This window comes from Thalassobacillus devorans MSP14 (assembly GCF_000496835.1).
Taxonomy (GTDB): domain Bacteria; phylum Bacillota; class Bacilli; order Bacillales; family Halobacillaceae; genus Thalassobacillus; species Thalassobacillus devorans_B.
Genome location: NZ_KI543239.1, coordinates 92,021 through 149,691, shown reverse-complemented (window position 1 = coordinate 149,691; position 57,671 = coordinate 92,021). Strand labels below are relative to the sequence as shown.

Annotated in this window: 56 protein-coding genes and 1 riboswitch (1 of these 57 cut by a window edge); of the genes, 16 read left to right on the top strand and 40 right to left on the bottom strand. The window is 43.9% G+C overall.

The features are described 5' to 3' along the window. A protein-coding gene (locus P855_RS0119755) for a diacylglycerol/lipid kinase family protein (RefSeq protein ID WP_028785159.1) crosses the window boundary here: on the bottom strand, window positions 1-681 show its 5' portion. The gene continues 207 nt to the left of window position 1, outside the view; the window shows 681 of its 888 coding nt (coding positions 1-681); the start codon lies at window positions 679-681; the stop codon falls past the left edge of the window. Window positions 682-933: 252 nt separating this feature from the next. Here P855_RS0119755 and P855_RS0119750 point away from each other — a divergent pair, with 252 nt between their 5' ends. Beyond that, on the top strand, window positions 934-2,145 hold the full coding sequence (locus P855_RS0119750) for an NAD(P)/FAD-dependent oxidoreductase (RefSeq protein WP_028785158.1): 1,212 nt from the start codon (window positions 934-936) through the stop codon (window positions 2,143-2,145). A gap of 210 nt (window positions 2,146-2,355) precedes the next feature. Here P855_RS0119750 and P855_RS21425 read toward each other — a convergent pair whose 3' ends face one another. The 4 genes from P855_RS21425 to P855_RS0119720 form a co-directional block, all read right to left on the bottom strand. Further along, a complete protein-coding gene (locus tag P855_RS21425) occupies window positions 2,356-2,862 on the bottom strand; it encodes a hypothetical protein (RefSeq protein ID WP_051353340.1) in 507 nt (168 codons plus the stop codon). A gap of 329 nt (window positions 2,863-3,191) precedes the next feature. After that, window positions 3,192-3,401, bottom strand: a complete 210-nt coding sequence (locus P855_RS0119735; protein ID WP_028785157.1) for a zinc ribbon domain-containing protein — start codon at window positions 3,399-3,401, stop codon at window positions 3,192-3,194. 739 nt (window positions 3,402-4,140) lie between these two features. Then, window positions 4,141-5,595, bottom strand: coding sequence for an aldehyde dehydrogenase family protein (locus P855_RS0119725; protein WP_028785156.1), 1,455 nt, complete (start codon window positions 5,593-5,595; stop codon window positions 4,141-4,143). 83 nt (window positions 5,596-5,678) lie between these two features. Further along, a complete protein-coding gene (locus P855_RS0119720; protein ID WP_028785155.1) occupies window positions 5,679-6,125 on the bottom strand; it encodes a GNAT family N-acetyltransferase in 447 nt (148 codons plus the stop codon). Between the two features lie 156 nt (window positions 6,126-6,281). Here P855_RS0119720 and P855_RS0119715 point away from each other — a divergent pair, with 156 nt between their 5' ends. Further along, window positions 6,282-7,667 (top strand): DUF2254 domain-containing protein, encoded by a 1,386-nt coding sequence (locus P855_RS0119715; RefSeq protein ID WP_028785154.1) that lies wholly within the window; start codon window positions 6,282-6,284, stop codon window positions 7,665-7,667. Window positions 7,668-7,671: 4 nt separating this feature from the next. On the opposite strand, the gene P855_RS0119710 is transcribed toward P855_RS0119715, so the two are convergent. Next, window positions 7,672-7,944 carry a hypothetical protein gene (locus P855_RS0119710; RefSeq protein ID WP_084315781.1) on the bottom strand — a complete coding sequence of 91 codons (273 nt, stop codon included), beginning with the start codon at window positions 7,942-7,944 and terminating at the stop codon, window positions 7,672-7,674. A gap of 165 nt (window positions 7,945-8,109) precedes the next feature. Between P855_RS0119710 and P855_RS0119705 the strand changes: the two genes are divergently transcribed. Continuing rightward, window positions 8,110-9,027, top strand: coding sequence for a cation diffusion facilitator family transporter (locus P855_RS0119705; protein ID WP_028785152.1), 918 nt, complete (start codon window positions 8,110-8,112; stop codon window positions 9,025-9,027). Then, window positions 9,020-9,328, top strand: coding sequence for an ArsR/SmtB family transcription factor (locus P855_RS0119700; protein WP_028785151.1), 309 nt, complete (start codon window positions 9,020-9,022; stop codon window positions 9,326-9,328). The genes P855_RS0119705 and P855_RS0119700 overlap by 8 nt, the downstream gene beginning before the upstream one ends. Window positions 9,329-9,409: 81 nt before the next feature. On the opposite strand, the gene P855_RS0119695 is transcribed toward P855_RS0119700, so the two are convergent. Both P855_RS0119695 and P855_RS0119690 read right to left on the bottom strand, forming a co-directional pair. Then, entirely contained in the window at window positions 9,410-9,832 is a 423-nt protein-coding gene (locus P855_RS0119695; RefSeq protein ID WP_028785150.1) for a pyridoxamine 5'-phosphate oxidase family protein, read from the bottom strand. 104 nt (window positions 9,833-9,936) lie between these two features. Beyond that, the gene (locus P855_RS0119690; protein WP_028785149.1) at window positions 9,937-10,632 is read right to left on the bottom strand and encodes a class I SAM-dependent methyltransferase; all 696 of its coding nucleotides are present in this window, start codon (window positions 10,630-10,632) and stop codon (window positions 9,937-9,939) included. A 150-nt stretch (window positions 10,633-10,782) separates the two neighbouring features. Beyond that, window positions 10,783-10,961: riboswitch (cobalamin riboswitch) on the top strand. 315 nt (window positions 10,962-11,276) lie between these two features. Between P855_RS0119690 and P855_RS0119685 the strand changes: the two genes are divergently transcribed. The 5 genes from P855_RS0119685 to P855_RS21960 all read left to right on the top strand — a co-directional run bounded on the left by P855_RS0119685 (window position 11,277) and on the right by P855_RS21960 (window position 16,875). After that, window positions 11,277-13,508 (top strand): ribonucleoside-diphosphate reductase subunit alpha, encoded by a 2,232-nt coding sequence (locus tag P855_RS0119685; RefSeq protein ID WP_051353339.1) that lies wholly within the window; start codon window positions 11,277-11,279, stop codon window positions 13,506-13,508. A gap of 12 nt (window positions 13,509-13,520) precedes the next feature. Beyond that, window positions 13,521-14,561 carry a ribonucleotide-diphosphate reductase subunit beta gene (locus P855_RS0119680; RefSeq protein ID WP_028785147.1) on the top strand — a complete coding sequence of 347 codons (1,041 nt, stop codon included), beginning with the start codon at window positions 13,521-13,523 and terminating at the stop codon, window positions 14,559-14,561. Window positions 14,562-14,731: 170 nt separating this feature from the next. Continuing rightward, entirely contained in the window at window positions 14,732-15,073 is a 342-nt protein-coding gene (locus P855_RS0119675) for a P-II family nitrogen regulator (protein ID WP_028785146.1), read from the top strand. Between the two features lie 20 nt (window positions 15,074-15,093). Next, window positions 15,094-16,476 carry an ammonium transporter gene (locus tag P855_RS0119670; protein ID WP_028785145.1) on the top strand — a complete coding sequence of 461 codons (1,383 nt, stop codon included), beginning with the start codon at window positions 15,094-15,096 and terminating at the stop codon, window positions 16,474-16,476. A 300-nt stretch (window positions 16,477-16,776) separates the two neighbouring features. Continuing rightward, entirely contained in the window at window positions 16,777-16,875 is a 99-nt protein-coding gene (locus tag P855_RS21960; protein WP_143030722.1) for a putative holin-like toxin, read from the top strand. Window positions 16,876-17,636: 761 nt separating this feature from the next. On the opposite strand, the gene P855_RS0119660 is transcribed toward P855_RS21960, so the two are convergent. The 13 genes from P855_RS0119660 to P855_RS0119600 form a co-directional block, all read right to left on the bottom strand. Then, complete coding sequence (locus P855_RS0119660; protein WP_028785144.1) at window positions 17,637-18,791, bottom strand: homogentisate 1,2-dioxygenase; 1,155 nt, start codon at window positions 18,789-18,791, stop codon at window positions 17,637-17,639. Between the two features lie 15 nt (window positions 18,792-18,806). Beyond that, complete coding sequence (locus P855_RS0119655) at window positions 18,807-19,724, bottom strand: fumarylacetoacetate hydrolase family protein (protein WP_028785143.1); 918 nt, start codon at window positions 19,722-19,724, stop codon at window positions 18,807-18,809. Then, window positions 19,721-20,350, bottom strand: coding sequence for a flavin reductase family protein (locus tag P855_RS0119650; protein ID WP_028785142.1), 630 nt, complete (start codon window positions 20,348-20,350; stop codon window positions 19,721-19,723). Before P855_RS0119650 ends, P855_RS0119655 begins: the two co-directional genes overlap by 4 nt. Before the next feature lie 103 nt (window positions 20,351-20,453). Continuing rightward, window positions 20,454-21,575 carry a 4-hydroxyphenylpyruvate dioxygenase gene (gene hppD / locus P855_RS0119645; protein ID WP_028785141.1) on the bottom strand — a complete coding sequence of 374 codons (1,122 nt, stop codon included), beginning with the start codon at window positions 21,573-21,575 and terminating at the stop codon, window positions 20,454-20,456. Between the two features lie 28 nt (window positions 21,576-21,603). Beyond that, entirely contained in the window at window positions 21,604-22,821 is a 1,218-nt protein-coding gene (locus tag P855_RS0119640; protein WP_028785140.1) for a dihydrolipoamide acetyltransferase family protein, read from the bottom strand. Window positions 22,822-22,836: 15 nt separating this feature from the next. Beyond that, window positions 22,837-23,838 (bottom strand): alpha-ketoacid dehydrogenase subunit beta, encoded by a 1,002-nt coding sequence (locus P855_RS0119635; RefSeq protein WP_028785139.1) that lies wholly within the window; start codon window positions 23,836-23,838, stop codon window positions 22,837-22,839. Continuing rightward, the gene (pdhA, locus tag P855_RS0119630; protein WP_028785138.1) at window positions 23,817-24,905 is read right to left on the bottom strand and encodes a pyruvate dehydrogenase (acetyl-transferring) E1 component subunit alpha; all 1,089 of its coding nucleotides are present in this window, start codon (window positions 24,903-24,905) and stop codon (window positions 23,817-23,819) included. The genes P855_RS0119635 and pdhA overlap by 22 nt, the downstream gene beginning before the upstream one ends. Window positions 24,906-24,939: 34 nt before the next feature. Beyond that, complete coding sequence (locus P855_RS0119625; protein ID WP_200865976.1) at window positions 24,940-26,046, bottom strand: Leu/Phe/Val dehydrogenase; 1,107 nt, start codon at window positions 26,044-26,046, stop codon at window positions 24,940-24,942. 62 nt (window positions 26,047-26,108) lie between these two features. After that, the gene (locus P855_RS0119620) at window positions 26,109-26,510 is read right to left on the bottom strand and encodes a thioesterase family protein (RefSeq protein WP_028785136.1); all 402 of its coding nucleotides are present in this window, start codon (window positions 26,508-26,510) and stop codon (window positions 26,109-26,111) included. 96 nt (window positions 26,511-26,606) lie between these two features. Continuing rightward, the gene (locus tag P855_RS0119615; protein WP_028785135.1) at window positions 26,607-27,401 is read right to left on the bottom strand and encodes an ABC transporter ATP-binding protein; all 795 of its coding nucleotides are present in this window, start codon (window positions 27,399-27,401) and stop codon (window positions 26,607-26,609) included. After that, complete coding sequence (locus P855_RS0119610; RefSeq protein ID WP_028785134.1) at window positions 27,385-28,401, bottom strand: ABC transporter permease; 1,017 nt, start codon at window positions 28,399-28,401, stop codon at window positions 27,385-27,387. The genes P855_RS0119615 and P855_RS0119610 overlap by 17 nt, the downstream gene beginning before the upstream one ends. Before the next feature lie 19 nt (window positions 28,402-28,420). Beyond that, window positions 28,421-29,410: an ABC transporter substrate-binding protein gene (locus P855_RS0119605; RefSeq protein WP_028785133.1), complete on the bottom strand. Its 990-nt coding sequence runs from the start codon at window positions 29,408-29,410 to the stop codon at window positions 28,421-28,423. 446 nt (window positions 29,411-29,856) lie between these two features. Further along, window positions 29,857-30,822, bottom strand: a complete 966-nt coding sequence (locus P855_RS0119600) for an NAD(P)H-dependent flavin oxidoreductase (protein ID WP_028785132.1) — start codon at window positions 30,820-30,822, stop codon at window positions 29,857-29,859. A 69-nt stretch (window positions 30,823-30,891) separates the two neighbouring features. Between P855_RS0119600 and P855_RS0119595 the strand changes: the two genes are divergently transcribed. Beyond that, window positions 30,892-31,404 (top strand): gamma carbonic anhydrase family protein, encoded by a 513-nt coding sequence (locus tag P855_RS0119595; protein WP_028785131.1) that lies wholly within the window; start codon window positions 30,892-30,894, stop codon window positions 31,402-31,404. A gap of 611 nt (window positions 31,405-32,015) precedes the next feature. Here P855_RS0119595 and paaX read toward each other — a convergent pair. Continuing rightward, entirely contained in the window at window positions 32,016-32,894 is an 879-nt protein-coding gene (paaX, locus tag P855_RS0119585; RefSeq protein ID WP_028785129.1) for a phenylacetic acid degradation operon negative regulatory protein PaaX, read from the bottom strand. A gap of 126 nt (window positions 32,895-33,020) precedes the next feature. Further along, window positions 33,021-33,614: a M15 family metallopeptidase gene (locus tag P855_RS0119580; RefSeq protein WP_235062690.1), complete on the bottom strand. Its 594-nt coding sequence runs from the start codon at window positions 33,612-33,614 to the stop codon at window positions 33,021-33,023. A 167-nt stretch (window positions 33,615-33,781) separates the two neighbouring features. Between P855_RS0119580 and P855_RS0119575 the strand changes: the two genes are divergently transcribed. Further along, window positions 33,782-35,242, top strand: a complete 1,461-nt coding sequence (locus tag P855_RS0119575) for a hypothetical protein (RefSeq protein ID WP_028785127.1) — start codon at window positions 33,782-33,784, stop codon at window positions 35,240-35,242. 117 nt (window positions 35,243-35,359) lie between these two features. Continuing rightward, window positions 35,360-36,037, top strand: coding sequence for a serine/threonine protein kinase (locus tag P855_RS0119570; RefSeq protein WP_028785126.1), 678 nt, complete (start codon window positions 35,360-35,362; stop codon window positions 36,035-36,037). A 156-nt stretch (window positions 36,038-36,193) separates the two neighbouring features. Here the strand turns inward: P855_RS0119570 and P855_RS0119565 are convergent, their stop codons facing one another. The 3 genes from P855_RS0119565 to P855_RS0119555 form a co-directional block, all read right to left on the bottom strand. Beyond that, complete coding sequence (locus P855_RS0119565) at window positions 36,194-37,735, bottom strand: BCCT family transporter (RefSeq protein ID WP_028785125.1); 1,542 nt, start codon at window positions 37,733-37,735, stop codon at window positions 36,194-36,196. Between the two features lie 134 nt (window positions 37,736-37,869). Then, on the bottom strand, window positions 37,870-38,916 hold the full coding sequence (locus P855_RS0119560) for an ArsR/SmtB family transcription factor (protein WP_028785124.1): 1,047 nt from the start codon (window positions 38,914-38,916) through the stop codon (window positions 37,870-37,872). 120 nt (window positions 38,917-39,036) lie between these two features. Beyond that, window positions 39,037-39,426, bottom strand: coding sequence for a hypothetical protein (locus P855_RS0119555; protein WP_028785123.1), 390 nt, complete (start codon window positions 39,424-39,426; stop codon window positions 39,037-39,039). 206 nt (window positions 39,427-39,632) lie between these two features. Here P855_RS0119555 and P855_RS0119550 point away from each other — a divergent pair, with 206 nt between their 5' ends. From P855_RS0119550 to P855_RS0119540, 3 genes are all read left to right on the top strand, one after another. After that, a complete protein-coding gene (locus P855_RS0119550) occupies window positions 39,633-41,972 on the top strand; it encodes a M14 family zinc carboxypeptidase (protein WP_028785122.1) in 2,340 nt (779 codons plus the stop codon). Window positions 41,973-42,179: 207 nt separating this feature from the next. Further along, window positions 42,180-42,746, top strand: a complete 567-nt coding sequence (locus P855_RS0119545) for a hypothetical protein (RefSeq protein WP_028785121.1) — start codon at window positions 42,180-42,182, stop codon at window positions 42,744-42,746. Between the two features lie 69 nt (window positions 42,747-42,815). Beyond that, window positions 42,816-43,448, top strand: coding sequence for a spore coat protein (locus P855_RS0119540; RefSeq protein WP_028785120.1), 633 nt, complete (start codon window positions 42,816-42,818; stop codon window positions 43,446-43,448). Window positions 43,449-43,595: 147 nt separating this feature from the next. Here the strand turns inward: P855_RS0119540 and P855_RS0119535 are convergent, their stop codons facing one another. The 13 genes from P855_RS0119535 to P855_RS0119475 all read right to left on the bottom strand — a co-directional run bounded on the left by P855_RS0119535 (window position 43,596) and on the right by P855_RS0119475 (window position 56,150). Then, on the bottom strand, window positions 43,596-44,474 hold the full coding sequence (locus P855_RS0119535; protein WP_028785119.1) for an SMP-30/gluconolactonase/LRE family protein: 879 nt from the start codon (window positions 44,472-44,474) through the stop codon (window positions 43,596-43,598). A 90-nt stretch (window positions 44,475-44,564) separates the two neighbouring features. Continuing rightward, the gene (locus P855_RS0119530; protein WP_028785118.1) at window positions 44,565-46,145 is read right to left on the bottom strand and encodes a long-chain-fatty-acid--CoA ligase; all 1,581 of its coding nucleotides are present in this window, start codon (window positions 46,143-46,145) and stop codon (window positions 44,565-44,567) included. A 196-nt stretch (window positions 46,146-46,341) separates the two neighbouring features. Next, window positions 46,342-47,547, bottom strand: coding sequence for a thiolase family protein (locus P855_RS0119525; protein WP_028785117.1), 1,206 nt, complete (start codon window positions 47,545-47,547; stop codon window positions 46,342-46,344). After that, a complete protein-coding gene (locus P855_RS0119520) occupies window positions 47,544-48,410 on the bottom strand; it encodes a 3-hydroxyacyl-CoA dehydrogenase (protein ID WP_028785116.1) in 867 nt (288 codons plus the stop codon). Before P855_RS0119520 ends, P855_RS0119525 begins: the two co-directional genes overlap by 4 nt. A gap of 162 nt (window positions 48,411-48,572) precedes the next feature. Beyond that, complete coding sequence (locus tag P855_RS0119515) at window positions 48,573-50,090, bottom strand: aldehyde dehydrogenase family protein (protein ID WP_028785115.1); 1,518 nt, start codon at window positions 50,088-50,090, stop codon at window positions 48,573-48,575. 75 nt (window positions 50,091-50,165) lie between these two features. Then, on the bottom strand, window positions 50,166-50,939 hold the full coding sequence (locus P855_RS0119510; RefSeq protein WP_028785114.1) for an enoyl-CoA hydratase-related protein: 774 nt from the start codon (window positions 50,937-50,939) through the stop codon (window positions 50,166-50,168). A 12-nt stretch (window positions 50,940-50,951) separates the two neighbouring features. Then, window positions 50,952-51,728: an enoyl-CoA hydratase/isomerase family protein gene (locus tag P855_RS0119505; protein WP_028785113.1), complete on the bottom strand. Its 777-nt coding sequence runs from the start codon at window positions 51,726-51,728 to the stop codon at window positions 50,952-50,954. Beyond that, window positions 51,721-52,029 carry an EthD family reductase gene (locus P855_RS0119500; RefSeq protein WP_028785112.1) on the bottom strand — a complete coding sequence of 103 codons (309 nt, stop codon included), beginning with the start codon at window positions 52,027-52,029 and terminating at the stop codon, window positions 51,721-51,723. The genes P855_RS0119505 and P855_RS0119500 overlap by 8 nt, the downstream gene beginning before the upstream one ends. A 25-nt stretch (window positions 52,030-52,054) precedes the next feature. After that, a complete protein-coding gene (gene paaD, locus P855_RS0119495) occupies window positions 52,055-52,552 on the bottom strand; it encodes a 1,2-phenylacetyl-CoA epoxidase subunit PaaD (RefSeq protein WP_028785111.1) in 498 nt (165 codons plus the stop codon). Window positions 52,553-52,577: 25 nt separating this feature from the next. Then, window positions 52,578-53,390 carry a 1,2-phenylacetyl-CoA epoxidase subunit PaaC gene (gene paaC / locus P855_RS0119490; protein WP_028785110.1) on the bottom strand — a complete coding sequence of 271 codons (813 nt, stop codon included), beginning with the start codon at window positions 53,388-53,390 and terminating at the stop codon, window positions 52,578-52,580. Beyond that, window positions 53,387-53,743 (bottom strand): 1,2-phenylacetyl-CoA epoxidase subunit PaaB, encoded by a 357-nt coding sequence (gene paaB / locus P855_RS0119485; RefSeq protein WP_028785109.1) that lies wholly within the window; start codon window positions 53,741-53,743, stop codon window positions 53,387-53,389. Before paaB ends, paaC begins: the two co-directional genes overlap by 4 nt. 19 nt (window positions 53,744-53,762) lie before the next feature. Continuing rightward, window positions 53,763-54,731, bottom strand: coding sequence for a 1,2-phenylacetyl-CoA epoxidase subunit PaaA (gene paaA / locus P855_RS0119480; RefSeq protein ID WP_028785108.1), 969 nt, complete (start codon window positions 54,729-54,731; stop codon window positions 53,763-53,765). Between the two features lie 456 nt (window positions 54,732-55,187). Continuing rightward, entirely contained in the window at window positions 55,188-56,150 is a 963-nt protein-coding gene (locus P855_RS0119475) for a LacI family DNA-binding transcriptional regulator (RefSeq protein ID WP_028785107.1), read from the bottom strand. A gap of 84 nt (window positions 56,151-56,234) precedes the next feature. On the opposite strand from P855_RS0119475, the gene P855_RS22690 reads away from it, so the two are divergent. After that, window positions 56,235-56,363, top strand: coding sequence for a hypothetical protein (locus P855_RS22690; protein ID WP_268744501.1), 129 nt, complete (start codon window positions 56,235-56,237; stop codon window positions 56,361-56,363). Here the strand turns inward: P855_RS22690 and P855_RS0119465 are convergent. Next, window positions 56,348-56,983, bottom strand: a complete 636-nt coding sequence (locus tag P855_RS0119465; protein ID WP_028785106.1) for a uracil-DNA glycosylase — start codon at window positions 56,981-56,983, stop codon at window positions 56,348-56,350. The genes P855_RS22690 and P855_RS0119465 overlap by 16 nt on opposite strands. Between the last annotated feature and the right edge of the window lie 688 nt (window positions 56,984-57,671).

Sequence of the window (57,671 nt, the reverse complement as noted above, 5' to 3'; positions counted from 1 at the left end):
CATATTCACCTGCTTGATGACATAGCAATGCAGCATGCCATCATCTACTCTCGCTTCAGGTGTCAACTTTTCAAACCCCCCGGTAGATCGCGTCAATGCAGCCAGAAATAATAAGGAATCCCCTTCCCATTTCTTTTCGTCGTATTCAATATTCAACGGGTAGGCTCTGTTTGAAGTTAATTCTTTTAACCCTTCCAACACATAGGCAAGCGGACCCAGCTTTGTCTTTTGATCTGGGGTGACATCATAAGTAGCTTCAGCGATAGCGCCGACTGCTACAATATTGACAAAATATCGGTCGTTGAATTTACCAATGTCCACCTTCTTCGTATGATCAGATTTCAACAGCTTTATTGCTTCTTCCGGATCGAGAGGTATATTCAAAGCACGGGCAAAATCATTGACCGTACCTAACGGGATAATCCCCAGTTTTGGTCTATGGAGCTGATCTACCAGCCCATTGATAGTCTCATGCAATGTGCCGTCTCCACCTAAGGAAACGACCATATCGTATTCATTTGTACAGGCATCTTGACAAAAATAAGTGGCGTCCAGCTCTTTTTCCGTTTTGCTGACTGTGGAATCATACCCTTTCTCTTTTAATATTGCTTCTATTTGTTCAATGTATTCCAATGCATTTTCCTTCCCTGAAGAAGGGTTGGCTATAATCATTGCTTTCATGAGTTCTCCACACTCCTGCCCCTAAGCTTTGCAGCTTGGTATTTACAAAATAATATAGTACTCCATCCTTGTACCACATATTCTTGAACACAAAACTATACCAACAATTTTTATCTATATTTGCCGAAATCTAGTCTCACAAATCGGATATTGCTATAATTTATATTAAAACTTTGCTAATATGGGGAAGTAAATAATATAAGAGAAAATGAAACAAGGCTTTACATTCCAACATCGGAAGGAGTTTATGAAATGAGCACAAACAAACCCAGAATTGTTGTCCTTGGCGCTGGATATGCCGGTATGATGACAACAAAGCAATTGACTAAAAAACTCAGCCCTGAAGAAGCAGAAATTGTCCTTGTAAACAAGCATAACTACCACTATCAGACGACCTGGCTGCATGAGGTTGCTGCAGGTACCATCAATACCAATCAGGCTCGTATTATGATCAGTGATGTCATCAACCCGAACCGGGTACGCTTAATCTACGATTCAGTAGTCAAAGTGAATAAAGATCAACAAACAGTTGTCCTGGAAAATGGCGAGTTAAATTATGACTATCTTGTCATTGCACTTGGCTTTGAAACAAACACATTTGGAATCAAAGGTATGGAGGAAAATGCATTTTTCATTCAAGATGTTGACAGTTCACGCCAAATTTACGAACATATTGAATACCAGTTTGCCAAATACAACAATGAAGAAAATCCGAAAGCGGAAAGCCTGTCTATACTTGTCGGTGGAGGCGGATTTACCGGAGTCGAATTTGTTGGGGAGCTTGCTGAACAAGTACCTAAACTTTGCAAAAAGTATGATATTGATCCAGACCTCCCACGTATTATCAATGTGGAAGCAGCACCTTCCATCTTACCTGGATTTGATGAAGAGCTTGTCGCCTATGCCAAAAAATCTCTTGAAGAGCGTGGAGTAGAGTTCCGGGAAGGCGCTAAAATCGCCGAATGTAAAGAAGATGCTTTTGTTGTAAACGAAGGCGAAGAAATCAAAGCCGGGACCATCGTATGGACTGGAGGTGTCACTGGAAACTCGATTCTAAGTAAATCCGGTTTCGAATTGACAAAAGGGAAGGTCACAGTAGAAGACACGCTCCTGGCGCCAGGTGAAAACAATATCTTTATTTTGGGAGACTGTGCATGGGTAATGAATAAAGAAGAAGACCGCCCATACCCACCGACCGCGCAGTCTGCCATGCAACACGCTGATACCTGTGCCACTAACATTAAAGCAATCCTTCATAGTGAACCGTTAGAACCTTTTGTATTTGATAATAAAGGTACCGTAGCTTCTCTGGGAAAATCTGATGCCATGGGCACTGTATTTGACGATAAGAAACTATATGGCAAGACAGCCTCTTCCATGAAGAAAGTAATTGATAATCGTTGGCTCTTCCTGCTTGGGGGTCCGAAGCTAATATTGAAAAAAGGAAAGTTCCGGCCATTCTAGGACGGTTACCGGCCATTATATCTTAAGGAGGTTATTTTATGAAAAAAGGTACCCTTTACTTTTTCCTGGCAGCCCTTGTTACCATTGCAGGGTACGCGATCACGAGCCGTACATTGGAAGATACACGTGATTTCCGCTAAACAAACACTGATGATTCAATATAAAACAGCCTCAGGTGACTGATTATCACAAACCTGAGGCTGTTGTTGTTTATTGCGTTTTATTCTGAGGTGATGCATTGCTGGATGAAGTCTGCGTGTTATTAGCCGCAGAAACATCAGAATCATTGACCATTTCATCCTTTGCCTGCTTTATCTTGTCCCCTGCTTCCTGAAGTTCTTCTCCAGCTTCCTTCGTAGCAGCGATCGCTTCTTTTGCATCATCCTGTACATCGGTTACTTTGTCCAGAATATCTTCATTCGCTTTTTCATAGATATTCCGCAGGCTGGCAACGGCCTCTCTTAGTACAGCAGATGTATCCTGGATACGCTCCATGAGATCATCTTTTGTGCCAGATGGGTTCTCTTTCACATCAGCGGCAAATTGTGAGATCGTTTCTTTGGCCTGATTGGTATTATCAAGAACTTTTTTGCGCGTTGTAGAATCGATCATTGCAAGCGCGCCCCCAGCAACTGCGCCGATTACCATCGCCTTCACTAGTTTACTACTTTTTTGCTCTGGTGTGTTTTGTGCCTGGGTTTGAGTTTGCTGTTCCATCTAACCACTCCTTAAAAGGGATAAATAATAATTTTTGTGTCTTACTAACAGTAATGAATTCCTATCCTTCTATTTAATTACCTTTCTTGAATAAAAGTTAAACTGCAAATTTTTTCCTTTCAATCCCCTTTCCACACATCCTGGTAGGAGGGGTTGGCTTCGAATTTTTTCGGAGCAAAACTGCAGACAAAGTCAAGTAGGGTTATCTTCCTTGCAAGCATACTCTACCACTATGTATCCCTAGTCAACTAAGCATAATTTGATTATAGATTCGTCATGCAATACAGAAAAACCTGACCTGGCATACATGCCAGGCCAGATTTAATAAACTATCCACCAAAAAAGAAATCAAAGATATTTCCTGCAGCGGAAGCTTTCTTATTATAAAATTCCGAGTAGCCACAGTTTTTACAAGATACAACCGTGAACTTATTGTTTTGCACATCCATCATTTTTGATAACCCGGAGCCTGTCATTGACACATCTTTTGTAGTTGCGTCAGTGCTGCCGCATTTAATACAACCTTCACCTGTGTTCATTCATTATTCCCCCTCCAGTACGGTGTTATTAACCTATACGATTCTCCGATCGGAAAGTTTCACCCATTGACTTTAGCTCTGCTGAATTTCAGTATTAATGTTACAGTTAAGCTCCCTTTTCCTGAAGACTCAGTTTCGAGAGAAACTGTTTCCGTTACGATAGTAACGGTTTGGGGGTCAGGGAAATCACTCGCTTTCCATGGGCGGACAGTGAGCTTCCTCAGGCTCCGCCTTGCGGGATCTCACCATGTCCTATCCTCCCATAGGACTTTGAATAAGCTTCTTGAATAAACACCGCACGAAGAAAATGCGTAGCATTTTCGAGGACTCGCAATTTCCCGGCCCTCCTTGCGTTTGTAAGACTAACGGAAACATCGATATGCGGAACCACCATCTTAACAGCTGAAAAGAGCTTATGTCCTGAATCATTGAGCTTTTCATGCAGAAAAATGTGGAAGATATCTTCTCACAACGTAGGGTTCGTTCGTCAAAATATGGATAAGGTGGCGGGGAAACGGTGAGACTCCCGTGGGAGAAGGGGCTAGGCGAGACCCCACAGGTCGTGAAACGGCCGAGGAGGCTTGCCAGCCTCCCCCCACAGGAAAGCGAATCGTTTCCCAGCCACCCTTTCCCCTGTCTCGGTAACGAACCCAAATTACTTTGAAACTGAGTCTTCCACAATTCGGCCATATACTTGAATAAACTAAATAAGGAGGGGATTACTCCCCTCCTATTAGAATTAAAATGGAAATTCGCGATATTCATTTTGTACACTGATCCATTTTTCAGTGGTGAATTTATCAATGGCCCACTGACCGTTGAAACGGCCGACTCCGGAATCTTTTTCACCGCCGAAGGCTACATGCGCTTCGTCGTTTACAGATTGATCATTGACATGAATCATCCCTGTTTCAATTTGATCAGCCACCAGGGCACCACGATGTCTGTCTTCTGTGAATACAGAACCGCTCAGCCCATAAGGCGTGCCATTAGCAAACCGGATTGCCTGTTCTTCATCCTTCACCTGGATGATCGGCATGACTGGGCCAAAAATTTCGTTTTTAGCAATCGGCATTTCATTGGTAACATCCGTCAGCACAATCGGATCCATCAGGTTGCCTTTTACATCACCGTCGACCAATTTCGTTGCTCCTTGCTGCACACTTTCTTCAATATCTTTCTGGATACGTTCGACTTGATCACGGTTGATCAATGGTCCTACTACCGTACCATCCTCGGAAGGATCACCAGCTTTCAATCCTTCTACTTTCTTTCTGAATGCTTCTACAAAATCATCATGAACCTGCTCATGAACTATGACACGGTTGATCGCCATGCATATCTGCCCCTGATGCAGGTATTTACCAAACGCAGCTGCTTCTACGGCCTTATCGATATCTGCATCTTCAAGAACGATCATGGCATTATTGCCGCCGAGTTCCAGTGTTGTTTCTTTAATATTTTTCCCTGCAAGTTCACCGATATGGCTGCCTACTTCTGTGGAACCTGTAAAGGAAAATACTTTCGGAATCGGATGAGTCAGGAAGTCATCTCCAATTTCAGAACCGCGACCGACCACTACATTCAAGACACCTGCCGGAAATCCGGCTTCTTCAAATAGATCCGCAATCAACAGGCCAGCAGTAACCGGTGCATCCGATGCAGGTTTCACTACTACTGTATTACCAGTTGCAATTGCAGGTGCTATCGAACGCAGCGCCAAATGGAATGGGAAGTTCCATGGACCAATGACACCTACGACTCCCTTTGCTTTACGATAAACACGGTTTTCTTTTCCTGGTGTATTGGAAGGTAAAATCGTGCCTGTCATCCTAGCAGGAAAAGAAACAGACTCCTTCACAATCGCTCTGGCTGCCTGAAATTCAATTTCTGACTTGATTTTTGTACTTCCTGATTCCTTGATCAGCCAATCAATGATTTCCTCTTTCCGATCATCCATGATTTGGACAAGTCTCTCAAAATTGGCCTGCTTTTCAGCAGGAAGCGACTTCTCCCATTCTTTTTGTGCCTGCTTTGCACCTTTATATGCTTTATCTAAATCCTCTGCATTGGCAGAAGGAATGACCCCAATCACTTCTTCTGTATAAGGATTGATATTTTCTACCTTTTTATCACTTGAGCCTGCTAACCACTCTCCGTTGATATATTGTTTCGTGAACTGTTGTTGGCTCATCGTTATATACCTCCAATGTTTTATTATACATCTCTTATTTTCCACCTTATAGAGGAATTCAAACAAGCGATATGCATCAGGTATCAATCAAGCTGCAACAGCATATCCACATGGGGGATGCCATCATCCATATAGACATCGGAAATTTCCTTGAACCCGAAAGAGCTGTAAAAATGTCGGAGGTGCTCTTGCCCCTGAAGAAATATTTCCTTTACTTCACCCTGGTCTTTCACAGCTGAGATAGCTTTATTCATAAGCTCCTCGGCATATCCCTGTCTCCGGTATTTCTGGTTGACCACCACTCTCCCTATCGAAACATAAGGATACTTGTCTCCCGCAGGAACTAACCGGCAATAAGCAATGATTTCATTCGCTTCCTCAAGCCAAAGGTGTGTAGAAGTTTCATCGTGGTCATCCAGTTCCGGATACGCACATTCTTGTTCTACGACAAATATGTCCACCCGTAATTTCAGAATTTGATATAACTTCTTGTTAGATAATTGTTGAAATGATTGCTGTTTCCATTCCAAAAGCTTTCACTCCTCCGTGTTATCGAATAAATGTATTAGATTGTCAGAAACTAGTAATCATCACCCTTGTCCTTTCATTTCTGGTTTTATCCGACTATAGACAGGGTAACTGCCTATTATTCAATCATTATTATAGTTATAAAGGGGTATGCAAGCATGATGAGTAAAATTTTGCCGTTCGACCTGCTAAAATATTTTCAGATGTCTAAACGACAGCGCCAGCATGAGCTACAAAAAACATTGTGGTTTACACCCTTCGTCTATGTAGCATCCGCTTTGCTGCTTACTGCCATAACACTTTATTTAGATTATCAAGTGGAATTATCCCAATATGTACCTACCTTTTTCCATGCCCGGGCCTCTGCTTCTCAAACGTTGCTAGCAGCCCTGATCGGTGGCATTCTGACACTAAGTGCCTTTACGCTGAACTCCGTTCTTGTTGTATTGACCACATTCAGCGGTCAATTCTCACCTCGAATGCTGGTGAACTTCGTAGCTGATCGGAAAACACAACATGTACTGGGGATTTTCCATGGAAGCTTTGTCTATGTACTTGTTGTATTCCTGTTTGTCACCAGCCAACGCAATGAATACTATGTAGCCATCCCCGGGACAACGGTATTTCTCGCATTTCTTACTGTGATGGTTTTTATTTTCTTCATCAACCATGCTGTCACATGGATGCAGGTGCACAATATAACCATTACGATGAACAATGCATCAAAAGAAATCATCAAAGAAACGCTTCATAATGAATTAGAGGAATTCCGGACCAATGAACCCGGCGACTTATATGAGCGCTACAAAGGCGAAGAAGTGATTGTCACTGCTCCACGAGTAGGGTACATCCAATTAATCCAATTCCAGGCTATATTAGAAGAAGCAAGAAAAGATGATATCATTATCAAACTACATGCCAAAGTAGGTGATTTCACTTTAGTAAATAACCGGCTCTTTTCCTATTGGGGGCCAGGTAAAGAACAAATAGATGAAGAAAAATATCGCAGTCTGATTGAGATCGGCCATAAAGAAACGGAGATTCAGGACATAAAAATGGGAATGACCAAGCTGGCTGAAATTGGGGTTAAAAGTATCAGTAATAATGACCCGAACACTACCATTAATACAATTCATCAGATGGCAGACCTGCTTGTTTCGGTTGATAGTTACATCACCTTTACCCCTTATTTGCATGACTCAGAAAAACAGGTACGAATCATCATGGACTCCGAAGATTTTGGTTACTATCTATATCGAGGATTCGGGTATATACGGCATTATGCGCGAGAAAATTATCCGATTATCACAGAAATAATCGTCGCCCTCACGTTGGCAGCCCAAACCATCGATCCCGATAAACATGATGCACTTTGGGAGTTTGCCAACAATACAGTCGACCATATCGGAACGGAGTTCATCTATGACATGGACAGGAAATATTTATTAGATAAATTATATGATCTGGCTTTGATGACGGATCATGAACTCGATTACTACAAGGCTGAACGCAGACTCTTAAAGGTGCAGCCAACTGACTTCTGACATATCATCTGATTGATTTGTATGCTGCAATGAATTCATCAGGGGGGGTGTTCAATTTAAATGGTACCACCCCCTGGTTTGTGTGTAGATACAATAACCCTACCCCCTCCCTGACTGGACGGTAGGAGATATCAAAGACGTTCTTCAACGCAAAACGATAGTCACGGGAAATGATTTCCGTTTCAGTCAACACCAATTCATGATTAGTTTCCACATAATGCTGGCCATCAATGTCGACTTTCCTGACTGTGTCGATGTAAGGCTGGGCGACTATCATCATCCACCTCCAAAAGATATAAGTTATCGTACATTGTAGCGCATAACATAGGAATTATCATTGTTCATGCTTTTATAAATATTGTTGACAATCTTCTTTTATTTACATACGATACATATATGCACATATACTCATATAAACACATGAAAGAAAAGAGGGCTTACCATGTCACACCACCACCATCATCACCATGACCATACCACAGGTAATATTAAAGTGGCATTCTTCCTTAATTTCACTTTCACCATCATCGAAATTATCGGCGGCATTATGACCAATAGCATGGCGATTTTATCCGATGCCCTGCATGATTTAGGCGACTCCTTGTCTTTAGGGCTTGCCTGGTTCCTGCAGAATTTCTCTAAAAAAGGGAAAACGAAAAATTTCTCTTTTGGCTACAAACGTTTTTCTTTATTGGCCGCCTTAATTAACAGTATCGTTCTAATTGTCGGGTCGGTCTTCATCTTGACAGAAGCCATTCCCCGATTACTAAACCCTGCGCAACCAGACCCTGGCGGAATGATCATACTTGCCATATTAGGTATCATCGTCAATGGTGCCGCTGTCTTCCGGCTGCGCGGCGGAGAATCGATGAATTCGAAAGTGATGACCTGGCACCTGCTTGAAGACGTTCTTGGTTGGGCTGCTGTCCTGCTGGTCAGTATCATCATGTTCTTTGCAGATTTACCAATCCTTGATCCAATCGCATCCATCGGTATTACGATCTTCATTTTATATAACGTAGTTAAAAATCTGACCCAAACGATGCGCTTGTTTTTAGAAGGTGTCCCTGAAAATATCAATTACCACGATATCATTGATAAAATGAACCAGCTGTCAAACGTAGAGTCGACACACCACACTCACCTTTGGTCTCTGGACGGGGAACATCACGCTTTCTCCACTCATATTGTGGTTCCTAAAGATGCTACTAAAGACCAAGTCTGTACTATCAAAGAGGAAGTAAAGGAAATCATAGAACCTATCCACTTAGATCATATTACAATCGAAATCGAGTATGAGGATGAACGATGTTCCGTAAAGGAAAACGATGACGAGGAGGGAGAGGTGCAGCATGGATGACTCTAACTATATAGACCTGGACGAGGAAACATTGTTTCTCGTGTCTCAAACCTTTAAAGCACTATCGGACCCGACAAGAATCAGGATATTGAATTTGTTATTCAACCGGGAGTTCAGTGTCAACGAAATTTCCGAACACCTCCACTTACGGCAATCAACTGTTTCCCATCAATTACGTTTCTTAAAAAATCTGCGCCTTGTTAAATTCCGGCGTGAAGGAACTTCCATTTATTACTCTCATGATGACGAACATGTATTGAACGTATTGAATGAAACGATTCAGCATGCATTGCACCATTAAGAAGGCATACACCAAAAAACAACAGGAAAACTCTATTAGAATAAAAAACGCGCCCCAGCTAAGCCAGGGCGCGTTTTTTCATTACAATTCCAGGGTTTGAGGTGTAGTATCTCCTTTATTCATCAGCCTAACCTGTTCTGGAGTGATTTTAAGAATAATGTATTCTGGATCCTCGGGGCCATCGAACCAGTTTTTCATATAATCATTCCAAAACTGTTCCTTCAGCTCTTTATCTTCTTTAATTTCAGCTTTCCCTTCTACTTCCAGGTAGGCATCTCCAAATCCCTCTCCTTCATAGCCGATCAGGATATGCACATAGGGGTTAGCTTCTATTTCTTCAGCTTTATGAGTCTCTTTGTTGGTCGGCGTATATAATGTTAATTCTTTATTGAAAAACGTCATGTAGCGGGAATGGGGACGGTTATTTTTCACCGTTGCCAAAGTTCCTACCTTATTGTTCTCCAATACCTGGAGTACTTTATCTTTTAACTCCTGATTGTTCATCGCTGTCATCTCTCCTTCCGTTTTGATTAGTTTTCCTTAAGGGAAGAAAAGTTAAACACACGAAATAATTAGTTTCTTGCTATTTTACTGACTAGAACCTTCATTCAAATTTTATTAAGACTTTTTTCAAGCATGAATACCCACATAAAAGTAAGAGCTTGCTGTAATTCAACCGGGAGGCCCTTCAGCCGTTTATCACTCACTCCACGTTTATATACACCATGGCCATCGATAACTTTCAAACCCATTTCTTCAGCCAGCGTTTTAAATTCCCACGGCATCATCGTATTGCAGATGACGTCTTCCCCATATAACCGCCGGTAACTATTTTTACGTGGTGCCGCTGTCGGGCCGAGAACTCCAATGCATAATTTCCCGCCTGGACGAAGGATTCGTACCATTTCTTTTAAGCCATCAGAAGGAACTTCTGTCCATTCCAGACAATTGATCGCCATGATGGCATCAAAACTTTCTTTGTCTAAATCCAATCCAGCCAGATCCCCCTGTATAAACGTCAATTCCCCCATCTTCAGCTGACGTTTCGCCCGTTCAACCATTGCTGGGGAAATATCGATCCCTGTCACTTGATATCCTGCTTGATGCAAACGATAGGATCCATACCCATCCCCGCAGCCGATATCTGCGATGGTAGCATCTGGTGCAATGTGTTTTTGTATAAAGGGAATGATCGTCTTCCGACTTCCTTCATCCCACATGTCTTTACTGTTCTGGTTCCAAAAATCAACGCGATCGTCCCATTGTCGTTCAGCTTCTTTATGCCATGCAAACTTCTTATTCATGCCTTCTTCCTCCTGTCTGTACGCTATATAATATTATTCTACAGTTTATGTATAACTCCTTTCACGAGAAATATCTTGCATATAGCTTTTGAATTCGTTATCATTAAAACACAAGATAAGCTAATCAAAGAACAATAAAAACACAATATATAGTATCAGCGAATAGCGGATGCCACAAGGCTTAATAGGGAATCTGGTGCGAAACCAGAACTGCCCCCGCAACTGTAAGTGCTGACGAAACGGACATCCACTGTGCAAGAGATGCATGGGAAGGACCGGATTAGGCGGAAGCACAAGTCAGGAGACCTGTCTCTATTCGCATCAAGTTTCGACTTCTTCGGGGATTGAGAAGATGAAACGATGGAATAAAGGGACCGTCTATCTACGTTGTCGATACCTTCTCATTGTTCCATGGTTTCATCCGCTCAAATGGGCGGTTTTTTTTATTGTCTAGGAAATTATAAAATTTTCTATTTGTGGATAACTGTACAAGGTGAGCCACATCCAGCTCCAGCGCCTACCCCCTCGAGGTCTTAAGTCAATCCTCTTTGTGACAGAGAACGTCACGCCGAGGCTTGTCTTAAGCTTGTCGGGGGTGAGCAAGGCGCTTGCGCTTTTGTTATTATGTTAAAAGGAGTGAAACCATGGTACAAACATATGCCCCTCAGAATATCAATTGGAATAGTTGGTTGAAAGTACGGGAGAACCGCTTTTCCCACCTGGATTTGAATCCTATCAAAGAAAGACTAACCACCATTGGCACCATATCTAATGACGAACAAGCGAACCAGTTAATTTTAGAAAGCCTTGCTTTGATTGACGAACAAAACCCTGACTGGACTTATTTCGCTGCCGAATTGCAGCTTGAACAAATGTATAGGACTGCTGCGAATAATAGGAACAACAGAAAGCCATACCGTGACTTTCATCGAATGATTACAAGTATGATTGAAGAAGGTATTTACGATCCTAATTTGCTGGAATCTTACACCATCTCTGAAATTACAGAGCTGGAACAGGCTATCCTGCCAGAGCGAGATACGCTGTTGACTTATATCGGACTGAAAACTCTCCATGACCGTTACCTTGCAAAAGATAAACAAGGAAGGCTGTTTGAATTACCTCAGGAACGATTCATGATTATTGCCATGACTTTAATGAAAAAAGAAAAGAAATCTCAACGCCTGCCTCTTATTAAAGAAGCTTATTGGGCACTCAGCAACCTGTACATGACAGTCGCCACCCCTACCCTGGCTAACGCCGGGAAAAGTTATGGGCAGCTGAGTTCATGCTTCATCGATACGATAGATGACAGCTTGCAATCTATTTTTGATAGTAATACAGACACCGCCAACTTAAGCAAGCACGGAGGTGGCATCGGGGTCTATCTAGGCAAAATAAGAGGACGAGGAAGCGATATCAAAGGATTCAGCGGGGTATCGTCAGGCGTGATTCCCTGGATGAAGCAACTGAATAACACGGCGGTAAGCGTTGACCAGCTGGGCCAGCGCCAGGGAGCGATTGCCGTTTACCTTGATGTATGGCATAAGGATATTTTCTCTTTTTTAGATGCCCGACTGAATAATGGTGATGAACGTCAGCGTACTCATGATTTATTTTCAGGCGTTTGTATACCAGATATTTTCATGGAAGCGGTAGAGGCAAGGGACGATTGGTACTTATTCGACCCGCATGAAGTCAAAGAAATCATGGGATTTTCGTTAGAAGATTACTATGACGAAAATAAAGGCAAAGGGATGTTCCGGGAGAAATACCAGGCTTGTATTAATCATCCCGATTTGACAAAACAATGTATCCCAGCCATCGAAATCATGAAACGCATCATGGTCAGTCAATTAGAAACCGGAACACCTTATATGTTTTACCGTGATGAAGTCAATCGCAAAAACCCCAACGGCCATGCAGGGATGATTTATTGCAGCAATCTCTGCACGGAAATCACGCAGAATCAGAGCCCTACAATTCAAGAAGAGCAATATGTCAAAGAAGGCAAGCTGCATATCGTCCGGAACCCGGGTGATTTTGTGGTTTGTAACTTATCCAGTATCAACCTTGGAAAAGCGGTACCAGAGAATGTTCTGGAAAGGCTGATTCCAATTCAGGTCAGAATGCTGGATAATGTCATCGACCAGAACACCATTCCTGTGATGCAAGCCAAGCTGACCAATCAGAAATATCGCAGTATAGGACTCGGAACATTCGGCTGGGCTCATCTGCTTGCCCTTAAGCAAATCAAATGGGAATCAGAAGAAGCGGTTCACTACACCCATGAGGTTTATGAAAAAATCGCTTATTATACGATTCAGGCAAGTATGGATTTGGCAAAAGAAAAAGGATCCTACCCGGCTTTCCAAGGATCAGATTGGGAAACTGGTGAGTATTTTACGAAGCGCGACCTAAGAAGTAATTCAAAAATCGATTGGGAAAACCTTCAGAGGGATGTGGCTGAACACGGAATCAGAAATGGTTACTTGATGGCGATAGCTCCTAACTCCAGTACGTCGCTGATCGCCGGAAGTACCGCCAGTATCGACCCTATTTTTAAAAAGTTTTATTCCGAAGAAAAAAAAGACTATAAGATACCAGTGACCGCTCCTGATTTATCACCGGAAACCTACTGGTACTATAAAGCGGCACATGAAATCGACCAACATACAAGTATCAAGCAAAACAGTGCAAGGCAAAAGTATATCGACCAGTCCATATCGTTCAATTTTTATGTCAAAAACACAATCAAAGCAAAAGAGCTGCTTCATTTACATCTTAGCGCCTGGAAAAACGGATTGAAAACCACCTACTATACACGCTCAACTTCAAGTCAGCAAGATTTTGAATGCGAAAGCTGTTCATCTTAAGGAGGCTCAGACATGACTAACACCTTAAAGAAACGTAAAATCTCAGACCATCAGGCGCCTAACGCATCTACTGGAATCATCAATGGAAATAGCTCGAATGTACTCAATTGGGATGATATACGGTTTCCATGGGCTTATCCAATGTACAAGAACATGCTCGCAAACTTTTGGATCCCTAATGAAATCAACATGAGCAACGATATCAGACAATGGAATACACTGACCAGACAAGAACAGGATACGTTCAAAAAAATCATTGGCTTGCTCGCATTTTTAGACTCTATCCAAACAGATTACTCCAGTAAAATAGCCGATTATTTAACAGACTCAAGCCTTGTGGCGCTTATGCAGGTTCTCTCTTTCCAGGAAGTAGTCCATAATCAATCTTATTCCTATGTACTTTCTTCGTTGGTAGATCAACAAGAACAAAACAACATTTTTGAATACTGGAAACATGATGAAGTGCTGATCGAACGGAACGACTTCATTATCCAGGGGTATCAAGCATTCGCGGATAAACCTTCACCTGAAACGTTTTTAGAATCACTGGTTTATGATGTAGTGCTGGAAGGATTGTTCTTTTATGCAGGGTTCTCTTTTTTCTACAACCTCGCTCGCAATGGAAAGATGGTATCGACCAGTACAATGATCAACTATATCAACCGTGACGAACAGATCCACGTTACCCTGTTCGCAAATATTTTCAAGGAAACATTAAAAGAAAACCCGCACATAGATAAGCAAAGGTACCACCAGTTTGTTGAGGAGACGTTCCGTAAAGCTGCAGAGCTGGAAATCAAATGGGGAAATTATATCATTGGAGATAACTTCCCTGAAATTCCAATGACTGACCTTGAGGATTATATTAAGTTTTTGGCCAATAAACGCAGCAAACAAATGGGCGCCGATAAACCATTCCCTGGGTATGATAAAAATCCATTGAAATGGATAAGGGCTTATCAAGAGGTAGACGAAGGTAAATCGGACTTTTTTGAACAGAAATCAAGACAATATACCAAAGTCTCTGAGGATAACGGGTTTGATGAACTGTGATCCACCATCCTGCTCAACTGTTGGGCAGGTCTTTTTTTATTGGTTCGTGTTAACTTTCCTAACATAATTCAAAATTAGTTCTTGATTTTTCAGAAAATTAACGGTATTATATATAAACATAACATTATATGTTATAAAACCTAACATTAAAATTTAGGAGGAGCTAATCAATGAAAAAGATTGAGGCTATCATTCGCCCGGAAGCCTTCCAGACATTGCGACATGATCTTGACACCATGGGAATTAACGGGTTGACGGTATCTGAAGTAGCGGGATGTGGCCAGCAAAAAGGCCAGGAAGGTATCTTCCGAGGTAATCGCTATGAGGTCAAACTTTACCCGAAAGTGAAGGTAGAAATGGTATGTGAAAACCATGAAGTAGAAGGAATCGTCGATGTCATTTTGCAGACATGTGCTACCGATCAAGTCGGTGACGGCAAAATATTCATCCACCCGATCGAAGACGTTTATCGCATCCGCACAGGCGAACAAGGAAAAAAAGCCTTAATTTAAACAGGAAGGAAGATATAAAAATGAAGAAAAAAATCATGTCATTATCTGCTGGATTAATGGTGATTCCAACTTTTGCTTACGCTTCTCCCTCTGTTGAATCTGTGGTCAGTTCCGTAGATATGGTCTGGATGATGATCGCTGCGTTTCTCGTATTTTTTATGCATGCAGGATTTGCTATGGTGGAAACGGGATTCACCAGATCTAAAAACGCACTGAACATCTTAATGAAAAACCTCATGACTATGTCAATCGCTTCTGTCCTTTACTTCTTAGCAGGCTATGGATTCATGTTCGGTGATTCACTGGGCGGTTTCATAGGTGCCAACGGTTTCCTTTTAAACGGGCACAGTGATCAAATAGGTTTCTTCGTTTTCCAGGCTGTATTCGCAGCTACATGTGCCACTATTATCTCAGGTGCTGTCGCCGAACGGATGAAACTAGGCTCGTATCTGATGCTGACTGTATTTATGACTGGCTTGATTTATCCAATTGTCGGTCACTGGGTTTGGGGAGGAGGTTGGCTGGCTGAACTAGGATTCGTCGACTTTGCCGGCTCTACTGTTGTCCATTTGACTGGAGCCCTGGGAGCAATCGTAACCGTCCTATTCCTGGGACCACGCCTTGGCAAATATACAAACGGCAGAGTAAATGTCATCCCTGGCCACAACATTCCACTAGGAGCACTTGGGGTCTTTATTCTTTGGTTCGGGTGGTTCGGATTCAATGGTGGAAGTACACTGGCTGCAGATCCAGCCTTAATTCCAGCTGTAATTGCTACCACCTTGCTGTCTGCCTCTGCGGGAGTCATCGCATCTGCCGCTTACTCTTATATTAAATTTCAACAAATCGATGCTTCTCTGACACTTAATGGAGCACTTGCCGGTTTAGTAGGAATCACAGCAGGAACAGCCAACGTATCACCAATAGGAGCTGCTGTCATCGGGTTGATTGCCGGAATTATCTTAGTGGAAGCTGTCCAGTTGTTCGATCGCGTATTGAAGATCGACGACCCTGTCGGAGCTATCGCAGTGCACGGTGTTTGTGGAATTTGGGGAACACTTGCTGTCGGTATATTCTCTGTAGAAGGAGGTTTACTTTATGGAGATGGGACAGCACTACTCGGCGTGCAAGCAATCGGGATAGCTGCCGTAATAGGATGGACAATGGCTGCTACCTCTGTCGCATTGGTGATTGTAACCAGATTCGGATCCATCCGAGTGCCCCGCGAAGAAGAAGTCGCCGGGCTGGACTTCTCCGAACATGGGTCTTCCGCTTACGAATCTTCCCGCGGCATATTCAATGAAAACTACAGCCAGAATGTCGGAGCCGACTTTGGTGTAGGTCTCATCAAACGGCTGGACGATTTAAAAACCAAAAAAAGAAACCCGAGACAGATTCACTAATATTTCTTTTAACTAAGTTAAACTTTCTTAAAGGACTAAAAAGAACACCACCCCAACCATTGAGTGGAGGTGGTGTTCCTATGTATAAAATCGCCTGCACCAAACCGCCTTGTAAACAACCGAATTATAACTGTTCCCATGTTTAAAAGCGTACTTTTCTCCTATATGTTGCGTATTTCTCCCTAATTGCAGAACGTTTGTTCCCCTTTTGTGAAAAATATGGTATCCTTGTAAATAGATATCGATCTTGTAGGGAGAGGTCGGCTAGCCCCATGTCCGAAGAAGAAGGGGGTGATGCCTATGATGGGTACGTATGAAGTCCTGATGGTGATGCTTGCGTTTGGCACCTTTATTCTTACGTTGCTCGCCCTGGTCATCAAACTGACCAATAAAAAATAGACCTCCCTATTAACCCTGGACAAGTTGATTGGGAGAGGTCTATTCCTGACGGCCGATCCCCTGGGGGAATCGATATCCATATGACCGCAGTTGGCGCTGCGGTCTTCTTACTTTATGTCTGTATCACCTTAATGATACCACAAAATCTCAAAAATAGTATAATGAATCCCATTTTATTAGTGAAAATTTTAACAAAAGGTTCAATTAAAGGTTGTTGTTTTTTCATAAGATTCTTATTCAACAATAGGGCCGAAAAGTCGAAGACTTGATTTCGAGATGTTTGGTAGAGTTTAGGGGCGCTGGGGAAGGATTCGCTTTCCGCGGGGAAGCCGGCAAGCCTCCTCGAGCTAAAGCTCTGCGGGGTCTTGCCAGTCTATCCTTTCCCGCAGGAGTCTCAACCTTCCCCCACGCCCCTTGCCATATAAGGTACTCGAAATCGTACTTGGAAAGTCCAGCACTAATGAGTGAAGAAAACACTATTACATTGCTAATTTGAATGTACTTTCTTTGTTATAAAGCATGCTGATAAAGTTTCGAGACACAAATAAACGTATGACGGCGGGGAAAACGGTGAGACTCCTGTGGGATGAACATGATCGGTGAGATCCCGCAAGGCGAAGCCTGAGGAAGCTCACCACATGCCCACGGAAAGCGATCCGTTTTCCCAGCCGCCATAATCGCTACCTGAAACCTCGAAACTGAGTCTTCAGCAATTGGGAGCTAAAGTATGAAAAAAAGCTGCAAAAGTTGCAGCTTATTCTTCATTCCACCCATGTATACATATAATTGGTATCTTCATAACCTTTTGCTTTTTTGACGATTTTGAGCGGCCGGAACGTATCGATCATGACCGCAAGCTCCAGGGTTTCTTTTTTGCCAATGCTGGCTTCAGTTGTGCCAGGATGCGGTCCATGAGGAATTCCGCTTGGGTGCAGGGTGATCGAACGTTCATTAATCCCTTTCCTGCTCATGAAGTTACCTTCGACATAGTAAAGTACTTCGTCACTGTTCACATTGCTGTGATAGTATGGAGCTGGAATCGACTCCGGATGATAGTCGAACAGCCGCGGAACAAATGAACAAACCACAAAGTTGTGCGCTTCAAATGTTTGATGTACCGGAGGCGGCTGATGAATGCGACCTGTGATTGGTTCAAAGTCTTCCACGTTGAAAACCCATGGATATAGATAGCCGTCCCACCCGACGACATCCAGAGGATGGTGGTTAAAAATATGCTTGTGCACATGCCCGCGGGATTTCGTAAGTACTTCAAATTCTCCTTTTTCATCGAAGGTTTCTAACTTTTCCGGTCCCCGAATGTCCCGCTCACAAAAAGGGCTGTGTTCCAGCAATTGTCCATACTCATTGCGGTAGCGCTTCGGTGTTGTAATCTGACTGAAGGCTTCTACAAAGAAAATTAGACTCTCACCTTCCGGAACCAGCCGATAAATGGTGCCAATCGGGATAACAATATAATCCCCTTTGCGATATGTGATCGTTCCGAACATACTTTCAATTCTTCCTGAACCGGTATGAATGAACATCATCTCATCGCCATCCCCATTACGATAAAAACCTTCCAGCGGTTCGGTCACTATCATGGTGCCCATCAATAAATCTTCATTTCCCAATGTATAATTTCGGGCATCCAAAGCATTTCCGCCTTTATCAGCTTCCGGGGTCAGGAAATGACGGTGTCTCAATGCATCCTGTTCTTCAAATTCAGGCAGGTAGCTGTACAATTGCTCTGCTTTCGTCACCTCGGTCGGCATGTGGTGATGGTAAAGAATCGACTGAGTCCCTGAAAACCCTTTTGTCCCCATCACTTGTTCACGAAATAACGTGCCATCTTCCTTTTTGAACATCGTATGCCGCTTATGGGGAATCTCCCCTAAACTTCGATAAAACACCCGGATCCCTCCTTCGACTGTTTATATAATTTTATTTGTCAGTTTTCCTAATCCTGTAATTTCAAGGGAAACTTCATCCCCCGGCTCCAGCCAACGGTGTATATTGGTTCCCAATTCTAATATGCACCCCGTACCGACTGTACCTGATCCGAGCACTTCACCAGGGTAGAGTGTGACGTCTGCCGAAGCACGCTCGATCATTTCAGCAAATGTATAATGAATCGTCTCAAAACTGCCTTCCGAGAGGACCTTTCCATTTACTGCTGCTTTCATTTCAAGGTCGTAACGCCCGCCTTTTTGAAAAGCAGCCAGCTCATCTTTCGTGACTAGCCAAGGTCCCATCGAGGTAGCGAAATCTTTCCCCTTGGCAGGCCCAAGACCGACCTTCAATTCCTGACGCTGCAGGTCACGGGCACTCCAATCGTTCATAATGCAATAGCCGAATATGTAATCATCCGCTTCCGCAGCAGATATATTCCGGCCTTGCTTCCCGATGACACAGGCGATTTCCAATTCATAATCCAGCCATTCACAATTTTTCGGGCGTGCCACTTCTTCATTCGGTCCTTTGACTGCCAGGTGATTTGAAAAATAAAAAACAGCAACTTCATACCATTCCGGTACCACGTCCAGTCCGCGCTTTCCCCGTGCTGTCTTCACGTGTTCTTCAAAAGCATAAAAATCACGGACACTGACAGGCCGAGGCAAAGGTGCTAACAATTCGACTTCTTCTTTTCGATAGACTCCTGGATCTTCTATATTCAATGAATCTGCGAGCTGATCAACCAGGCCGCGATACGCTTCTTCTTTTTCGAGAAACGTTACTAAATCTGATGGTAATTTACCGTTCGAAGCCTCCTGCATATCGACCACTATTTCGTTGTCTATCCAGCCTGCAGCAATCTTTCCCAGGTTATTTCGAAACGTGATATACTTCATTTTAATCCCTCAGGACTTTTCTTCCGTTCCAGGGTGAACGTTTCAGCAATCGCTTTTGTGTAATTCTGTCCTGCCAGCCGGCCAATCGGATTCAGTTTTTCTGTATCAATACGGCCATTTTCATATAAATCATCTTGAATTTGTACAACCTTCACCTTTCCAATCACCAGGCTGCCGGCACCCGGTTCATTTCCGAAGTGGAGCAGCTCATGAAGTTCGCACTCTAAATGTACTCTGCTTTCTTTTACACGAGGAGGTTTGACGGAAGCACTCGCTGATTTCGTTAAGCCGACAGCTTCGAATTCATCGGTACCATGCCGGTATTCGATCGCCGTATTATTCATTTGTTCGGCAAAATCTTCACTGACAACGTTGATGACAAACTCCTTCGTCGCTTCAATATTCCGTAATGTATCCTTCTTCTCACCATCTGTTCCACGAAGCATCGGAGCAAAACATATCAACATAGGATCGGCACAGATACCGGTAAAAAAACTGAATGGTGCCAGATTTACGTTTCCTTTTTCATCTATAGTAGAAACGAAAGCAATCGGCCTTGGCAGCACGGAACCAATCAATAGTTTATACGCGTCCTTCCAGGCCAGGGAATCCGGTTTTATTTCCATGATTCATCCACCACACTTTCTGAGTAGAAAAAGGGAGAATAGCATTCTCCCTTGATTTTATTTATTATTCTGTAAGTCAACCTGCTTCGTGCCAAACCTTCCCTTAAAGGTTTCCTCTGCGTTCCTGCTCGCGTTCGATAGACTCAAAGAGTGCCTTGAAGTTTCCTTCGCCGAAGCCACGGGCCCCTTTACGCTGGATAATTTCAATGAACATCGTAGGACGGTCAACGATCGGCTTTGTAAAAATCTGCAATAGATAGCCTTCGTCATCACGGTCTACCAGAATCTTCAATTCTCTCAATTTATCAATTTCTTCATCTATTTCTCCGACACGATCGGTGAGCTCATCGTAGTAGGCATCCGGGGTGTTAAGGAATTCAACTCCGTTTTCACGTAACTTTGTTACCGTGTCGACGATATCCCCGGTAATCAAAGCAATGTGCTGAACCCCAGGACCATTATAGAAATCAAGGTACTCTTCAATTTGAGACTTCTTTTTACCTTCCGCCGGCTCATTGATCGGGAATTTGATCCGTCCGCCGTTATGCATCACTTTAGACATCAGCGCGGAATACTCGGTTGTAATATCTTCGTCCGAGAAATGGCGCATTTCCTTGAAGCCCATGACTTTTTCATAATAAGACACCCATTCTTCCATACGTTCTACATTCCCTACCACATGATCGATGGCGGCAATGCCAGTGGATTGATGCGGGATTTCGAAATCAGCAGGAAGGAATCCAGGCATGAACACACCTTTATAGTCTTTACGTTCTACCAGTGTGTGGATCGTATCACCATAAGTACCAATCACGGCTTTCTTTACTGGTCCATACTCATCGTCGATCGTGAATGGGGGAGTAATTTCAATCGCTCCACGCGAAACCGCTTCTTTATATGCTTTATCTACGTCATCTACCGTTAGGGCGACATCTTTCACCCCGTCCCCGTGCTTTTTCGTGAATTCAGCAACTCTGCTGCTTTCTGTCAATGTACCCGTCACAACAATTCTGACCTTGCGCTGTTGCAGCACATAAGAAACTGTTTCACGATTTCCCGTTTCCAATCCGGAATAAGCGACCGGCTCGAACCCGAAGGCTGTACAGAAGAAATGCGCTGCCTGTTTAGCGTTTCCAGTGTAATATTCCAGATAATCTACCTCTTTGACCGGAAAAAAGTCCTCAACCGCTTCTGGCGCTTTTTTTTGAGTAACCTGTTCTTTCATTCGCAATCCCTCCAAAATTTATTAAAAATCATTTCAAGTCAATTAATAGTAAATAAGGACGTTCAATTAAGGCCTGCACCCGGTTGGTAAACGCGACAGCCGTACCACCGTCTGCCACCCGGTGATCGAATACCATCGAAATATTCATCATCGACCGGATGGCTATCTCATCATGGACCACCATCGGACGTTTCTTTGTTTTATGAAAAGCCATCAACCCGACTTCCGGATAATTGATGATCGGTGTAGCCCCGATACTGCCTCCCAGTGGTCCGACATTGCTGATAGTAAATGTGCTTCCTGTCATTTCCTCACGCTTCAAGCGATTGCCAGCCGCTTTTTCTGTCAGTTCTTTCATTTCTTCATGGATCGTCTGCAATGATTTTTTCTCCACATCTTTAAGTACGGGAACAATCAGCCCCTCAGCTGTATCGGTAGCAATTCCGATATGATGCTCCTTTACCAGCCGGATGGCTTCATTCTCTTCGTCGAGCCTGGCATTGAAAACCGGAAACTCCTGAAGCGCCACGGATACTGCTTTGATAAAAAAAGCTGTCGCGGAAATAGCTAAGTCTTCCTGCTTCAGTTCTTGCCTGATATCAAGCAATTCAGAAACATCTATTTCTTCGAAGTGGGTGCAATGAGGAATAGTGAAAAGAGACTTTGTCATTTTATTGGCAATCTGCTTTCTTCTGCCACGGAAAGGAATCATCTCGGACTTATCCACTGATTCCTCACTTACCTCCTGGGTTTTAATCTCCTCAGGTGCTGACGTTTCCGGCACAGCAGCAAAACGTTTGACGTCGTCCACAGTGATTCTCCCTCTTATACCTGTACCTTGTACCTGTTCTATATCAACACCAAGCTCACGCGCCACTTTCCTTGTGTAAGGCGCAGCCTTGACACGCCGGTCAGGAGCGGTGACTTCAAAGCTTTGCACATACGGTGTTTCTGCTTTTACCGGTTCTTTCTCTAATTCCAGTGTGGCGGCGGTTTCCCGTTCCGCTTCACCGGCTGTTTCGAGCACTACAACCGTAGTCCCAATGGAAATGGTCTTTCCTTCTTCCACTAACAGTTCCTTTACGACCCCTTGCTGTGGAGCCGGGATTTCCGCTGTCATTTTATCTGTAGAAACTTCTACCACCGGTTGATCGACAACTACCTCATCACCAGGCTTCACAAGAAAATGTGTAACCTCAGCTTCGGTCATCCCTTCTCCGATGTCATGAAGCTTAATTTCAACCATGGTCATCCTCCCCCGTCAAAACTTGATCACCTTTTCGATTGCGTTCTTTACCCTTGCCGGAGTCGGCAGGTATTCATCTTCAAATCCGAAAAATGGTACCGGTGAATCAAAACCGGTCACACGCTCAACCGGGGCTTTCTGATAAAGGAAAGACGTATCATTGACAACTGCAAGTACATCATTTCCCACACCACCGGTTCCGTGGGCTTCATGGACAATGACTGTACGCCCGGTTTTTTGTACTGATTCGGCAATTGTATTCCGGTCGATCGGATACAGCGTTCGGAGATCGATAAGTTCACAGGAAACACCGCTCACTTCCATTTCTTTTACTGCTTTGGCAGCGACGGGAACCATTGCTCCCCAGGTGATGACAGTTACATCCTCCCCTTCCTGTACCTTTTTCGCTTTTCCGATTTCAACCGTATATTTTCCTTCTGCTACTTCTTCTCGTGAAGAACGATAGCAGCGCATCGGTTCCAAATATAAAACAGGGTCAGGGTCTTCGATAGCAGCAATCAAAAGGCCTTTCGCATCTGACGGTGATGCTGGACAGACGACTTTCAGGCCAGGCATATGGGTGAAAATCGCTTCCGTACTGTCGGAATGGATTTCCGGTGCACGAACCCCCGCCCCATATGGAGCACGGATCACCATCGGCACAGTGTAATGCCCCATTGTTCTGGAACGGAGCCGAGAGGCATGCGTCATGATCTGTTCATAAGCAGGATAAATGAAACCAAGAAACTGAATTTCGGCTACAGGGCGCAGCCCGTTGACAGACATCCCAATCGCTGCACCGATGAACCCCGCTTCGCTTAATGGAGTATCCATGACACGATCCTCACCGAATTCATCCTGAAGGTGATCGGTTGCCCGGAATACACCCCCGTTCTTCCCGACATCTTCTCCCAGCACCAGCACCCTTTCATCTTCTTCCAGCATCGTACGCATCCCATCTGTGATTGCCTGGACAAGGGTCATCGTTTTCTTCTTTACTGCTGTTGTTGATTCCATACGGCAACCCCCTTTTTCGCTTCAAAGTATTGTTGCTTTTGCTCCTCTAGCTGCCAGGTGGGTTCCGCGAACACATGGTCAAAGATGTCATTAGGGTCAGCAGGCGGAAAACTTTCCATCTCAGCAACTGAGGCATCTACTTCGTGAGCCGCTTGATTCTTAACTTCTTCCGCCCACTGTTCATCAAACCATCCTTGATTTTTCATCAGCCGTTCCACCCGTAGTACAGGATCCGTCTCTTCCCGCCTCCGATCACTTTCCTTCTGATCCCTATATTTAGTCGGATCATCTGCCGTTGTATGCGCCCCATAACGCCAGGTCACCGCTTCGATCAACGTCGGCCCTTTCCCGTTGCGCGCACGGTCAAGCGCCTTCAAAGTTTCAGCGTAAACAGCGAAAACATCGTTGCCATCCACCCGGACCCCGGGCATATCATAGGCCAGGGCTTTTTGGGCGATTGTTTTTGTATTCATTTGTTTTTCCATTGGCACAGAAATGGCATAGCCGTTATTCTGATTAAAAAATACGACTGGCGCCTCGAACACACTGGCCATGTTCAACCCTTCATGAAAATCTCCTTCTGAGGTTGCGCCATCCCCAAAGTAAACGATGGCAGCGTTTTTTGTTCCTTTCCGTTTTTCTGCGAATGCAGCCCCCACCGCATGCGGCAACTGAGTTGCAATCGGAATCCCCGGGGGAAAGATATTCTTCCCTGCAGGTGGAATACACCCTTCATTCCTTCCATTCCAAAACAGTAAGATATTTTTCAAGGAATGCCCGAAAGTCATCGTTGCCCCATGATCCCGATATGACGGGAACATCCAGTCATTCGCCTCCAGAGCCAGCGCACTTCCTACCTGGCTGGCTTCCTGACCTTCAAACGGGGCGTAAGTGCCAATTCTCCCCTGGCGCTGCAGACTAATCCCCTTCCTGTCAAATGTACGGATGCGAATCAGCTGTTGGTAGAATGTTCTAGCCCGCTTCTCCGTCACCACTTCTTGATATTCTTTTTCCTGGACGTTTCCATTTACATCTATCCACATTTTTATAGGAAAGTCATTTTCCATCGAATCACCCTTTTTTAAGGCATTAACTACTTGGTTAATTTCGCACAGCCCATTTCGGCCGCTTCATATGACTGAAGAAGCTATTACGCTGGGCACGGGATTCAATCCGTCTTTCACATAACAGATTAGAAGCTTCCACTGTACAGATGCCGCTATCCATCGATTCCTGAAAAACATCCAATAATGATGTATAGATAGCTTTCGTTTTTCTCAAGACCCTTGCTTTGTTCGGTTCATACAATTCATCTGCGACCTGAATCAATCCACCTGCATTGACGATGTAATCAGGTGCGTAAAGGATGCCCTTTTCCTGCAATATCTTCCCGTGATGGATATCCAACAGCTGGTTATTCGCTGATCCTGCTACCGCTCTTACCTTCAGCTGCTCGATTGTCTCATCATTGATGACCCCGCCAAATGCACACGGTACGAAAACATCAGCTTCCACATGATAAATCTCTTTATCATTGACTACTTTTACAAAACCGTTATATTCTTTCGACTTTGATAAAACCTCATCGATGGCTGACTGGTTGATATCCGTAACATACAGATTGGCTCCTTCCTGGAGGAGGTGCTCCGCCACTTTAGCTCCAACTTTTCCTAAACCCTGGATGGCATAGGTTTTATCTCCCAGCTCTTTGCTTCCCCATACTGCCTGGTTCGTGGCTTTTATGCCATAAATGACCCCGAGAGCAGTGGGCACAGATGAATCGCCACTGCCTCCATATTCTTCTTCTACACCTACAATGCAGTTCGTTTCTTTTAATGCATGCACAAAATCTCCAGGAGTGGTACCCATGTCTGTCCCTGTGTAGAAACGCCCATTCAATGACTCGACAAACTGCCCGAACGCACGGAACAATTCAGGGTTTTTATCTTTTGCCGGATCACCGATGATAACGGCTTTCCCCCCGCCAAAATCGACATCGGCTGCCGCACATTTGTACGTCATCCCTTTGGACAGACGCAGCACATCTTCCAAGGCTGCATCGACACTTTCGTAAGGCTGCATCCTGCACCCGCCAAGAGCCGGACCAAGTGTCGTGTTATGAATCGCGATAATCGCTTTCAAACCTGTTGCCTGATCATTACAAAATAGCACCTGTTGATGCTCACTAATCCGCTCAAACATATTCATCATGAGTCCCCCTTTTGCAATACTTTCCCAGTAAGCGCTTTCATTTGTTGCAAATAAAAATTTTACTTAGATTGTATTTCCACCTGCAACATTTCTCTTATCTTTACTTTAGGAAGGATGACCTGCCTTACTTCTCCCTTGCCAATGATATTGCCTTCATTTTCTGCCACCACTTCCGTGACCACTATATTCTTCTTTATCGCTGTCACCGTGGCGGTGATGTCGATGGTGACACCCTCTGGAGCAGGGCTGACATGTTTAACAGAGATAGCACCGCCCATTCCTTCTTCACTATCTTCCAGGTAGGGCAAAATGATCTTCCTCGAAGCCCATTCCATATAATAGACAAGCGATACAGTGGAAAAAGTCGGGTGGACGACCTCACCTCCAAATTGCGCGAACATCTCATCCGTCACTTTCGTTTGGACGGAAGCTGTTTGCCCTTCCCGCATGCCTGGCTTCATTATGCTCACCTCTTATTCTTAGTCTCTACCATACTACTTTCTATGTACCCTGTCACATTCCGGAGCCGGAGATTTTCATGACAGGGGACCCGCTTATTAACTTAGCAATGCGCGATCGTTAGCCATCTGTTCGCCTCGTATCCGCTGGAATTCAGCCATCAATTTATCTACAGTCAGATGGTTCTTCTCCTGCTCGTCAACTTTCAAAATGATTTGTCCTTTATCCATCATGATCAAACGGTTGCCCAAATCCAAAGCCTGCTGCATATTATGGGTAACCATCAGAGTAGTAAGGTTATACTTGGCAACGATTTCCTTAGTCAAGTTGGTGATCAATTCTGCTCGTGATGGGTCAAGTGCAGCTGTGTGTTCATCCAAAAGCAGTATTGCAGGTTCTGTAAATGTAGCCATCAATAAGGACAGCGCCTGCCTCTCCCCACCGGAAAGAAGCCCTACTTTTACATTCAGCCTGTCTTCCAGACCCAAATGGAGTGTCTCTAATACTTCTTTGAAGAAAGCCCGGCGACTTTTAGTCACACCTTTTCGCAATGTCCTCCTTCTATTCCTGGAATAGGCCATCGCTAAGTTTTCCTCGATGGTCATTGTAGGAGCGGTTCCCGCCATCGGATCCTGGAATACTCGCCCGATCAGCTTGGAACGCTTATATTCAGGAACAAGGCTGACATCTTTTCCGTCGATGCCTACCATCCCTGTATCTGGAAGCAGCACACCTGAAATGATATTCATCAGCGTGGACTTGCCTGCACCGTTACTTCCGATAACCGTCACGAAATCTCCGGAATTCATGGAAAGGTCAACATCGTCCAGCGCTATTTTTTCATCCGGTGTGTTTTCATTGAATACCTTGTGGATCCTATTTAGCTGCAGCACGTTGCTCTCCCCCGCTTTCCATTGGTATATCCATCATGATTTCTTTATGCTTCTGCTTCTTACGTTTCTTTTCCCGCTGGCTTTCAATCATTTTTGGTAAGGTCAAAGCTAAAATGACGATGGTGGCTGTAATCAATTTCATATCCCCTGTTTCCAGAAATTCAACTCGGAGCGCCAAACTGACAACGATCCGGTAAATGATTGCACCCCCAACGACAGCAAGCGTAGTTCTTGCAATCGTTTTTGTACCGAAAAGCGCCTCTCCTATGATGACAGAGGCTAGGCCGATGATGATCATCCCAATCCCCATACCGACATCAGCAAAGGATCCGTACTGGGCAATCAACGCTCCTGAAAAAGCGACCATAGCATTGGATAACCCCAGTCCTAATATGACAAGCATATTGGTATTAGCGGAAAAACTGCGGATCATCCGTTTGTTATCTCCTGTCGCCCGTACAGCCAGACCGATTTCCGTCTTCAAAAAACGGTCAGTTGTAAACTTGATCAATAATGTAACGATAACCATGAAAAATAATATGCCCCAGGTAGAAGGTAAACTGTCACCTAAACCTATCAATTCCAAACCTTTATTCAGAATGGGATCGATACCGAGTTTTTCCCAGAACGAAGAGACAGTAGTGAAAGCTGTCTCTTCATTGAGTAAAGGTATATTCGACCTGCCCATTATTCTGAGATTAATAGAATAAAGCGCAATCATCATCAATATCCCCGATAATAATGCATTTATTTTTCCAATCGTATGAAGCATCCCGGTAATACAACCCGCCAGAAAACCGATGACTAAAGCAATGACAGTGGCAATAAACGGGTTAGCACCATTCACGATCATGACGGCTGCTACTGCAGCACCTGTAACAAAGCTGCCATCAACAGTCAGGTCGGGAAAATCCAGGATTCGGAATGATAAGTAGACTCCCAAAGCCATGATTGCGTAGATGATACCTGATTCTAGTGAACCAAAGATTGCCGTAAACAAGTTGAATCATCCTTTCCACTTATTCTCCCTCGTAGAATTCAGCGATTTCGCCCCATTCCTCCTTGATTTCCAGACCTTGAGCTTCCGCTGCTTCTTTATTTATGACCAGCTTCAAGTTCTTAGGATAAGATACTGGAATTTCGGAAGGCTCCTTGTCTCCATCCAGGACTTGTGCGGCCATTTCACCAGTTTCGTAGCCAAGGTCTTTATAGCTGAATCCACTGCCGGCTACTGCACCAGCTTTGACAGAATCCAACTCTCCCGCGAACATTGGGATGTCTTCTTTTTGAGCAACATCTATCACGGACTCCAAAGCAGAAACAACCGTGTTATCGGTAGGGATATAGATAGCATCAGCACGGCCAACCAGTGATTCTGCCGCTTGTTTCACTTCAGCAGACGTTGAAATAGATGCTTCTACCAATTCAACGTTTGTATCTTTTAAGACATCTTTGATGACGTCCACCTGTACAGTGGAATTTTGTTCACCAGAATTGTAAATGACACCGATACTTTCAGGTTTCAATTCATCGACAATAAAATTAATAGTTTGAGGAATAGCATCTGGATGTGTATCAGAGGTTCCCGTAATGTTTTCACCTGGTTCATCAAATGACGCAACCAGATTTGCACCGACCGGATCGGTTACCGAAGTGAAAATAATCGGGATATCTTTGGTTGCATTCAACGCGCTTTGAGCGCTAGGAGTAGCGTTCGCAAAAATCAAGTCAACTTTGTCCCCGACAAAGTTATTGGCAATCGACTGGGCATTGTTCATATCACCCTGGGCGATTTGAACATCGTATGTAACATTTTCTCCTTCGACATACCCATTCTCAGCTAAAGCTTCTTTGAACCCTTCAAAAGCTGCATCCAAAGATGGATGTTCCACAATCTGCGTAACACCGATGGTAACTTTCTCATCACCGGAGGCGTCACTGTTACATCCGGCAAGTAAAACCATACTTGCCAACAGCATTATCACTACACCAGCTAATCCTTTTTTCATCTTGGTCCCCCTTAAAATTTTTTATTATAACAGGAACACTATCCGGCAATCGCCTCAGCAGCACTCCTGTCACTGACAATTCAGGTTAATATGATAAACAACATTAATAACGTGTTATTACCGTTATATTATCATCAGCATCAGATTGCGTCAATTTGTTTTCAGAATATTTACTATTGTTTTATTATTATTAATTCGACTATAATCCTCATTCTCCTGCATGATTAGCAGAGATTAGAACCTTTGCCAAAACTTAAAAACTAAGGTTTGCGCCATAACGACCCGGCGATAAGCCAAGCTTTTCTAATCACAAAGAGGATAGTCTTAAGACCTCGAGGGGGTAAGCGCTGAAGCTGGATGTGACCCGCTACTTAAAGTGATCCGCCCAAAGAAAATTTTATAATTTCCTAGAAAATGCAAAAAACCTGCAGCTGATAAGCTGCAGGTCACTTTACATCCGTGGAACGAAAATTTTTATGTAACTGGTCTACCCTTGCATAAGCAATGTCCATCATGGACTCGATAAGCTCAGCAACTGTCGGGATATCGCTAACCAAACCGGATATCTGACCTCCATTGATAAAACCTTCATCCAAACGTCCCTCCAGGGCACCGATTTTGTGATAATCTTCTGAAGTCATTTCATTGAATTGTTTTAAAGGTACGCCTTCTTTTTCATAATCAAGCAGCTTCTGGCTATACGGTGTGTTCATGACTCTACGCACACGCCCGACCGATCGACCGACAATCACTGTATCATTTTCATGCGCTTCTAACAGCGTGCGTTTATATGATTCATGAAAGGGTGCTTCCTGTGTAGCGATCAGGCGTGTCCCCATCTGTACACCGTTGGCACCTAAAGCAAGAACCGCGGCCAACCCTCTCCCATCCCCGATACCGCCAGCGGCAAGCACGGGCAAATCGACAGAATCAACGATCTGAGGGATTAATGTCAACGTAGTCAACTCCAGGTTCGAGTTGATCCCAGCTGCCTCATAACCTTCCGCGACAATGACATCTGCCCCTGCCTGACCGGCTTTGACCGCTTGCTTGACCGAAGCAGTGACGGTAATAATCTTCTTACCATGCTCCTTCAAGCCAGGAATAAGGGGTGCTGGGTTTCCCGCAGATAAAGACACCACAGGAACATCATGTTTGATGATAAGTTCCATTATGTCTTGTAAATATGGGGTAACCTTGATCGCAACATTGACAGCAAACGGGCGAACGGTTCTTTCCTTCGTTTCTATGATGATTGGTTCCAGTTCTTCCGGTGCCATCGTTCCTGCACCGATCGTGCCTAAACCTCCAGCTTCCGAAACAGCGGCAGCAAGCGGGGCATTGCTGATGTTACCCATACCGCCTTGAATGATAGGATAGCGGATATTCAATGCATCACAAACATGCTTCATAATTTTCCTCCTTCGTATAAATAATGTTATAATATTTTTAATCTTTACACAACGATAAGGAGGAAGAGGATGATCCATATTTACGGAGGAAAAAAGCCGGAAGTTGACACTTCGGTGTTCATCGCGCCAGGGGCCCATGTGATCGGAGATGTATCGGTAGGCAAGGAGTCAAGCATCTGGTTCAACGCTGTACTACGAGGGGATGAAGCGCCAATAAAGATAGGAGAAAAATGCAGCATTCAGGATAATACAACGTGTCATTTATATGAAGAATCTCCCCTTATTGTGAAGGATGAGGTGACCGTTGGACATAACGTCATCCTGCATGGTTGCACAGTGGAAAGCCGTTGTATCATCGGCATGGGATCTACGATTCTTGATGGTGCAGTCATTGGGGAAGAATCGATTATCGGTGCTAACACACTGATTCCACCCGGAAAACAAATACCACCGAGATCCCTGGTTGTCGGGTCTCCCGGCAAGGTAGTCCGCGAATTGAATGAGAAGGATTTTGAACTGATCCAGTTGTCGATCGATACATATGTTCAGAAAGGAAAAGAGTACAAAGAACAAATCGAGTAAATAAACGACTTATTCAACAATATGGCCGAATTGTGGAAGACTCAGTTTCAAAGTAATTTGGGTTCGTTACCGAGACAGGCGAAAGGGTGGCTGGAAAACGATTCGCTTTCCTGTGGGGGAGGCTGGCAAGCCTCCTCGGCCGTTTCACGACCTGTGGGGTCTCGCCTAGCCCCTTTTCCCACGGGAGTCTCACCGTTTCCCCGCCACCTTATCCATATTTTGACGAACGAACCCTACGTTGGGAGAAGATACCTTCCACATTTACTGCATGAAAAGCTCAATGATTCAGGACATAAGCTCTTTTCAGCTGTTAAGATGGTGGTTCCGCATATCGATGTTTCCGTTAGTCTTACAAATGCAAGGAGGGCCGGGAAATTGCGAGACTCCTATGGGAGTAGAGTACATGGTGAGATCCCGCAGGGCTTTAGCCCGAGGAAGCTCACCGTACCCCCATGGAAAGCGAGTGATTTCCCGGGCCTCCAAACGCTTATCGCCATAACGGAAACAGTTTCTCTCGAAACTGAGTCTTCAGGAAAAGGGAGCTTATCTTTAAAATCAACACTGAGAATTAACAAAGCCAAGCTAAAAGCCGTCTCTTGTGAGGCGGCTTTTTAAGGTTCGATCATTAATGGGTGATCCAGAACATTATAGGATTCATCTTTATGCTTGATTTCATTTCCTTCCTTGAAGACTTGTTCAAAGAATCGGGAAGCAGGTTCTGCCAATGCGCGGTAATAATCACTGAACAAAGTGGCTGCGTGGTTGCCCAGCCATTTCTTTGGCAGTAATTCCTCCGGGAGACCCGGATCCACAAATAAGAATTTACGGTATTCATGCACCAGGCTTGTGCGTTCAACAAAACACTCTGCATCCGTCATTTCACCTTTTTGTATCTTATTCCGGTCGATAATGAATTTCTGACTATAATAGGAAATGAACTCTTTATATTTCTCGTTTATCTCTTCAAGGTTCCAGCACTTCTCTACCAGTTGAGCATCCTTATTCGGGCCTTTATACTCGGAAACAAAGAATTCGACGTAAGGTTCAATTTCATATTTTTCAACTAAATCTTTGACCTGTTTTTCTAAATCATTCGGCGAGATCCACGTAGAAGTCGACATGGCTCCGAAACCGCTCCACACCAATTCTTTCCGGAACTCATCACGAGCGTTCCGCTTCGTTTCAGGAATGGTATACATCAGCATTCGCCATTTGCCATCCCATTGTGCCGGCTTGAATTTGAAAATCCTGTCCGCAGCTTCTTCCATCCGGTTGACTCCGCGTTCGGTCAAATAATAATAGCTTTTGTTCCCTTTTTTCGTCGATTCTACCCAACCTTGTTTATACATACGGGAAATCGCCGCCCTGACAGCCTGTTCATTATGGCCGAATTCTTTAAGCAGGCTGATTAGACTGCCGATCCAGATTTCGTTGCCATAGTGTCTGATATAATCCCCGTACAAGGTGAAGATCATTGACCGTGTATTCATGCCCATTCGCCTAACCTCTTTCTTTATTATCTATGATGAAATACTATAATTGTCAGAAAATAATGTTACCACATACATGACGTTTTCGCAACGCATCCTATGTGTGGCGTTATCAGGGATGCAGCGTCACTCACCCTTCGGTGTCTGGTCCGAACCCTTCGGAATTTCCGGCCGGAACCCGTTCTTTAATTCACGGATACTGTACCCCATATCCATCTGGAAGTGCGGATAATCTTTGAAACGACGCCAATCTCCCCCCCAATCAAAACCCAGATCCTTAGCTATTTCCACGACTTCCATCCAATCTGATTTTCCGTTACCATTCCCGTCATATTCCGTATCCCATATCACTTTTTCATTCTTATTGCGGAGTGCAAAATCAATCGCCAATCCATAGTTATGATATGATTCACCACCTTCTGCATAGGTGACAATATTACCTTTTTCAGATCTTCCCCGTTCATATATCTCTTCTTGTTCCTTAATGGTACGGAATCCTTCCGTGATAACTACTTCGATTCCCTTTTCTTCCGCTCTCGCAACTAACTGATCACGCTTTTTTGCTACTTTCGGATGAAGCCCGGTCGGCATCGGGTCGTCTCCTTCCCTTTGCAGTAACTCAAAATCCGTTTCGTTTTCTTCTAAATAAAAAACGAAAAATAGTACGATTGACAGTAAAATAATCAAACTCACAATAAAACTGAGGAATTTATTAATCAATACATCCCCTCATTTTTTTCATATTTCCAGATGATAGTTATATGTAACATGACTCATTCTTTAATTTCAAATCATAGGCTCCTGGCAGGCCCGTTTCATAAGTAATGCAGGAATCTACAATTTTTTACAGAATTACATATTATCTAGCTATAACGGGGGACAGGCAAATGACAGAGAAGAAAAACAATAGAAGCAAAGTACAAGTTATGATAGCGGGAGTTATCATTTTAGGTTTTTTTATTGGCACCCAATTTTTCATGGGTGATCCAGTGATGGATTCATCCATTCCGAATACAAAAGCAGAAGACGATAAAGAACCGGTAGCGGACCTGCCCGCCCAATGGACGAAAGTGGATTCTAAAGCGGAGGTTTACGAGCATTATGAAAAATACATCCCTGGTATAAAGATTGCGAATGAGCGCGGACTTTTCCAGGAAATCAATCAGACACTACCCATTAACGACCATGAAAGTGAAGTTCATTTGGATAAAGTCTGGTTTTCAAATCAGGCAATTTTTTTATTTTACAGTTTAGATTTAGAAGGGCTTAAGCAACTTTCCAGCAACTATCAGGAAATCGGTTTGAACCGTATGACAATTGAATCTCTGGATGGAGAACTTTTCAAACATCCCCCATCCCTCCATACAGCATTTTCTGCTGAAGCAGTTGTATATGATGGGGAGGTATACCTCCTGGCCACTGCCAGACCTTTTATGGATGAACAGGGTCAGCCCATCGGGAAAATGAGTGAAACTGTATCAGTTGATTTTAACGTTGAACTCCCGGACAGCACCTATAAAACCGGTGTGACTACCTTACACATAGAATATGACCTGAAAGATAACCAGATAGCTTCCATTCCAGTAAACAAGACACTGAATCTGGAGGGCGCTCCTCTGCAAGTGAAAAACATCAATTTGGATGTAATGTCGACACAGATTGCTTTTTCGCTTGCCAAGGACCAAGCTAAACCCGCTCATCTGGAAGGAACGTTAAAAACAGGGGACCGGGAAGAGACTTTCCGTGCTTATTTCGACCCTATGCGCCATCAGGACCAGTCCAAACAAACTGAGTATATTGCCCATACCAGCCCATATACCGAAGTGCCAAAGGAAATGATATTATCGATCGTCCAAAGCAGTTCGGTCAGCGATCAATCATTCACTTTGGAAGTCGATGTTTCTGATTATAATGATGACTGGATCAACAATGAAGACACTCCCTACCGCTATACCAAAATAGATAAAGAGAATGCCGTAAAAATTGCCGAAGTATTTCAAACAAAAGTACTGTTGGACAAGGTGGAATATACTAAACGGGATGGAGCTAAGTTTACCATCCGCTACCAGCCTCGTAATAAGGGAAACACCAAAGAGTATCTATCCGTAGAATCACCAAGTTTTGCGAGTGAAAACCCATGGATGGATACTAATATCGAGGTGAAAAATGAGAAGAAAAGAGATCCCCTCTATTCCGGAGGAAATATCATGAGGAGAGAAAAAAACAGCTATACTTTCACGGTCCCTGAGTCCTATCTCCTCAGATCGGAAAAGCTTTTCATCACAGTCAGCGACTTGCTTCACACCAAAGAAGTAAATGAAACGATTACGATCAATACGAATAGTTAATGTTTATGAACCGCCAGGGAGGGACATTTCTACAATAAAACCTACTAATAAGACTCCCTTCTTCCGAATACTATTTCCAAAGGAGTTTTCATCCTGACAGAAGGGCGTTGGTCAAAAATGTCCAAAGATTGGCATGCAGCTGCTGGCGCATTATCGAAAATCACGGTCAGTTCCTCCCCCGGCAATAATCCAGTTACTATTCAGGGAAACTCCCTGCATTTAAAATGCATAGGGGTAGGAACAGATGCAGCCGTTTTCCGGCATAAAGATATACCTTCACTGGCATTTAAGGTATATGCCGATGATAAGCTCTATAAAAAAGACATCGAACAGCAAGTTTATGAAATACTTAGTGACATACCAAATCTATCGAAACTATATGATGCGGGAGACCGCTATCTTGTATTACGGTATGAACCAGGACCGACTTTATATGATTGTCTGTTACAAGGCATCCATATACCATTACAAGCCATTCAAGATGTAGAAGAAACAAGAAACCACATTAAGGAATACGGATTGAATCCAAGAGATATTCACCTGAAAAATATCCTTCTGCAAAATGGCCGGGCCAAAATACTCGATGTATCTGAATATATCAACCCAGGCAACGACTACCGATGGGAGCACCTGAAAAAAGGTTATGATGCATACTATCGCTATATCGATGGGAAGCCCGTTCCTTACTGGCTGCTGGATACGATCCAGAAATGGTATAATCACTCCAAAAAAGACGTGGAGACGATAGATGAATTTATGAAAAAGATATCGAAGCTTACATTGTTTTGGAAATAGGAACAAAAACTCAACACCCCAGTAAAACCTCGAGGGAGGTAGGCGCTGAAGCTGGTGACCCACTATTTAAAGTCATCCACACAAAGAAATTTTATAATTTCCAGACAGCAAATAAAGAGGGCTGGTACTCAGGTGTACCAGCCCTCTTTTGTTGAATTATCCTTCCCCTTTTGGAGTAAGTGATTTTCCTTTATTTTTAACTCGCTTCCTCTTCTTTTCTTTAGCCACTTCTTTACGTGCCGCCTTGAAAAATGATGCTCCCATAAATAGGACGACGACCGAAAATGGCAGAGCAGCAATAATCAGCACATTCTGTAAGCCTTGTGTCCCGCCAAAATAGACAATGATAGCGGCCATCGCTGACAATGTCAGCCCCCAAATGATTTTGACAGCACTTGAAGGATTCAAAGAACCCCCGGCACTTAACATACCAAGTACAAATGTGGCTGAATCAGCAGAAGTGATGAAGAATATCGCAATAACAAAGATAGTGATGAACGACATCAGCGCACCTAATGGATACTGTTCAAGCACTCCGAATGTGGCTGTCTCCATAGCAAACTTAGAAATATTAGCCATTCCATTTTGCTCCAAATTCAATGCTGATACTCCAAATACTGCGAAGAAGATAAAGCATACGAGGGAAGGAACCACCAATACGCCAAGCATGAACTCTTTGATGGTTCGGCCTCTGGATATGCGGGCAATGAAGATTCCCACAAACGGCGACCATGAGATCCACCACGCCCAGTAAAAAATTGTCCAGGCATTGATCCATGACCTGTTTTCCTCATTCAAAGGCGCGATCCGGAAACTCATCTCAAAAAAGTTGGTGATATAACTTCCTAGTGTACTTGTGAACATATTTAAAATATACAAACTTGGCCCGACAATGAATAATAATATCAGCAATAAGAAGCCGAGCCCCATATTGATATTACTCAAGTACTTGATTCCTTTATGAATGCCTGACCATGCAGAAATGATGAATAGTGCTGTAGCTACAGATAATATCAGTAATTGAAAACCATAGTTATTCGGGGTACTAAACAGGAAGGCCAAACCTTCGTTAATTTGAGCAGAGCCAAATCCAAGCGTCGCTGCAACCCCAACTACTGTAGCAAAAACTGCTAACGTATCAATTAGTTTCCCGGCTAGGCCTCCCATACTTTTTTCACCGAACAACGGAACCAGGGTAGCACTGATCAAGCCGGGATACCCTTTGTGAAATTTAAAATAAGCAAGGACCAAAGCGACTACACCATATACCGCCCAGGCATGTACCCCCCAGTGGAAAAAGGAATACTGCAGCGCATCCTTGATAGCCTGATCTGAACCCGTTTTTGCTACAGGAGCGTTTTTAAAAGCATGGGAGATGGGTTCAGCAGTTGTCCAAAAGACCATTCCCATTCCCATCCCAGCACTGAATAACATCGCAAACCAGGTGGGTAAGCTGAAATCAGGACGTTCATCGTCTTTTCCAAGCCTGATTTTACCGAATCGTGAAAAAATCAAATAGACACAAAAAACCAACATAAGCATTACTATCAATAAATAATACCAGCCAAACACATCTGAAATATAACCGGTAACCTTACTGGAAACCGCCTCTAAATGGTCAGGAGCAAAAACTCCCCAAAGTACAAAAGCTGTACAAATCGTAATAGAATACCAAAAAACTAAAGTTACGTTTTTCATAGCTCCTCCTAATTATTTATGTAATCAAATTTTGAAGTTATAGCCTTATATACATACCACTATTATCCCTAACTCAAACGATTACATAAAAAATAAAGGAATTAGAAAAAGATTTCAAGTCCTGGAAGCACGCCTTAGAAACGACTCAGGTATTGATCCATTTCCTTCGGAAGCGTTGCCAAAGATTGTTGCTGCACATAGTATAGGGATTTTTCTGGAGCTATCAGCCTGGCAGATTTCAGGATTTTAAGATGATGATGTACCGTAGTTTTTCCCATCTGCAATTCTTTTGTCAAATCCTGCAGCGAACGAGGCTGTTCCGTGAGCATCTTCATGATCTTCAACCTAACTTCATCCCCTAAGGCTTTATATTTTAATACTAGCTTCTGGTTAGGGACATATTTGTCCTCTGGATGCAGGCTTTCATTTGCAACTGGATAATAAAAGACTTTTACTCCTTCCAAATCCGCTTCTACATTCCAGGGACGATAGATGTATTGAGGAATGAGAAGAACCTTGTATACACTCGGCTCTGGCAAATAGGTTATCCCATTCGTCCCCCACTCTACAAACTGCTCGGAGTTAAGTTCTTTCCTCATTCGCTGCTTGTCTTCCAAATCTCTTTGCAAGATAGCATGCAGCTCTTCTTCTTGAGGTTTAATCACTGTCTCATACCACCCTGACATTACACTTATGAGGTGGCTTTTCAACTCGTCTGTCCCGACTTTACAAATGAACTCAATATAGGCGGGAAAGAAAGGATTATTAGACGTAAAACCCTTTAACTGACTAATCGCTTCCTCTGAACCTGAAGCGGCCTTTTCCCTCAGACCTTGCATATCAAGCCCTAAGTAAGGAATAGAATGGTACCTGATCTCTTTTTCCGGCAGCTCCCTTACATATGAATGAAACGCCGTTAAATCTTTTTTATCACTCGCATGTAATAATTGCAGCAATGCTTTCCAGGTATTATTTTTTTCCACATATTCCAGGTGGCCGTTCATTTCTTCTGATAAAGAAGTTTTAATATTTTCCCAATAACTTTGAGGCTGTTCCAATGTTTGTACCAATGACTTATTTGTGATTGCCGCTATTCCCAATGCGCTTTCCCATAACAACGAATAGTCCACTTCCACACGGTAAGTTTCCCGCTCCTTATTGCTTGTAGAAAATAATTCCATATTTATCACCTCAAATACATTCTATATTTTTAGAATATATAATTCAATACTTTTAGAATTATTTATCTGAAAATTTCAGGATATCTACTCTGCCAAAAAAAGAACGTCTGTTTAAGGCGCTCATTTACTGATTTTTTCAACCCTTCCTCCAAACTCCCTGGAAAAACGATTTGCCATGGGCTCAATCACCCCAAGGTTCCACTCTTTGCGTCTATTACTATGTATGTCAATCCAGAGCCTTGCTTTCTTCGGCCAATACGTTATTTCTAAGACGCCTGTTTCATTCTGTTTCTTAATATGCCAGTGCACAGAACCCTTTTTAGTACTGAGTGTCGTTTTTTCCGATATTACCAGACCAAAATCGGATACAATCACTTCGATTTCTTCGCTTACTATATCCTGATCCAGTGGTTTAACTTTACTTAGTCTGGAATCTATAACTTCATACGTGATCAGTTGATTCACCTCCCGATTAAGGAACTGGTATGTTTCACCTGGACGTATATCCATATTTTAACACATCTTCCAGGTGTTTTTATCGACCTATCCCGCATGCGAAAAGAGAATAAATCCTATATTCCTTCATCCTAGTCTATAAGGGTTAAAAATTCCTATAAAGATAGGTCATTTTATTGATTTTGTAAAATCTGAGTGGAAGATTATTGAATTTATATTAATAAATATAGTTGAATAAATATGAAGGGAGAGATTTACATATGCAAAAAATAATTATCCGAGCGCTCTTGTTGGCAATTATTATTATGGGGCCGTTAGCTATTGCTTCAACAAAAGCTGCTTTGGCACAGAAACAAAGTCCGTATAACTCGGAACACTATGATTATGTTACGTATGAGGAAATAGTAGAGGATTTGAAGCGCATTGAAAAAAACAGCAACCGGGTATCCTTGGAAGTCGTGGGACAGTCGACAGAAGGACGCGACATTTACGCTGTTACAATCAGTGACCCTGAAGCTAAAGGAAAATACGGCAAAATACAGGCACTAAGAAATAAAATGTTCAAAAACCCGGAAGACGCACAGAAATGGGTGGACAAGCATCCAGACTTCAAGGTCCCGATCATGATTGATGGCTCTATTCATGGTAATGAGTTCGTCGGTTCTGATGCAGTTTTGCAACTGATTGAGCGTTTTGCTTTTGAAAACGACCAGGAGACAACAGAGATTTTAGAAAATAATATCCTGATTTTCAACGTAATCGTAAACCCTGACGGTCGTGTAAACGCAACCAGGTATAACGCAGAAGGAATTGACTTAAACCGTGACTATATTACACAATCCCAACCGGAAACAGAAGCATCGGTGAAACTGATTACGAAATGGAACCCTATGGTTTTTCTGGATTTACATGGATATGTGAATTATTCAGATGAAAAGCCTGGGTTAATCGAGCCTACTACCCCGCCACATAACCCGAACTATGAATATGACTTATACTCCAAGTGGGCGCTTGAGCAGGCAGAAGCGATGGAAGCAGAAATTGTAAATAATAAAGAAATTTATGAAACAGAATTCTATCAAAATATTAAAGGTGTGCACATCCCCGCCCGGGATGCAGAAGCCGGCTGGGACGACTACCCGCCAATCTTCGCACCAATGTACGCGATGTATCATGGTGCATATGGGGCAACAATCGAAGCCCCATCCAACACTTGGGACGGAGTAAAGTGGCAAATAAATTCCGTAATGGGCGCTCTAAAATTTGCTACGGAAAATAAAGATGCGATGGTCAAAGACCAGATTGAAATTTTTGAAAGAGGCATCAATTTTCAGCACCCTGACCATGAGGAAGGTTTCTTCCCGGAAGCTTATGTGCTTCCAGTGGATGAAGTTGACCCTAACTCTACACTTAAAGCAATCGAGCATTTAAAGCAGAATGACATTAAAGTAGAAAAAGCAAAACAACCTTTCACTCTGGACGGGAAAACATATGAAGCTGGAACATACATCGTTCCTATGAATCAGGCAAAAGCCGGCCTGGCAAACACAATCCTCTGGGATGGTGAAGATATCAGCGACGATACTTCCGCTATGTATGATATTTCCGCCTGGAGCTTCCCTGAGTTATGGGGATTTAATGCAGTTCCAGTTCAAAAAGAACCTGACGTTCAATCCGTGGCTGTCAATCACATAAAAGCAGAGGGAGCTCTTTCAGGCAAGGGTCCTTATTTAATCCCGAATAGCTCCACAGAAGCTGTTTCCCTTGTAAATGAGCTGCTTCAAAGTGGAATGACCGTCTATCAAGATAACAATAGTAACTTTTACGTGGAAAACCAGCCTGGCAGCGACCTGCATACGCTCGTCAAAGATTCAAATATAAAATTGGAAACGAAAAAAATACCGGCCCAGGCAGAGCCCTTGGAAAGTGTGGAAGTGGCGATTTTAAAAGACGGAGGCATTTGGAAATCGCAATCTCATTCAGGTACCCGGATCGCTCTTGAAAAGCTAGGGTTTGAAGTTAATGAAGTCAGCCCTCAACAAGTAGCGGAACAAGGATTGAGCAGCTATGACGTGTTCTTCTACAGCGGAACCGAAAGCTTGATTTCGTATCAGCTTTCTGCCGCCAATAAGCCATTCGGGTTAGAGAACGCTCAGCAATTCGAAACTTTCCAACAGCAAGTGAACGAGTTTGTTTTAGATGGCGGGAAATATATTGCTGTCGGAGCCGGTGGCTCTAAAGCTACAAAAACAATCGGACTTACTGATGCTGTTATCGAGACCGGCAGACGTAATAGCAACGGAATTGTGAACGTAGATTATCAAGATTCTCCATTAACTGCAGGCTATGACAGAAATGATATCGGTTTTGTCTACAATCCAGTTTGGTACACCAATTTGAGTGATCAGACGGTGGCAGCCTCTTTTGCAGAAACTGACTTTTTCCAGGCAGGTTTCTGGAAAAATAGTGAAACAGCCGCTGGAGAAGCTGTTATCATACAGGAGAAGGATAAAGATGTGACGTTGATCGGGTTAGAAGCCGGATTCCGTGATCATACCTATTATCTGTACCGTTTGCTTTCCAACGCTATTTTTGAATAACTGATGAAACCCTCGCGAATTCGAATACGCGAGGGTTTTTTCTATCTAATCAAATAAGCGATTGAAGTGGAAACATTTGTCTCATATATCATGGACCATTCTCATATTAAATGTGATTTAAGAGGTAAAGCTGGTTTGTAAAGTTGAGTTTTCTTTTGTGTTACCTTACGATTTATTTAAAATCCACTGTCAGAAAGAAGGAAACGTATGAAAAAGATGTCTGCACTCACCTTTTTACTCAGCCTTGCCACTGGGCTTTTGGTATTTTTATTACGACCACGGAAAGCCCGGGCCCCTATGGTTCATAAAGATCCAGCCAAGTACCCTGGAACAAACATAGCAATATCCCCTGGTGATTTATTGTTTTCTCCAATTGGTCAAAGTGAATCGAAGTACGTTGGCCATGTGGGTATCGTAAATCAACACAAGGAAGTCATCCATTCGATACCATCCGGTCTCATGAAGGATAATATGGACCGGTATTTTCAAAAATTTCGTGCCATATCGATCTATACTCCAAAGGAACCGGAAGACGGTGTGATGGCAGCCGATTACCTGGAAGGACTATATAAAAAGTATCCAAAAGCTGCTTACCGAATCATGACTCCACTCGGCACTGCAGATCATGAACAATATTGTTCAAAAATCGTGTGGCAGGCTTATTACTATGGGGCCGGAGTGAATCTGAAAAATCTCTCCCCTTCCAGAAAAGCCATTCATCCGGAATGGCTGAAAGACAGTAAGTTTTTGACCCGGAAGGCTAAAAACCTATAAACATCACCCTACATAATTTTCCTGAATCAGTTAAAGATAGGGAAGAAGCTATGATATGGAGGGAAAACTATGCAAAATCAAAACCAAATGAATCAGCCCCGGATGAATGGCAGCCAGCAGGTGTCTTCTAATATGCCTCCTAATATAAGCCATGGAGGGCATGAGCTTTTTGATGCTCACGAAGTCATTGGCGGAGTGATAGGTATGCTCGATCAGTATAAAATGTTCGAGCAAAATATCCAGGATCCGGAATTAAAAGATATTTTGACCAGACAGGTAAACTTTACTACAGAGCTTTATAATATAATGACGGAAAGCTTCAAGACTGGTCAAAAACCATCTCAGTCTACCCATGTCTATAAAATGACACTAAACAATGATGTCGTTTATGGAATGAAACCCGGCCAGCCTAAGAAACCGGTACAAAACCCGACAGAACTGACTGATGCCGAATATTCCTCCTTCATGCTTGCCCAGGTGAAGGGATTGGCATCCACCATGGCGATGACTGCTCTTGAAATGACGAACCCTGTGTTACGAAGGGTTGTGGCCGATAGCGTGCCAAACTTAATTGAAATGAGCTATGAGTTGTTCTTATATCAAAATAAGCATGGCTATTACCAAGTACCACAGCTTGCCCAGCAGGATATGACGCAAATGCTCCAAAGCTATGCACCGGCTCCACAACAACCGTTGAATTAAAAAGCAAAAAGGCTGCCCCGGATGGCAGTCTTTTTGCTTAGATTTAACTGCTGATGCCATTTAAATACTGACGGCTTTTTGCATTCAGACCCAATTATTCGGCTTTCAAATGCCATGATTTGGCGTTCAGCAAAATCACCTGATCGCTTATCCTTTAAAAAAATAACTCGGGGTACCGGTGACCTCTGTCTTAACTTTAAACAATCCTCCCGCCGATGGAAACTTCCTCCAATCTTCTTCTTCCATGCCGACACTTGCAGTGGTAATATACAACTCGTTCATTTCCTTACCACCAAACACGCAGGAAGTGACATTCAATGCAGGAACAGGAATTGAACGCAATTGTTCTCCTTTACCAGGATTCCAGACAGATATTTTTGAACCGCCCCAATGGGCAATCCATAAGTTCCCTTCTGCATCTATCGTCATGCCATCAGGCTTCCCTTCACCCTCAGGTATTTCTACTACAATCGCAGGATTGTCGATAGCACCCTCATATTTATCATATTCATACCGGACAACCTGTTTGGTTGGTGTATCAATGTAGTACATATAACGATTATCCGGCGACCAGGCAAGTCCATTGGAAGTACTGACACGGTCTACCTTTTTTTCTACGTGGAAATTTTTATCCAGACAGTACAACCCTCCATTTTCCGGAATGCCGCTATAGCTCATAGTACCGGCCCAAAAGCGCCCTTCCGGATCACACTTGCCATCATTGAAACGGTTTTCCGAAACGCCCGCTTCCGGGTCATTGATTTGCCGTGTTTCACCCGTTTCTAAATCTAACGAATAAAAACCTTCTTCCATAGCGGCGATAGCCCCACCGGAATCCCTCAGCACCACTGCGCCTACTCGCTGATCAACATGGATTTCTCTATTTTCGCCATCTTTAGGATTGTAAATATGGACTTTTTTTCCTTCGATATCCACCCAGTAAAGCATCTGTTGGTCCCTATCCCAGCTTGGTCCTTCTCCTAGATAAGCTTTCGCATCCATTACCAATTCTACATTTCCGATCATCTTCATTCCTCCTTAACATTCATTTCCCCTTCTTCCGATAAAAAAACAACCCCCGATGTTACGTTATCAGGGGCTGTCAAAATCTCAATTTTAATTGACCATCCGACCCTTATCTTCCCAGAAAGAGTTACGGATGACGACTTTTTGGATTTTACCTGAGGCGGTTTTAGGCAGTTCATCGGTGAACGTGATACTTTTCGGTGCTTTAAAATGCGCAAGCTTCTCGCGGCAGAATGCTATGATTTCATCTTCGGATAATGTTTCTCCCTCTCTCAGGACAACGACCGCATGAGGCACCTCTCCCCACTTATCATTCGGTACAGCCACTACAGCTGCTTCCAGTACCGATGGGTGTTCATACAGGGCGCCTTCAACTTCGATAGAGGAAATATTTTCCCCGCCACTGATGATGACATCCTTCTTACGATCGACGATTTCAATATTCCCACCTTCATCAACAACCGCCATATCTCCAGTATGCAGCCACCCGTTGCGGATTGTTTCATTGGTCGCTTCCGGGTTCTTATAGTACCCTTCCATCATGCCATTTGTCTGCGTAACGATTTCCCCAATCGCTTTGCCATCATGCGGAACTTCGTCACCAAGCTCATCAACGACTTTGACTTTGCTGGCTATCATCTCATACCCTGCTTTTGCTTTCAGACGGTACCTTTCTTCCGGTGGAAGGTCAACATCCATGGAGCGCAGCTCCGATGTCGTAATCAGCGGGGAAATTTCTGTCATCCCATACACCTGGATGAACTTCCATTTCAGATCTTCCTCCACTTTTCTTACAAAAGCTGGCGGTGGCGCAGAGCCTGCGATGACTACCCGGACGTCCTGATCCATAGCCGGCTGTTCTGCTTCATAAGCTTCAATCACCATATTCAGTACAGTTGGCGCCATATGAAGAATGGAAACTTTATGTTTTTGAACTTTTTCAAGAATAAGCCCAGGATCTGTTTTACGCAACATCACCTGTGTGGCACCATTAGCTGTATAGTAAAATGGAGAGCCCCAGCCATTAACATGAAACATCGGCAGCACATGCAACAATGTATCTTGATCGGATACTTGTAAATGATGCATGGTAGATAATGCATGCAGATAGTTGGCACGATGGCTCAGTAATACACCTTTCGGGTTACCCGTGGTTCCACTCGTGTACAGTAAGGATGCAATATCAGACTCTTCCAGATCTACCCGGTCAAAGCTTTCATTAGAAAAGCCAGTCAGCCATTTTTCATAAGCCAGACAGCCATCTTTTTCTTCTCCATGGATAATAACCTGTTCCAATGAAGGCAGCTTTGGCAGTATTTCCTCTACCAATGGATAAAGGTCCCTGTCTACGAACAGCACTTTGCTTTCACTGTGCTCAAGAATAAATTGATAGTCAGCCGGCTTTAATCTCGTATTTAATGGAGTCATAATAGCTCCGACTTGGAAAACACCATAGAATCCTTCCAGCATTTCTTTCGTATTAGGTGCCAGATATGCTACTTTATCTCCCTTTTTCACCCCAAGCGCCTGCAGCCCTCGGGAAAGTTGATTGACACGCTCATTCATCTGCCGGTACGTTAGAGTCCGTTCGTCATCAATGATTGCCGGCTTATCTCCGTAAAGTTTAACCGCTCGATCTAAGAAATCAGTCAACAATAATGGTACATGCATGGAATCAGCTCTCCCTTTCACTTTTTTAAAGCGTTTACATCTATTATTGTAATGTTTTACCTGTTATATATCAATTGCATCCTGTTAAATAACTGTTTTTTAATAGATTCGTAGTGGTAATCATCCTGGAAGAAAATTATTTAAAAAATTAAAAGAACACAAGCTAATGCCTGTGTTCTTTTAATCCATAACCAGTTTATGTACGCGTGTTTTCTACAATGGTAGCAATTCCCTGACCGACCCCGACACACATCGTCGCCAGTCCATAACGGACCTCCTGCTTGTTCATCTCATGGATCAGCGTCGTCAAAATCCTCGCACCACTGGCGCCTAACGGATGACCGAATGCAATCGCCCCACCGTTGACATTTACTTTTTTTTCATCCAGCTCAAGCTGTCGGATGCATTCCAGTGACTGTGAAGCGAACGCCTCGTTCAACTCGATCAGTCCTACATCTGACATGGACAGGTTCGAACGCTTCATCGCTTTTCTGGTCGCAAAGATAGGGCCAAGTCCCATCACTTTTGGTTCCAGTCCTGCTGTTGCAGAAACTACATATTTTGCCAGAGGTTCTAATCCCAATTCCTCCGCTTTCTCTTTTGACATCAGTAAGAGGGCGGATGCACCGTCGTTGACACCGGAGGCATTCCCGGCTGTAATCGTTCCGCCATCAAATAAGGGACGGAGCTTTCCGAGCTTCTCCAAGCTGGTCTCCGGGCGGGGGTGTTCATCCGTATTGACAGTGATCGTGTTACCTTTCCGATCATGATAGGTAACCGGAACGATTTCTTCCCTGAAGCGGCCGGATTCCATTGCCTGTTTCGCTTTCTGCTGGCTGCCATAAGCGAATTCATCCTGTTTTTCCCGGGGAACCTGATAACGTTCGGCGACATTTTCTGCTGTTTGAGGCATACTGTCGGTTCCATATTCTCTCGCCAGCTTATCATTGATAAAACGCCAGCCAATAGTGGTATCAAACATTTCCTGATTACCCCTCGGAAAATCTCTTTCCGGTTTTCCCATGACGAAAGGTGCCCGTGTCATACTCTCTGTACCACCAGCTATAAACATATCGCCTTCCCCCGTCATAATAGCACGAGCAGCATAATTGACCGCATCAAGTCCCGATCCGCATAAGCGATTGACTGTGACACCGGCAACTTCAACCGGAAGACCGGCAAGCAGAGCCGACATCCGGGCAACATTGCGGTTATCTTCACCAGCCTGATTGGCATTGCCTAACACAACTTCTTCCAACTCATTGGCAGGGACTCCCGTATTCCGCTCCAACAGCGAGCGGATGACTACTGCCCCTAAGTCATCAGGCCGGATATGCTTTAATGCACCACGATATCTTCCTATTGGGGTACGGACAGCATCAACGATGACGACTTCTCTCATTTCAGCACTTCCTTTTTCCGATAATCATATACTCCACGCCCTGTTTTCCTTCCTAACCGGCCAGCTTTTACATATTGCTCTAACAAAGGTGCAGGACGATATTTCTCGCCTAGTTTCTCATGCAGGTATTTCAAGTTGTTCAACCTGGCATCAAGCCCTACCAGGTCTCCCAGTTCAAACGGTCCCATCGGGTAATTGAGACCCAGTTTAATCGCTTTATCTATTTCTTCCGCTGTTCCTACACCTTCCTGTAGCATGTAAAAAGCTTCATTTCCCACCAGCGTACTGATTCTGCTCGTCACAAAACCAGGAAATTCATTCACTACGACCGTTTCTTTCCCCATTTGTTCAGCAACTTCTCTAATCACCTCTGCAGTTTCATCACTCGTCTCCAGTCCGCGTACAATTTCAACAAGCGGCATTTTGTATACAGGATTAAAAAAGTGCATCGCTATCAGCTTCTCCGGACGTTTCGTAAAGGAGCCGATTTCTGTCGGGCTCATCGTTGAAGTGTTGGTAGCGAAATAACAGGCCTCTTTGGCGTGCTGATCCACCGTTTCAAACACCGATCGCTTGATTTCCTGCTTTTCCGGTACCGCTTCAATCACTAAATCGGCATCTCGGGCAGCTTGTGCCAAATCAGCAGCATAGCCTAATCGTGCATGAGCCTGATTACGCTGTTCCGGTGTAATTTTCCCCTTTTCAATACCTTTTTGGAAAACTTGATCCAATTCCCCCTCTGCACTGGCAAGCTGTTCTTCTTTGATATCTACAAGTATTGTCTCATAACCGCCGACAGCACTAACATAAGCTATTCCTCTTCCCATCACGCCTGAACCGACGACTACTATTTTATTAATCACGACCTAACCCCCAGTAATCTTTTTTTCTTACTTAACAGACAGCTATTTCGCCTTATCTCTTTCCTAACCGAATTAACGCTAACATCTTCTTCCCTAACTCTCTGATTACAATCGAAAGGAGAAGGCTGTCTCCAGGAGACAGCCTTTAAATTCACTGCTTTATCATACGCCGAGCGGGTTGATCGGCTTGCTGCCATAATAAGAGATGATGCTCTTCGTCTCGGTATATAAATCAAGCGTTTCCACGCACAGCTCGCGTCCGAATCCGGACTGTTTATAGCCTCCGAATGGTGTACCCGGGAATGCGGAGAATGGGCAGTTGACCATTACGATACCCGCTTCGATCTGGTTAGCTACGCGGGTTGCCCGTCCGTGATCTTTTGTCCAAACCGCGGATCCTAAACCATAGTCACTATCGTTTGCAAGCTTGATCACTTCTTTTTCATCACTGAACTTCATGACGACAACGACCGGTCCGAAGATTTCTTCCTTTACTGCTTTCATATAATGGTTCACATCTGTAATTACTGTTGGCTCATACCAGTGACCATTTTCATAACCTTCCACTACCGCAGGCTTCCCGCCAGCCAATACAGTCGCGCCATCTTCAACCGCTGATTTTACATAGCTATCAATGACTTCAAGCTGTTGCTGGCTGATGATTGCGCCGATGTGGCTCTCTTTTTCAAACGGATTACCAAGCTTCAGCTTCTTCGTTTTCTCCACGAATTTCTCCATGAATTCATCGTAGATATCCTCATGGACATACAAGCGGGAGCGCGCTTCGCAGGACTGTCCGGTATTGTAAAATATTCCAAACAAGGAACCATCAACAGCCGCATCGACATCGGTATCATCAAATACGATGCTAGGCGACTTGCCGCCAAGCTCCAATGTGACTCGTTTCAAAGTCTCGGAAGCTTTTGCCATGATATCTTTTCCAATAGGTGTAGAACCGGTGAAGGCAACCTTGTCGACGTCTTTATGCTCTACTAAATGGTTACCTGCTTCAGAACCGGAGCCGGGAACAATGTTGACGACACCTTCCGGGACACCGGCTTCGATGCAAATTTCGCCCATTACAATGGCAGTCAACGGTGTAAGCGAGGCAGGTTTTACGACTACAGAACACCCAGCCGCAATTGCCGGAGCTACTTTCCAGGCTGCCATCATCATAGGATAATTCCATGGAATGATCTGGGCACAGACCCCGACCGGCTCTTTTTCTGTATAGTTATGGAACGCGCCTGGCATATTGTTTACCGTTCCGCGATGGCCGACAATTGCCCCTGCATAAAACTCGAAGTCTTCAATAGCTTGCATAACCTGCCCCTGTGCGGCTGCTAATGTCTTACCTGAATCGAGTATCTCCAACTCTACTAATTCGTTGAAACGGGAACGCATGATACCTGCGATTTTATTCATGGTACGTGAGCGCTTATTGATAGGATAGCGCTTCCATTTTCCGTTATCAAAAGCGTTACGTGCTGCTGCTACGGCGCGATCGACGTCTTCAATCGATGCTTTATCCACTTGTGCAATCGCTTCGCCTGTCGCCGGATTATGGATGGTCATCGTTTCACCTGTAGAACTCTCCGTACGTTCACCATTAATGATCATATGATAGCGATCACGTTTCATGTCCAACTGTTCTAACTTCTGTTCTTTTACTTGTGCCATAATGTTTCCACTCCTTTAATAATATTTTTCCAGCTTGCTAATAAATTTCTCCGAACGCCTAAAAATACCTTCTTCCTACTTCCCGGTGAATTCCGGTTTGCGCTTTTGTAAAAATGCTTCGACGCCTTCTTTGTAGTCGGATGTCAACCCGGCAATTCGCTGTCCCTGGGCTTCTTTTTCCAAATACTCATCCAGCTCCATCGTCCAGCTCTCTTTTAAATTGCGCTTGATCAGCTGGATTGCTGTGGTCGGCATGGTCGCCAGCCGTCCGGCAAACTGTTCCACTTCACTTTGCAAAGACTCTTCCGGAACCACTTTTGTGACCAGACCGAATTCTTTCGCTTCCTCAGCCGTAACTTTCTCCCCGAGAATCGCTAATTCCAGTGCCCTGGCATGTCCAACCAGCCGTGGCAGGTAATACAAATTTCCGGCATCAGGAATCAATCCGACATGGATAAACGCCTCGACCATGCTCGCTTTTTCAGAAGCGATTCGGAAATCACAGGCAAGGGCAAGGCTCATACCTGCTCCTGCTGCTACTCCGTTCAATGCAGCCACAATCGGCTTGTCACAACGTGCAATTTCCTTAATCATCGGCCCATAATAATTACGGATGATATCCCCCAAATTGGTAGATTCATTGACCTCGGATAAATCCTGACCGGAACAAAAAGCACGGCCTTCCCCAGTGATGACCAGACAGCGGACGTCCGCATCCTTGTCAGCCTTCTTGACGGCCTGCTGCACTTCCTTGTTCATCTGGCCGATAAAAGCATTGAGCTTGTCGGGCCGGTTCATGGTTATCCAGGCAATGTTGTTATGTATCTGGTAGTTGATTGTCTCGAACATGTCTACCCCTCCTTACTTACCTTTGAAGTTCGGCCGCCGTTTTTCAATAAATGCTTTCATCCCTTCCTTTTGATCCTCAGAAGCGAATAACAAGTAAAAATTCTTGCGCTCCAGCTGCATTCCTTCATCCAGTGGCTGATCGACGGCTGCGTCGACAGCTTCTTTAATCAACCGTAAGGATAACGGTGGCTGATTCACAAGTCGGCGCGCAAATGCCTCCGTTTCTTCCATCAGTAATTCCGGCGCCACCAGGCGGGCTGCTAATCCATAGTCATAAGCTTGCCGTGCAGTCATTTTGTCTCCCGTCCATAACCAGCGCAGTGCATGGGTCTTCCCCAACATTTTAGTCAGCCGCTGTGTACCTCCTGCTCCCGGCATCACTCCAATATTCACTTCCGGGAAACCGAAGCTTGCCGTATCTGCAGCAAAAATCATATCACATGCCAGCGCCAGTTCAAATCCTCCCCCAAGAGCAAATCCATGAACGGCACAAATGACCGGTTTCTTCACTCTCGCAATCCGGTCCCAATCGGCAAACGGGTTGTTCATTTCAAAATCGATCGGTCCATCGTCAGCCATTTCATCAATGTCAGCACCAGCAGCGAATGCACGTCCATTCCCGCTCAACAGGATCACGTTTACGCTTTCATCCTGATCAAACATTTCCAAAGCTGAAATGACCTCTCTTACCATCCCCCGGTTCAGCGCATTCAAGACCTCAGGACGGTTCAATTCGATCAACGCCACCTGCTCCTTGACGCTTGTTCGGATGAAAGTAAAATCACTCATCTACTTCTTCTCCAACCATCAAGGTGACATAATCACCCGCAAATCCCATTAAATCTTTCCCCGAAGCTTTACCTTCATCCGTTTTCATCGCTTCCTGCAGCGCATCATAGCTGTCATAATACATTTCGCACATCAGGTAATACTTCCCTTCTCCGCCCATCGGAGATCCTGTGACTCTTGTAACCTTCATTTCTTTTAAACCAGGTATCTTCGCTGTGATAGGAGCATGGGTGTTGAAATAATGTTCGTCAAACTTTTCCTTATCCTCCGGATGCTTGTAAAGCGCGATCATTTTAACCATCATTCATCATCCCTTTCCATTAGAATTACATCATGGTCGATACAGGTTTCATTGCTTCAAAAGGATTTTTACATTGTTTACAGTACAAAATGCTGCGGCATGCGGTTGGGCCGAAAATATTATCCATGGTCGTATAAGTCGATTCACAATACGGACAGTCCACATGCCAGGCACCGTCAGGACCAAGCTTTTCAGGTGGAGGAGCGATACCGAACTCTTTCAGCCGCTGACGTCCCTCGGCAGTCACCCTTTCTGATGTCCAGGGCGGGTCATACACAAATACCGCGGATGCCTTTTCCACCCAATCCAGTTCGAGCAATTTGTTTTCCACGTTAGCCTTGATAATTTCAAGAGCAGGACAGCCCATGAAGGTTGGAAGCATTTTCACCTCCACTGAATCTCTTTCAATGGTAATCTGTTCTACCATCCCTAAATCAAGTACGCTGACAGAATCAATTTCAGGATCTTTCACCAGGGCAAGCATTTCCCGAACAGACTGTTCTGAAGTTGATACTAAGCTCATGCCCACCCCTCCTTTCCAGTTTTATTTACCAGCTGGCGACCGGATTTTGCCGGTATACTTCTCCTAACGTAGTGAGAGCACTGTTCAAGTCTTCCGTATGAACACCCTCACGTCCGTTTCCATGTTTTGACTGAACGGGCGGAAGAGAAAGTGGAAGGGACTCGAACACCTTTTCCATTTCCGTGTGCCAGCGCCGGGTCAGCACTTCTTCAGGTTCAATCAGACCGAACGCTGCCATTTCTTCTCCCTTAGGACCTAAGGTCAGTACGCCCCCCATATCTGCAGATACTTTTTCAACAGCGTGCTTCATCCGTTCCGGAGCCTCCCCCTTTGCTGTAGCAAGCTGTGTGAACCATGTTTTCCAATGAAGGAGATGATAATATAATTCCATATTGATTTTCACAGCAGCATCAGCTAATGGCCGGTAGGAAGAGTTTTTTAACGAATCAATCCTGATTTTCTTCGCCTGCGCGTAAAAATAGTTACGTACTACCGCAAAAGCCCAGTCGTAGAGTGGCTTCTTCAAATAATGCCCAGGGCCATTCACTTCCTCGAGCAGTACGGCATTCTTCCGCTGGGATGCTTCCCGGCCATGAGCCAAGGCATCGGCATCCCCTTCCCCTAAGTCTTCTAAAAGCTGATAATAGATGGCCGCATGCCCCATCGTATCCTGGTTAATCGAAGAAAAAGCGACATCTTCTTCGATATGAGGAGCTAGCCCCAGCCATTCCGAACCACGAAAAGCGATGATGAAATCGTCATCGGCCAGCTGATACAATAATTCCGTCAAAGTTGCTTTATATTTTGGATCGGCTTGTGCTTCCTGGACTGATTTCATTGTTTCTCCTCCCCTCCCCATGACAAAATTTCTTTCTCATCTAAAATATTCTGTTCATAGTGGCGCCACTTCTTCTTCAAATATCCATATCCTTTTGTATTACGATATTGTTTATTATCCAGTCGCTGCAGGGATTCTTTTTCATCCTGTGTCATTTTACGGATATGTGAACGTTTCACCACCCAAATATCTGCAACCGGCTGCCTCCGCATGAAATTTTCCTGCGCCATGACCAGAGCGATCTCTTCGTTTGGTGCCAACAGGCTGAATTGATGCTGAACCTGATCTCCATTCGACTTACTGCTGAAAACTTCAAACTCCTGATAAAAATCACGTCCGTTATTTGTCGTCATATCCATCCCCCCGTCTTTTTCATACACCTGCGCCGGCCGGGCTTAACGCTTCACGCACCCACGCATTATTTTCATAAGCGGTAATTCTTAGATCAAGACGATCTTTTGATTTAGGACCGTTATTTCGTACAATATCTTTAAACTTGTTCCAATCCGGCTGACGGTACACCCACTGCTCCTTCTCCTTGTTGTAATGGAGCGTTTCATCCGGGATTGTCAAACCCAGCGAAAGAACTCTTGGAATATATTTATCCAGAAAAGCTTGACGCAGCTCTTCATTCGTTTTTGTACGGATACGGTATTTGATGGTCGTATCCTGTTTAGAGGTTCCAGTAGTGTTAGAGCTCGCCGGCCCAAAGAACATCAACAATGATTCCCACCAACGGTCGATCGCATCCTGGATCAATGACCTCTGCTCTTCTGTCCCTTCTGCCAAAGCCATGATAATCGCCTCTCCGTGCTGGGCGTGAAATACTTCTTCTGCACAGATACGTTTCAACGCACGGGCATATGGACCATAAGAAGCCTTAAGCATATTCGTCTGCGTAATGATAGCAGCTCCATCAACAAGCCAGCCGATTAAACCGGCATCTCCCCAAGTAGGGGCGGGCATATGAAACACATTATGAAACTTCAAATCTCCTCTGAATAAATCTTGCATGATTTCTTCTCGTGTTTTCCCCAACGGTTTCATTAAATCCTCTGCCACCCTCAACAACAGCTGGCCATGACCCATTTCATCCTGCACTTTAGCCATGATTCCAAGCTTCCTCCGTAATGAGGGTGCTTTCGGTACCCATTCTTTTTCTGGAAGCGCTCCCATAATTTCACTGATTCCATGCATGGAAATCAATTTAATCAATGTCATCCGGTAATCATCCGGCATCCAGTCATCCGCTTCGATTTTTTCTCCTCTTTCGATACGCTCCATAAATTGCGTATACTTTTCTTCTTCTGATAAGCGATCGTAGGATAAAGTCGTTGACATTTCACTACCTCCCTTTTATTCATCACGATTGACAAACGTTAACAAATTAATATGTCATGCCAGCCAGGCAGACATCCTCTCTGAATAATAAGATACTTTCATTTTGTGCGGCGGAACGGTTATGTTTATGTAAGAGGTAAATCTATTATCATTTGTATAACGTTATAAAATCGTAACGATGAATAAGTGTTATATTATTTAACCTAACGATAACGTGACAACAGTGAAAAGTCAATACGTTTTCAGAAAATTATAAAGAATTCAAAAGCGTAAGCTACTGTTTATCGGCGATTGGAGTGACTATTAGAAAAGACTAAGGCTTGTCGCCAAGTACTTATGGCAACAAGCCTTAGTCTTTTCATATACTTTAATCCTTTAACAAAATTAATATTTTCCTAAAGTATAAAAATAGCCTTCCATTACCCAATGGTCGGCTATCCCTATTTTCCCTATTTCCTATACAGTTTTCCGTTCAACCAACTCAAACGGTAAAGATTTATGGATGACTTTTACATCCTGGGTGGCTTGCTGAAATGCTTCCTTTCCTATTGTTGGAAGTGGAAGCTGGATTGTAGTAATCTGGAGAGCTTCTGCTAACGGCTGATCATCAAATCCAATGACCGCCAGATTATCCGGTATCGAAACCCCCAGTTTTTCTGCTTCCAGAATAATTCCCGCTGCGACTAAATCATTTGTTACCACAAGAGCGGTTGGAGCTTCTTTCATATCACGCCACTCCCGAAGAACGCGCGCTCCATCTTCCATATGTAAACATCGCTCAAAGATCCATTTTTCAGTCACTGCTTCTCCAATTTTGCCCAGCTGATCACGGTATGCTTCATGCCGCTTCTGGCTATTGCTACCTTTTCTTCTCCCGATACAGTAGCCGATTTTCCGGTGTCCTTTTTGTATGAGCAATTCCATTCCACGCTGAAAAGCCTGATAGTGATCGATATAGATCGTTGAAATCTGATTATCCATTTTATTCTCACAGACAACCACCGGTCCATACGCACGATACTCTTTCAGTATATGCCACGGAGAATTTCGCGAAGTGAAAATAACTCCATCTACCTGCTTCAATCGCAGCATATCGAGTGCTTCGACTTCTTTATCCACTTGATAATTGGTCTGGATTACCATAAGCTTATATCCATTTGCTTCCGCTCCGTCAGCGATCCCCTCCAGCAGCCTGCTGAAGTAAGGGTGATTGATATAAGGAAGAACGACTCCGATAACGAAAGTCTTCCCTTTTGAAAGATGGACAGCGTTAATGTTCTGCTGATAATCAAGCTCCTGTACCGCCTGCCAAACCGCTCTTCTTTTCTCATCTTTCACGTATGGATGATTGTTCAAAACACGGGAAACCGTAGCAACGGACACCTGGGCAAGTTTGGCAATATCACGGATGTTGCTCATGTATTTCCCTCCTTACTGAAAATTATCCTTGCTCTGAAACGCGTTTCATAAATTAAAGTATAACCAACGAAGGAGGTGCGAAACATGGCAGGTGTAATCGTACTGGTTGTTATGTGCTCAACGGTCCTTGCAGCGGCTCATTCAGTCGTAAAAGAAAACCATCCTAATGAACCGCACAGTATTCAAAGCTTCAACGATTATTTCATCAAGTGACCTTTCAACTGATCCAGCGCTGCATATATATCCTCTTTAATGACAGGGTTATAAAAAACGGCTGCTGGATGGTATAGCGGGATGACTGTGAATTTCTCTTCAGTAAAAGTGTAATTTGAGCTTGTTTCATCTTTCAATTTTTTGATTGGTGTCTCGATGGGTTTTCCCACTACTTCGGTCATTTTATCCTTCCGCCCTGTTAAACGTTCATAAGCGACACTGCCGAGCGCTATAATCCAGCGGGGGTTCATTTGTTCAATTTGATAATCGAGAATAGGAGCGTGGGCCAGTATCTCCTTTTGATTAGGCTTTCGGTTGGCCTTACGCTTTCCTCCTGCTCCTTTCCTGTTGGTCTCGACCCATTTATAAGGACGGCTGCGAACCGCACTGGTAATATAGACATCGTCCCGTGTCAATCCTAGATAATCCAATTGCTTATCCAGCTCTTTCCCAGCCCGCCCGATGAATGGTTTTCCTTCCACTGCTTCTTTTTCACCAGGAGCTTCTCCGACAATCATGATATCACCATTTTCATTCCCGGCTCCGATCACTAATCCTTCGGTATCGTAGGGAGCAATTCTTTCTTCAGCAAGTCTGATTAAATTCGTTGGTAATTTCATCTTCTCACCTTCATCTGTTAATTTAGCTGCTCTTTAACCGCAATATTTCCCTTTTTATGAAGATGCAAAACAGGTTAGCATCCGCTGTTTCCCCGCCTCTTTCCCAAGGGATTCTACTTTCTATGGATAAAGTAAGGTTAAACATGGTTGTTGATTTTTCATAAAAAGGTTTATTCAATTAAATGGCCGAATTGTGGAAGACTCAGTTTCAAAGTAATTTGGGTTCGTTACCGAGACAGGGGAAAGGGTGGCTGGGAAACGATTCGCTTTCCTGTGGGGGAGGCTGGCAAGCCTCCTCGGCCGTTTCACGACCTGTGGGGTCTCGCCTAGCCCCTTCTCCCACGGGAGTCTCACCGTTTCCCCGCCACCTTATCCATATTTTGACGAACGAACCCTACGTTGTGAGAAGATATCTTCCATATTTTCTGCATGAAAAGCTCAATGATTCAGGACATAAGCTCTTTTCAGCTGTTAAGATGGTGGTTCTGCATATCGATGTTTCCGTTAGTCTTACAAACGCAAGGAGGGCCGGGAAATTGCGAGACTCCTATGGGAGTATAGTACATGGTGAGATCCCGCAGGGCTTTAGCCCGAGGAAGCTCACCGTCCGCCCATGGAAAGCGAGTGATTTCCCGGACCTCCAAACCGTTACTATCGTAACGGAAACAATGTATCTCGAAACTGAGTC

Coding starts and splice junctions, on each gene's coding strand:
- P855_RS0119750 (WP_028785158.1), top strand. CDS start 934: ATGAGCACAAACAAACCCAGAATTGTTGTCCTTGGCGCTGGATATGCC.
- P855_RS21425 (WP_051353340.1), bottom strand. CDS start 2,862: ATGGAACAGCAAACTCAAACCCAGGCACAAAACACACCAGAGCAAAAA.
- P855_RS0119735 (WP_028785157.1), bottom strand. CDS start 3,401: ATGAACACAGGTGAAGGTTGTATTAAATGCGGCAGCACTGACGCAACT.
- P855_RS0119725 (WP_028785156.1), bottom strand. CDS start 5,595: ATGAGCCAACAACAGTTCACGAAACAATATATCAACGGAGAGTGGTTA.
- P855_RS0119715 (WP_028785154.1), top strand. CDS start 6,282: ATGATGAGTAAAATTTTGCCGTTCGACCTGCTAAAATATTTTCAGATG.
- P855_RS0119710 (WP_084315781.1), bottom strand. CDS start 7,944: ATGATAGTCGCCCAGCCTTACATCGACACAGTCAGGAAAGTCGACATT.
- P855_RS0119705 (WP_028785152.1), top strand. CDS start 8,110: ATGTCACACCACCACCATCATCACCATGACCATACCACAGGTAATATT.
- P855_RS0119700 (WP_028785151.1), top strand. CDS start 9,020: ATGGATGACTCTAACTATATAGACCTGGACGAGGAAACATTGTTTCTC.
- P855_RS0119695 (WP_028785150.1), bottom strand. CDS start 9,832: ATGAACAATCAGGAGTTAAAAGATAAAGTACTCCAGGTATTGGAGAAC.
- P855_RS0119690 (WP_028785149.1), bottom strand. CDS start 10,632: ATGAATAAGAAGTTTGCATGGCATAAAGAAGCTGAACGACAATGGGAC.
- P855_RS0119685 (WP_051353339.1), top strand. CDS start 11,277: ATGGTACAAACATATGCCCCTCAGAATATCAATTGGAATAGTTGGTTG.
- P855_RS0119680 (WP_028785147.1), top strand. CDS start 13,521: ATGACTAACACCTTAAAGAAACGTAAAATCTCAGACCATCAGGCGCCT.
- P855_RS0119675 (WP_028785146.1), top strand. CDS start 14,732: ATGAAAAAGATTGAGGCTATCATTCGCCCGGAAGCCTTCCAGACATTG.
- P855_RS0119670 (WP_028785145.1), top strand. CDS start 15,094: ATGAAGAAAAAAATCATGTCATTATCTGCTGGATTAATGGTGATTCCA.
- P855_RS21960 (WP_143030722.1), top strand. CDS start 16,777: ATGATGGGTACGTATGAAGTCCTGATGGTGATGCTTGCGTTTGGCACC.
- P855_RS0119655 (WP_028785143.1), bottom strand. CDS start 19,724: ATGAAGTATATCACGTTTCGAAATAACCTGGGAAAGATTGCTGCAGGC.
- P855_RS0119650 (WP_028785142.1), bottom strand. CDS start 20,350: ATGGAAATAAAACCGGATTCCCTGGCCTGGAAGGACGCGTATAAACTA.
- hppD (WP_028785141.1), bottom strand. CDS start 21,575: ATGAAAGAACAGGTTACTCAAAAAAAAGCGCCAGAAGCGGTTGAGGAC.
- P855_RS0119640 (WP_028785140.1), bottom strand. CDS start 22,821: ATGGTTGAAATTAAGCTTCATGACATCGGAGAAGGGATGACCGAAGCT.
- P855_RS0119635 (WP_028785139.1), bottom strand. CDS start 23,838: ATGGAATCAACAACAGCAGTAAAGAAGAAAACGATGACCCTTGTCCAG.
- pdhA (WP_028785138.1), bottom strand. CDS start 24,905: ATGGAAAATGACTTTCCTATAAAAATGTGGATAGATGTAAATGGAAAC.
- P855_RS0119625 (WP_200865976.1), bottom strand. CDS start 26,046: ATGAATATGTTTGAGCGGATTAGTGAGCATCAACAGGTGCTATTTTGT.
- P855_RS0119620 (WP_028785136.1), bottom strand. CDS start 26,510: ATGAAGCCAGGCATGCGGGAAGGGCAAACAGCTTCCGTCCAAACGAAA.
- P855_RS0119605 (WP_028785133.1), bottom strand. CDS start 29,410: ATGAAAAAAGGATTAGCTGGTGTAGTGATAATGCTGTTGGCAAGTATG.
- P855_RS0119600 (WP_028785132.1), bottom strand. CDS start 30,822: ATGAAGCATGTTTGTGATGCATTGAATATCCGCTATCCTATCATTCAA.
- P855_RS0119595 (WP_028785131.1), top strand. CDS start 30,892: ATGATCCATATTTACGGAGGAAAAAAGCCGGAAGTTGACACTTCGGTG.
- paaX (WP_028785129.1), bottom strand. CDS start 32,894: ATGAATACACGGTCAATGATCTTCACCTTGTACGGGGATTATATCAGA.
- P855_RS0119575 (WP_028785127.1), top strand. CDS start 33,782: ATGACAGAGAAGAAAAACAATAGAAGCAAAGTACAAGTTATGATAGCG.
- P855_RS0119570 (WP_028785126.1), top strand. CDS start 35,360: ATGTCCAAAGATTGGCATGCAGCTGCTGGCGCATTATCGAAAATCACG.
- P855_RS0119565 (WP_028785125.1), bottom strand. CDS start 37,735: ATGAAAAACGTAACTTTAGTTTTTTGGTATTCTATTACGATTTGTACA.
- P855_RS0119560 (WP_028785124.1), bottom strand. CDS start 38,916: ATGGAATTATTTTCTACAAGCAATAAGGAGCGGGAAACTTACCGTGTG.
- P855_RS0119555 (WP_028785123.1), bottom strand. CDS start 39,426: ATGGATATACGTCCAGGTGAAACATACCAGTTCCTTAATCGGGAGGTG.
- P855_RS0119550 (WP_028785122.1), top strand. CDS start 39,633: ATGCAAAAAATAATTATCCGAGCGCTCTTGTTGGCAATTATTATTATG.
- P855_RS0119545 (WP_028785121.1), top strand. CDS start 42,180: ATGAAAAAGATGTCTGCACTCACCTTTTTACTCAGCCTTGCCACTGGG.
- P855_RS0119540 (WP_028785120.1), top strand. CDS start 42,816: ATGCAAAATCAAAACCAAATGAATCAGCCCCGGATGAATGGCAGCCAG.
- P855_RS0119535 (WP_028785119.1), bottom strand. CDS start 44,474: ATGATCGGAAATGTAGAATTGGTAATGGATGCGAAAGCTTATCTAGGA.
- P855_RS0119530 (WP_028785118.1), bottom strand. CDS start 46,145: ATGCATGTACCATTATTGTTGACTGATTTCTTAGATCGAGCGGTTAAA.
- P855_RS0119525 (WP_028785117.1), bottom strand. CDS start 47,547: ATGAGAGAAGTCGTCATCGTTGATGCTGTCCGTACCCCAATAGGAAGA.
- P855_RS0119515 (WP_028785115.1), bottom strand. CDS start 50,090: ATGGCACAAGTAAAAGAACAGAAGTTAGAACAGTTGGACATGAAACGT.
- P855_RS0119510 (WP_028785114.1), bottom strand. CDS start 50,939: ATGTTCGAGACAATCAACTACCAGATACATAACAACATTGCCTGGATA.
- P855_RS0119505 (WP_028785113.1), bottom strand. CDS start 51,728: ATGAGTGATTTTACTTTCATCCGAACAAGCGTCAAGGAGCAGGTGGCG.
- P855_RS0119500 (WP_028785112.1), bottom strand. CDS start 52,029: ATGGTTAAAATGATCGCGCTTTACAAGCATCCGGAGGATAAGGAAAAG.
- paaD (WP_028785111.1), bottom strand. CDS start 52,552: ATGAGCTTAGTATCAACTTCAGAACAGTCTGTTCGGGAAATGCTTGCC.
- paaC (WP_028785110.1), bottom strand. CDS start 53,390: ATGAAATCAGTCCAGGAAGCACAAGCCGATCCAAAATATAAAGCAACT.
- paaB (WP_028785109.1), bottom strand. CDS start 53,743: ATGACGACAAATAACGGACGTGATTTTTATCAGGAGTTTGAAGTTTTC.
- paaA (WP_028785108.1), bottom strand. CDS start 54,731: ATGTCAACGACTTTATCCTACGATCGCTTATCAGAAGAAGAAAAGTAT.
- P855_RS0119475 (WP_028785107.1), bottom strand. CDS start 56,150: ATGAGCAACATCCGTGATATTGCCAAACTTGCCCAGGTGTCCGTTGCT.
- P855_RS22690 (WP_268744501.1), top strand. CDS start 56,235: ATGGCAGGTGTAATCGTACTGGTTGTTATGTGCTCAACGGTCCTTGCA.
- P855_RS0119465 (WP_028785106.1), bottom strand. CDS start 56,983: ATGAAATTACCAACGAATTTAATCAGACTTGCTGAAGAAAGAATTGCT.